The 56,347-nt window shown below is 70.4% G+C and carries 49 protein-coding genes, 3 tRNA genes and 1 pseudogene (1 of these 53 cut by a window edge); 33 read left to right on the forward strand and 20 right to left on the reverse strand.

Annotated elements, in window-relative coordinates:
• Positions 1-100, forward strand: a pseudogene (locus ACGF2V_RS19275) (IS481 family transposase); the annotation flags it as partial.
• 48 nt (positions 101-148) lie between these two features.
• Positions 149-712 (forward strand): hypothetical protein, encoded by a 564-nt coding sequence (locus ACGF2V_RS19280; RefSeq protein ID WP_362707455.1) that lies wholly within the window; start codon positions 149-151, stop codon positions 710-712.
• A 151-nt stretch (positions 713-863) separates the two neighbouring features.
• Here ACGF2V_RS19280 and ACGF2V_RS19285 read toward each other — a convergent pair whose 3' ends face one another.
• Positions 864-1,853, reverse strand: coding sequence for a spermidine synthase (locus ACGF2V_RS19285; protein WP_389048653.1), 990 nt, complete (start codon positions 1,851-1,853; stop codon positions 864-866).
• A gap of 274 nt (positions 1,854-2,127) precedes the next feature.
• The gene (locus ACGF2V_RS19290) at positions 2,128-2,577 is read right to left on the reverse strand and encodes a hypothetical protein (protein WP_362707450.1); all 450 of its coding nucleotides are present in this window, start codon (positions 2,575-2,577) and stop codon (positions 2,128-2,130) included.
• A 292-nt stretch (positions 2,578-2,869) separates the two neighbouring features.
• Here ACGF2V_RS19290 and ACGF2V_RS19295 point away from each other — a divergent pair, with 292 nt between their 5' ends.
• Positions 2,870-4,282 (forward strand): tetratricopeptide repeat protein, encoded by a 1,413-nt coding sequence (locus ACGF2V_RS19295; RefSeq protein ID WP_362707448.1) that lies wholly within the window; start codon positions 2,870-2,872, stop codon positions 4,280-4,282.
• Between the two features lie 276 nt (positions 4,283-4,558).
• Here the strand turns inward: ACGF2V_RS19295 and ACGF2V_RS19300 are convergent, their stop codons facing one another.
• Positions 4,559-5,164, reverse strand: coding sequence for a histidine phosphatase family protein (locus ACGF2V_RS19300; RefSeq protein ID WP_362625732.1), 606 nt, complete (start codon positions 5,162-5,164; stop codon positions 4,559-4,561).
• A gap of 349 nt (positions 5,165-5,513) precedes the next feature.
• Here ACGF2V_RS19300 and ACGF2V_RS19305 point away from each other — a divergent pair, with 349 nt between their 5' ends.
• The 8 genes from ACGF2V_RS19305 to ACGF2V_RS19340 all read left to right on the forward strand — a co-directional run bounded on the left by ACGF2V_RS19305 (position 5,514) and on the right by ACGF2V_RS19340 (position 13,391).
• A complete protein-coding gene (locus ACGF2V_RS19305; RefSeq protein ID WP_362625735.1) occupies positions 5,514-6,536 on the forward strand; it encodes a phosphatase PAP2 family protein in 1,023 nt (340 codons plus the stop codon).
• A complete protein-coding gene (locus ACGF2V_RS19310) occupies positions 6,421-7,779 on the forward strand; it encodes a hypothetical protein (protein WP_362707445.1) in 1,359 nt (452 codons plus the stop codon). Before ACGF2V_RS19305 ends, ACGF2V_RS19310 begins: the two co-directional genes overlap by 116 nt.
• Positions 7,770-9,431, forward strand: coding sequence for a hypothetical protein (locus ACGF2V_RS19315; RefSeq protein ID WP_362707442.1), 1,662 nt, complete (start codon positions 7,770-7,772; stop codon positions 9,429-9,431). The genes ACGF2V_RS19310 and ACGF2V_RS19315 overlap by 10 nt, the downstream gene beginning before the upstream one ends.
• 97 nt (positions 9,432-9,528) lie before the next feature.
• On the forward strand, positions 9,529-10,863 hold the full coding sequence (locus ACGF2V_RS19320) for an AAA domain-containing protein (RefSeq protein ID WP_362625743.1): 1,335 nt from the start codon (positions 9,529-9,531) through the stop codon (positions 10,861-10,863).
• A gap of 258 nt (positions 10,864-11,121) precedes the next feature.
• Positions 11,122-11,928 carry a DUF2785 domain-containing protein gene (locus ACGF2V_RS19325; protein WP_362707439.1) on the forward strand — a complete coding sequence of 269 codons (807 nt, stop codon included), beginning with the start codon at positions 11,122-11,124 and terminating at the stop codon, positions 11,926-11,928.
• 192 nt (positions 11,929-12,120) lie between these two features.
• Entirely contained in the window at positions 12,121-12,462 is a 342-nt protein-coding gene (locus ACGF2V_RS19330; protein ID WP_362625749.1) for a hypothetical protein, read from the forward strand.
• A 163-nt stretch (positions 12,463-12,625) separates the two neighbouring features.
• Positions 12,626-13,327 carry a hypothetical protein gene (locus ACGF2V_RS19335; protein WP_362707436.1) on the forward strand — a complete coding sequence of 234 codons (702 nt, stop codon included), beginning with the start codon at positions 12,626-12,628 and terminating at the stop codon, positions 13,325-13,327.
• Positions 13,318-13,391, forward strand: a tRNA-Lys gene (locus tag ACGF2V_RS19340). Before ACGF2V_RS19335 ends, ACGF2V_RS19340 begins: the two co-directional genes overlap by 10 nt.
• 227 nt (positions 13,392-13,618) lie before the next feature.
• Here the strand turns inward: ACGF2V_RS19340 and ACGF2V_RS19345 are convergent.
• Positions 13,619-14,839 carry a M6 family metalloprotease domain-containing protein gene (locus ACGF2V_RS19345; protein ID WP_362625755.1) on the reverse strand — a complete coding sequence of 407 codons (1,221 nt, stop codon included), beginning with the start codon at positions 14,837-14,839 and terminating at the stop codon, positions 13,619-13,621.
• A gap of 579 nt (positions 14,840-15,418) precedes the next feature.
• Between ACGF2V_RS19345 and ACGF2V_RS19350 the strand changes: the two genes are divergently transcribed.
• Positions 15,419-17,218, forward strand: coding sequence for an EAL domain-containing protein (locus tag ACGF2V_RS19350; protein WP_392912748.1), 1,800 nt, complete (start codon positions 15,419-15,421; stop codon positions 17,216-17,218).
• Between the two features lie 373 nt (positions 17,219-17,591).
• Here the strand turns inward: ACGF2V_RS19350 and ACGF2V_RS19355 are convergent, their stop codons facing one another.
• Positions 17,592-18,755, reverse strand: coding sequence for an LLM class flavin-dependent oxidoreductase (locus ACGF2V_RS19355; protein WP_362707465.1), 1,164 nt, complete (start codon positions 18,753-18,755; stop codon positions 17,592-17,594).
• Positions 18,756-19,043: 288 nt separating this feature from the next.
• On the reverse strand, positions 19,044-19,865 hold the full coding sequence (locus ACGF2V_RS19360; protein WP_362625762.1) for a decarboxylase: 822 nt from the start codon (positions 19,863-19,865) through the stop codon (positions 19,044-19,046).
• A 440-nt stretch (positions 19,866-20,305) separates the two neighbouring features.
• On the opposite strand from ACGF2V_RS19360, the gene ACGF2V_RS19365 reads away from it, so the two are divergent.
• The 8 genes from ACGF2V_RS19365 to ACGF2V_RS19400 all read left to right on the forward strand — a co-directional run bounded on the left by ACGF2V_RS19365 (position 20,306) and on the right by ACGF2V_RS19400 (position 26,625).
• Positions 20,306-21,265, forward strand: a complete 960-nt coding sequence (locus ACGF2V_RS19365) for a D-2-hydroxyacid dehydrogenase (protein ID WP_362625765.1) — start codon at positions 20,306-20,308, stop codon at positions 21,263-21,265.
• A gap of 358 nt (positions 21,266-21,623) precedes the next feature.
• Entirely contained in the window at positions 21,624-22,526 is a 903-nt protein-coding gene (gene ehuB, locus ACGF2V_RS19370; RefSeq protein ID WP_362707431.1) for an ectoine/hydroxyectoine ABC transporter substrate-binding protein EhuB, read from the forward strand.
• Positions 22,527-22,550: 24 nt separating this feature from the next.
• The gene (gene ehuC, locus ACGF2V_RS19375) at positions 22,551-23,345 is read left to right on the forward strand and encodes an ectoine/hydroxyectoine ABC transporter permease subunit EhuC (protein ID WP_362707428.1); all 795 of its coding nucleotides are present in this window, start codon (positions 22,551-22,553) and stop codon (positions 23,343-23,345) included.
• Positions 23,342-23,998: an ectoine/hydroxyectoine ABC transporter permease subunit EhuD gene (ehuD, locus tag ACGF2V_RS19380; protein WP_362625774.1), complete on the forward strand. Its 657-nt coding sequence runs from the start codon at positions 23,342-23,344 to the stop codon at positions 23,996-23,998. Before ehuC ends, ehuD begins: the two co-directional genes overlap by 4 nt.
• Positions 23,988-24,899 carry an ectoine/hydroxyectoine ABC transporter ATP-binding protein EhuA gene (gene ehuA, locus ACGF2V_RS19385; protein ID WP_362707426.1) on the forward strand — a complete coding sequence of 304 codons (912 nt, stop codon included), beginning with the start codon at positions 23,988-23,990 and terminating at the stop codon, positions 24,897-24,899. Before ehuD ends, ehuA begins: the two co-directional genes overlap by 11 nt.
• A 166-nt stretch (positions 24,900-25,065) precedes the next feature.
• The gene (locus ACGF2V_RS19390; RefSeq protein ID WP_362707424.1) at positions 25,066-25,824 is read left to right on the forward strand and encodes an IclR family transcriptional regulator C-terminal domain-containing protein; all 759 of its coding nucleotides are present in this window, start codon (positions 25,066-25,068) and stop codon (positions 25,822-25,824) included.
• 229 nt (positions 25,825-26,053) lie between these two features.
• Positions 26,054-26,127, forward strand: a tRNA-Lys gene (locus ACGF2V_RS19395).
• Between the two features lie 291 nt (positions 26,128-26,418).
• On the forward strand, positions 26,419-26,625 hold the full coding sequence (locus tag ACGF2V_RS19400; RefSeq protein WP_392912796.1) for a hypothetical protein: 207 nt from the start codon (positions 26,419-26,421) through the stop codon (positions 26,623-26,625).
• A gap of 18 nt (positions 26,626-26,643) precedes the next feature.
• On the opposite strand, the gene ACGF2V_RS19405 is transcribed toward ACGF2V_RS19400, so the two are convergent.
• From ACGF2V_RS19405 to ACGF2V_RS19415, 3 genes are all read right to left on the reverse strand, one after another.
• Positions 26,644-27,234, reverse strand: a complete 591-nt coding sequence (locus ACGF2V_RS19405; protein WP_362625782.1) for a lytic polysaccharide monooxygenase auxiliary activity family 9 protein — start codon at positions 27,232-27,234, stop codon at positions 26,644-26,646.
• 159 nt (positions 27,235-27,393) lie between these two features.
• Positions 27,394-29,073 carry an SPFH domain-containing protein gene (locus ACGF2V_RS19410; RefSeq protein WP_362707421.1) on the reverse strand — a complete coding sequence of 560 codons (1,680 nt, stop codon included), beginning with the start codon at positions 29,071-29,073 and terminating at the stop codon, positions 27,394-27,396.
• A gap of 25 nt (positions 29,074-29,098) precedes the next feature.
• Positions 29,099-30,616 (reverse strand): peptidoglycan-binding protein, encoded by a 1,518-nt coding sequence (locus ACGF2V_RS19415; RefSeq protein WP_362707418.1) that lies wholly within the window; start codon positions 30,614-30,616, stop codon positions 29,099-29,101.
• A gap of 183 nt (positions 30,617-30,799) precedes the next feature.
• Between ACGF2V_RS19415 and ACGF2V_RS19420 the strand changes: the two genes are divergently transcribed.
• A tRNA-Lys gene (locus ACGF2V_RS19420) sits at positions 30,800-30,873 on the forward strand.
• 435 nt (positions 30,874-31,308) lie between these two features.
• Here the strand turns inward: ACGF2V_RS19420 and ACGF2V_RS19425 are convergent.
• The 4 genes from ACGF2V_RS19425 to ACGF2V_RS19440 all read right to left on the reverse strand — a co-directional run bounded on the left by ACGF2V_RS19425 (position 31,309) and on the right by ACGF2V_RS19440 (position 35,039).
• On the reverse strand, positions 31,309-31,992 hold the full coding sequence (locus ACGF2V_RS19425) for a class F sortase (RefSeq protein ID WP_362707415.1): 684 nt from the start codon (positions 31,990-31,992) through the stop codon (positions 31,309-31,311).
• Position 31,993: 1 nt separating this feature from the next.
• Positions 31,994-32,608, reverse strand: a complete 615-nt coding sequence (locus ACGF2V_RS19430) for a hypothetical protein (protein ID WP_362625793.1) — start codon at positions 32,606-32,608, stop codon at positions 31,994-31,996.
• 151 nt (positions 32,609-32,759) lie between these two features.
• Positions 32,760-33,557, reverse strand: a complete 798-nt coding sequence (locus ACGF2V_RS19435; protein WP_362625795.1) for an HAD-IIA family hydrolase — start codon at positions 33,555-33,557, stop codon at positions 32,760-32,762.
• Between the two features lie 606 nt (positions 33,558-34,163).
• Positions 34,164-35,039, reverse strand: coding sequence for a hypothetical protein (locus ACGF2V_RS19440; RefSeq protein ID WP_392912754.1), 876 nt, complete (start codon positions 35,037-35,039; stop codon positions 34,164-34,166).
• A gap of 631 nt (positions 35,040-35,670) precedes the next feature.
• Here ACGF2V_RS19440 and ACGF2V_RS19445 point away from each other — a divergent pair.
• The gene (locus ACGF2V_RS19445; RefSeq protein ID WP_362707412.1) at positions 35,671-36,813 is read left to right on the forward strand and encodes a Gfo/Idh/MocA family oxidoreductase; all 1,143 of its coding nucleotides are present in this window, start codon (positions 35,671-35,673) and stop codon (positions 36,811-36,813) included.
• 111 nt (positions 36,814-36,924) lie between these two features.
• Here the strand turns inward: ACGF2V_RS19445 and ACGF2V_RS19450 are convergent, their stop codons facing one another.
• The 3 genes from ACGF2V_RS19450 to ACGF2V_RS19460 form a co-directional block, all read right to left on the reverse strand.
• A complete protein-coding gene (locus tag ACGF2V_RS19450) occupies positions 36,925-37,695 on the reverse strand; it encodes a YidC/Oxa1 family membrane protein insertase (RefSeq protein ID WP_362707409.1) in 771 nt (256 codons plus the stop codon).
• A 311-nt stretch (positions 37,696-38,006) separates the two neighbouring features.
• Positions 38,007-38,351, reverse strand: a complete 345-nt coding sequence (locus ACGF2V_RS19455; RefSeq protein WP_362625801.1) for a DUF6412 domain-containing protein — start codon at positions 38,349-38,351, stop codon at positions 38,007-38,009.
• 251 nt (positions 38,352-38,602) lie between these two features.
• On the reverse strand, positions 38,603-39,412 hold the full coding sequence (locus tag ACGF2V_RS19460) for a class E sortase (protein WP_392912757.1): 810 nt from the start codon (positions 39,410-39,412) through the stop codon (positions 38,603-38,605).
• Between the two features lie 78 nt (positions 39,413-39,490).
• Between ACGF2V_RS19460 and ACGF2V_RS19465 the strand changes: the two genes are divergently transcribed.
• The 3 genes from ACGF2V_RS19465 (at position 39,491) to ACGF2V_RS19475 (ending at position 44,446) form a co-directional block, all read left to right on the forward strand.
• Entirely contained in the window at positions 39,491-40,492 is a 1,002-nt protein-coding gene (locus tag ACGF2V_RS19465) for an SEC-C domain-containing protein (protein ID WP_362625808.1), read from the forward strand.
• A gap of 197 nt (positions 40,493-40,689) precedes the next feature.
• Positions 40,690-41,214, forward strand: a complete 525-nt coding sequence (locus ACGF2V_RS19470; RefSeq protein ID WP_362707407.1) for a GNAT family N-acetyltransferase — start codon at positions 40,690-40,692, stop codon at positions 41,212-41,214.
• 91 nt (positions 41,215-41,305) lie between these two features.
• Positions 41,306-44,446, forward strand: a complete 3,141-nt coding sequence (locus tag ACGF2V_RS19475) for a DUF3427 domain-containing protein (RefSeq protein ID WP_362707405.1) — start codon at positions 41,306-41,308, stop codon at positions 44,444-44,446.
• A gap of 5 nt (positions 44,447-44,451) precedes the next feature.
• On the opposite strand, the gene ACGF2V_RS19480 is transcribed toward ACGF2V_RS19475, so the two are convergent.
• Positions 44,452-45,426 (reverse strand): YDG/SRA domain-containing protein, encoded by a 975-nt coding sequence (locus ACGF2V_RS19480; protein ID WP_362707403.1) that lies wholly within the window; start codon positions 45,424-45,426, stop codon positions 44,452-44,454.
• Positions 45,427-45,750: 324 nt separating this feature from the next.
• Positions 45,751-46,371, reverse strand: a complete 621-nt coding sequence (locus ACGF2V_RS19485; RefSeq protein WP_362707400.1) for an ATP-binding protein — start codon at positions 46,369-46,371, stop codon at positions 45,751-45,753.
• 222 nt (positions 46,372-46,593) lie between these two features.
• Between ACGF2V_RS19485 and ACGF2V_RS19490 the strand changes: the two genes are divergently transcribed.
• The gene (locus ACGF2V_RS19490) at positions 46,594-47,439 is read left to right on the forward strand and encodes a helix-turn-helix transcriptional regulator (RefSeq protein WP_362707398.1); all 846 of its coding nucleotides are present in this window, start codon (positions 46,594-46,596) and stop codon (positions 47,437-47,439) included.
• Entirely contained in the window at positions 47,439-47,642 is a 204-nt protein-coding gene (locus ACGF2V_RS19495) for a DUF397 domain-containing protein (protein ID WP_362707396.1), read from the forward strand. The genes ACGF2V_RS19490 and ACGF2V_RS19495 overlap by 1 nt, the downstream gene beginning before the upstream one ends.
• 216 nt (positions 47,643-47,858) lie before the next feature.
• On the opposite strand, the gene ACGF2V_RS19500 is transcribed toward ACGF2V_RS19495, so the two are convergent.
• Positions 47,859-48,611, reverse strand: coding sequence for an LPXTG cell wall anchor domain-containing protein (locus ACGF2V_RS19500; RefSeq protein WP_362625846.1), 753 nt, complete (start codon positions 48,609-48,611; stop codon positions 47,859-47,861).
• 236 nt (positions 48,612-48,847) lie between these two features.
• Between ACGF2V_RS19500 and ACGF2V_RS19505 the strand changes: the two genes are divergently transcribed.
• The 5 genes from ACGF2V_RS19505 (at position 48,848) to ACGF2V_RS19525 (ending at position 53,392) form a co-directional block, all read left to right on the forward strand.
• Entirely contained in the window at positions 48,848-49,159 is a 312-nt protein-coding gene (locus tag ACGF2V_RS19505) for a metalloregulator ArsR/SmtB family transcription factor (RefSeq protein WP_362625849.1), read from the forward strand.
• A gap of 94 nt (positions 49,160-49,253) precedes the next feature.
• Positions 49,254-50,483: an MFS transporter gene (locus ACGF2V_RS19510; protein WP_362707394.1), complete on the forward strand. Its 1,230-nt coding sequence runs from the start codon at positions 49,254-49,256 to the stop codon at positions 50,481-50,483.
• 206 nt (positions 50,484-50,689) lie between these two features.
• Positions 50,690-51,238 (forward strand): DinB family protein, encoded by a 549-nt coding sequence (locus tag ACGF2V_RS19515; protein ID WP_362707392.1) that lies wholly within the window; start codon positions 50,690-50,692, stop codon positions 51,236-51,238.
• A 426-nt stretch (positions 51,239-51,664) separates the two neighbouring features.
• On the forward strand, positions 51,665-52,681 hold the full coding sequence (locus ACGF2V_RS19520) for a hypothetical protein (protein WP_362707389.1): 1,017 nt from the start codon (positions 51,665-51,667) through the stop codon (positions 52,679-52,681).
• A 402-nt stretch (positions 52,682-53,083) separates the two neighbouring features.
• Positions 53,084-53,392: a hypothetical protein gene (locus tag ACGF2V_RS19525; RefSeq protein ID WP_362625861.1), complete on the forward strand. Its 309-nt coding sequence runs from the start codon at positions 53,084-53,086 to the stop codon at positions 53,390-53,392.
• A gap of 442 nt (positions 53,393-53,834) precedes the next feature.
• Here ACGF2V_RS19525 and ACGF2V_RS19530 read toward each other — a convergent pair whose 3' ends face one another.
• Positions 53,835-55,256 (reverse strand): DUF445 domain-containing protein, encoded by a 1,422-nt coding sequence (locus ACGF2V_RS19530; RefSeq protein WP_392912790.1) that lies wholly within the window; start codon positions 55,254-55,256, stop codon positions 53,835-53,837.
• 144 nt (positions 55,257-55,400) lie between these two features.
• Between ACGF2V_RS19530 and ACGF2V_RS19535 the strand changes: the two genes are divergently transcribed.
• On the forward strand, positions 55,401-56,347 hold the 5' portion of the coding sequence (locus tag ACGF2V_RS19535; protein WP_362707384.1) for an SGNH/GDSL hydrolase family protein. Its footprint extends 598 nt past the window's final position; 947 of the gene's 1,545 nt are visible here — the first part of the coding sequence; its start codon is at positions 55,401-55,403; the stop codon falls past the right edge of the window.

A 56,347-nucleotide genomic window follows, 5' to 3' on the forward strand; every position in this document is an offset into this window, starting at 1 on the left:
CGACTGGCTGCACACCTACAATCACCACCGCGGACACACCGCGCTGAAAGGCAAACCACCCGCCAGCCGCGTCCCCAACCTCACAGGGCAGTACAGCTAGGGCGGGGCGAACGTACCGTTGGTCTTGCACGAAACGGAGGAGCTCTGCGTGTTTGTGCTGAGGACGTCCGGCCGAAGCGCGGCAGTCGACGACGACTGCCGTGAGTTCAGCCTTCTGGGCAAGCGCCACGTCAGCGGGCTGGCCCTCGCACGCCCGGTCACCACGGGCGTCCGGTCCCGCGCGGTCCTGGAACTGCAGCAGGACCATGGCGGTGCGCGGTTCAGGGCTCTGGTGGGTGGCGAGTTCGTTCCGGGAGAAGGGGACCGGCTGGCCTGGCGGGTCAGGCACTGGGAGACGGTCCGGCCCACGCCACAGCAGGGGCTGCTGTGCGGTGCGCTGCTGCCGGGCCTGCCCGAAGGGCTGGATCATGCTGCGGAGGCCGGCCTGCACGCAGATCTCGACAGTGGGGCGCTACCAGCCGGACGGCTGGTGATCGACCGGGCAGGCTACGACCAGGAGTCCTCCCCGGTGCTGTTCGCGACGGCCGCCGGGCTCCTGCTGCACGTCCTGCTGGCGGGCGCCTTCGGATCGCCCGCGGAGCCGGTCATCAGGTCCTGGGTGGCCACCGGCCGCATTCCGGCGGAGCTGCCCAGAGTTGATGTCAGGGCGTAGGTCCCGCTTGGAGAGGCGCTGGGGCAGCTCTTCGGAGCCGTCCCAGGCCATCCGATTCCGGGGCCATCGATATCCGGGGCCGCGGACGCCGCCGGTGCGCGGGGCTCCGCCGGTGAACGAGCACGGCCGCGCTGAGCGGGCACGGTCGGTGTCAGCCGAACGCCGACGGCGGTGGAGCCGGGGAGGGTCTGGCGTCCGCGTCGGACACCGCCGCCGCGCCGCCGGTGAAGTCGGCGAGCGCCCGACCGTGTTCGACGCGTCCGGGGTGCGGATCGGTCGCTACCCGGCGGGTCAGTTCCGCGAGCTTCGGCGGCAGGTCCGAGGCGAGCAGTACGGCGTTGCCGAAGCGACGGCCGCGCCAGACGGCCGGGTCGGCGGCGAGCGCCAGTTCGGGGAAGACGGCGGCCGCGGTGGCGATCTGGCCGCGCAGATGGGCCAGGGGCGGCCCGTCGGCGAGGTTGGCCACGTAACTCCCGCCGGGCTTCAGGACCCGGCGCACCTCGGCGAGGAATTCCGTACTGGTGAGGTGCGCCGGGGTGCGGGCGCCGCTGAAGACGTCCGCGATGACCAGATCCGCCCAGCCGTCCTGGATCTTTCCGAGCCCGGCGCGAGCATCGGCGGTACGCACCCGGATCCTGGCCTGCGGGTCCAACGGCAGCTCCCGGCGCACCAGTCGGACGAGCGCGGCGTCCACCTCGACGATCTGCTGGGTGGAACGCGGCCGGGTCGCGGCGATGTAGCGCGCCAGGGTGAAGGCGCCGCCGCCCAGGTGCACGACGTGCAGGGGCTGCCCGGGCGGTGCGGCGAGGTCCGCTATGTGGCCGATCCTGCGCTGGTACTCGAAGGACAGGTAGGTGGGGTCGTCGAGGTCCACGTGGGACTGGGGGGCGCCGTCGAGCGTCAGCGTCCAGGCGCGCGGGCGCTCCCGGTCGGGCACGAACTCGGCGAGACCGCCGTCCACGGGCTCGGCGACGGTCTCCGCGCCACGTCCACCGCGTCCACCGCGTCCGCTGCTTCCGGGTCCTCGCCCGGTCGCGCGGCCGGCCCCGCGACCGGACTCGTGCTCGGTACCGCTGTCGGCCTTGCGGCCGGATCGTGTGCGCGCGCTCGCGCCCCCGCTCGGCTTTCCTCGACGTGCCACTGTCGCTCGTGCCTGCTCACCGCTCATCGCTCCGGACCGGTACGCGACCGGCCGCGCCGGGGAACCCGGCAACCGACCCATTATGGGCGCCTGTACCGGACGGCCCGTGTTCCCGGACAGCCCGTCGTGAGACGACCCCCGCCGTCCCGGACCGACCCGTGGTGAGGCGACCCGCGGTCCCGGACGACCCGTCGTGAGACGCCGCGTCGTGAGGATGCCCCCGCAGCAAGGAGGTCCGTCGAGACCCACAGGACACGGGCGGCGCGGACCGCGGTCAGCGGCAGTTGTCGGCCGCCTCGATCAGCCGGGCCGCCTGGTCGAGGGCGGCCCGCAGCACGGCCGGGTCGGTGACGGGGGCGTCGTCCCCCGGCGGCAGCAGCCAGCCACCGTCGCCCGTCGGAAGCTCGGCGGGGACCCTCAAACCGCGGCCGTCGCTCGGCGTACAGGCACTGCCCGGGACGTCCCACGCCTCGGCCGTGCCCGGCGGCACCAGGAAGCCGAGGGTGTCACAGGCGCCGTCGTGCAGGACCGGGCCCACGGCCTCCTGGTCGGCGCCCCGGCGCAGGATGTCCACTGCCTCCAGTCCCTGACGGGCCGGAACGGTCACCAGATCGCAGGGTTCTGCGTCGTGGATCTCCGTGGACGCGTCGGGTGCCGTGGCATCCGTCGCGGCCGGGGTCGTCGCAGTCGTCCGCAAGCCGGTCTCCGTGCCGAGATGCAACAAGGGACCTCTCCTCTCATCGCCGGATCTCATCACTGGCCGCATCACCGCCGGATCTCCTCACCGGGCGCAGCCGGATTCCGTCTTCCGCAGGGACCAACGCGCCGAACGCGTCAAGGGCTACGGCGCCACGCCGCCGCAATGAGTGGCAGTTCATGGCAGATCAAGGGCGAGATGCCCCTTTTATCAGCAAACACTCCCTGTGTGACCGGTCACAGCCGGTACGTTCGTGCACCGCCGGGACACACCGGGGCACCGGAAGCAGGAACCCGGCTGCAGAGAGAGGTCCTGGTCCATGGTGTCGACAGGGGCAGTTCCCAACCTCGCCTTCCGGCGGCTGCGCGGACAGCGCTCCGCCGGGGAGTTCGCCGCCGCGGTACGCAGATCCGCCCGCGAGATCGGCGAACGGGTCGCGTGCGACGCCCGGTACATCGGACGCGTGGAGTCCGGCGAGATCCGCTGTCCCAACTACGCGTACGAGCGGGTCTTCCTGCACATGTTCCCCGGGATGTCCCTGGCGGACCTGGGCTTCTCACCGCGCGAGTCGGTACGCGGCCGGGGCGCGCGGGCCACCACCGAAATCCCCTCACCCCCTGTGTTCCACAGCGAAGCCCCTGTGTTCCACAACTGCACCGACGAGGAGAGCGACGTGCTGCGTCGCGTATTCATGACGAGCGGCACCACCACCGTGCTGGCGGCCGCCTCCCTGGGTCTCGGTCTCGGCGGCGCGCCCGCCGCCGGGGCCACCGAGCCCGACCGGCACCGGGTCGGCGAGACCGAGGTCAGTGCCGTGGAGAGCGCGGTCCGACGGATCCGGCTGCTCGACGACCGCCACGGCGGCGACGGACTGTACCGCGACGCGTCCCGGCCGTTGCGGGCGGCGTACGCGCTGCTCGACTCCGGGTCCGCCGCCAGACGCTCCACCGCCGACCGGCTCCACGCCGGGGCGGGCGAACTGGCCATCTCGGTGGGCTGGCTGGCCCATGACTCCGGCCGGTTCGAGGACGCCCGCTCGCACTACGCGGAGGCGCTCGCCACGGCGCGGGTGGCCGGCGACGCGGCGCTGGAGGCGCACGCGTTCTGTAACGCGTCGTTCCTGGCCAGGGACACGGGGCGGCCCCGCGAGTCCGTGCGCGCCGCCGAGGCCGCCCAGCGGGCGGCGCGGCCGCTGGGCTCCCCGCGGCTGTTGGCCCTGCTCGCGCTGCGGGAGGCGGGCGGGCGGGCCGGACTCGGGGACCGGACGGGCTGCGAACGGGCGATCGGCCGGGCCCGTACCGCGTTCGACCGCGGGCCGTGTGACGCCGATCCGGAGTGGATGACGTTCTTTCGGGAGGCGGAACTGGAAATGCTGGAGGCGCAGTGCTGGTCGGCGCTGGGCGACTGGACGCGGGCGGCCCTTCACGCGCGGCGGGCGATCCGGCTCCAGGACCCGCACTTCACCCGGAACCTGGCGCTGTACCGGGCCGAACTGGCCTGGGACCTCGCCCGGGCCGGCCGTACCGAGGAAGCGGCGACGGCGGGCCACCGGGTGCTGGACCTGCTGGACAGCGTCCGGTCCTCGCGCATCCGGACGATGCTGGCGGGCACGACACAGGCGCTCGCCCCGCGGCGGGACGCGGACGGGGTACGGGGATTCCTGGAACGGTACGCGGCCGTGTCGGGGGTCTCCACGGCGGCGGCCCGAGGGGTTCAAAGGCCCCGAGGTTGAAGATCAAGCCAGGCCCCGGGGACCGACGACACCCGAAGGGCAGCCGAAGCGGCGGAAGAAGGCCCTGGCGGATCCGGAGAAATCCGGGAGAGGCCCGAGGAAGCGCCCGCGGGAGACCTGCGGAAACACCCGAGGGTTCAGGGGACGCCGGAAAGGCAGGAGTGCCCGTAGGAGCGAGAGTGTCCGGGGAGGCAGGAGTACCGGAAGGAGCGGGAGTGCCCGGAGAGGCAGGAGCATCCCGAGGGGCAGCGAGAACCCCAAGGGCCCGGCCCCGGGCTACCGCTCCGTACGCTCCAGGTGGCCCGTGTCGTTCCAGCGCTCCACCGCGGGCGCCCCGTACGCCCACCCCAGCACCGACAGGGACGTCGGGTCGAGCCTGATGCGCGCCGCGAACGACACGTCCTCGCCGAGCCACCGCGCGCCCAGCGCCCGCAGGATGTGGCCGTGGGCGAAGACCAGCACGTCGCGGTCGGCCGAGCGGGCCCACTCGACGATCCGGTCGGCGCGTGCGGACAGCTCGGCCAAGGTCTCCCCCTCGGGCACCCCGTCGCGCCAGATGAACCAGTCGGGCCGAATCGCCTTGATCTGCGCCGGGGTCATCCCCTCGTACGCCCCGTAGTCCCACTCCAAAAGCGCGTCCCACGGCTCGGCCCGGTCCGCGAAACCCGCGATGTCGCAGGTCTCCCTGGCCCGCAGCAAGGGGCTGGTGCGCACTTCGAGCCCCGGCAGTTCCGCCCACGGTCCGCCGTGCAGCCGTTCGCCGAGCAGCTTGGCACCGACCCGGCCGGAGTCGAGCAGCGGAATGTCCGTCCTGCCGGTGTGATTGCCCTTGACGGACCATTCCGTCCGGCCGTGCCGGGCGAGCAGCATACGCGGTGCCATGACGGCTCTCTCCCTGAAATGAGATCTGGGGCCAACTCCCTGAGACGGTGCCAGAGGCCCAAGATCAAGGCGAAAACGAGTCGAAGAGGAGTCGACATCGGCTCAACGCCCCCTCGACATGGGCCCGGCTTCGACTCGACATTGAGCCGACGCGGATCTTCTGGTCGTCCATCATCGCGCACCGCCCCGGAAGGCAACCCCCGGGGCGGAACGGACGTCCCTCTCTGCGCAGAAGAATCCGCATGCACACAGGGGCCCGCAGGCGCCCCGGGGGGAATCGCGGCCGACCCGCGCCCGACGGTTGAACGTCCGCCGTCGGCCGCCTGAACACATGATGGAGAGCAACCGGATGCAGCATGCCAGCACCGCGCCCGTGCCTCGCCCGCGGCCCCGTTGGTGGACCGAGTTGCCTCTGCTGGCCCTGGTGTACGCGGCCTACTCGGCGGGCCGGCTCCTGGCGCGCGGTGACGTTTCCACGGCCGTCGACAACGGCCTGGCCATCCTGCGCCTGGAGAAAACGCTCCACATCAACGCCGAGCACCCGCTCAACCGTCTGTTCACCGCCCACCCCGCCCTCGGCATACCGTCCGACTTCCTGTACGCCTCGCTGCACTACCTGCTCACCCCGGCCGTCCTGGTATGGCTCTTCCGCCGCCGCGAGGACCTGTACCGCAGGGCCCGCACGTGGCTGATGACGTCCACCGTCCTCGGCCTCATTGGCTTCACGCTGATGCCGACCTGCCCGCCCCGGCTGCTGGACGCCGCGCACGGCTTCGTCGACACGATGGCGCAGTACAGCTCGTACGGGTGGTGGGGCGCCGAGGCGAGCGCACCGCGCGGTCTGGGCGGAATGACGAACCAGTACGCGGCGATGCCCAGCCTGCACGTCGGCTGGGCGCTCTGGTGCGGGATCCTGCTGTGGCGTCACGCCCGGCATCCGCTCGTCCGGGCCGCCGCCGTCGCGTACCCCCTGGTCACCACGCTCGTGGTGATGGGCACGGCCAACCACTACCTCCTCGACGCGGTGGCGGGCGCCGCCGTGATGGGTGTCGGGGCACTGCTCACCACCCCGGTGATGCGTGTCACCGACCGGGTCGGGGCCCGGCTCACCACCCGCTTCCCGCGGTTCGCACCGGCCGCGAGGGCCACGGAGTCCACGATTGCCGGTACGGACTCCGCGATTGTCAGTGTCGGATGCGAGACTTCGGCGGGTGAGCGAATCCCTGGCCAGCGGACCGCCTCCGCAGACTCCACCCATGCCGGAACGGCGGGCGCCACGGGTGGCCCGGCCCGCCCCGTCCCCCGGGCCGACGCCGCCGCACGAGCGGGAGCGCGAGCGGCGGGGGACGACGCTTCGGCAGCGGCTCGCTGAACTGCGCGGCCCGGAGGTCGCGCCACGTCCGCTGGACGCCCGTGCGCTGGCCGCCCTCGCCGCCAACCCCGGCTGCCGACGCCGCGCCCTGCTGGACGGCGCCGGGGTGGACAAGGCGGCGCTGGCCGAGGCGCTCGGTTCACCGGCACCGTTCGGGCAGTCGCAGTTCGCTCTCGTCCGGGGCAACTCCTTCGAGGCCAAGGTCAAGGCCGACGGCGGTACGGAGCTGATGCGGCTGCTGTACGAGCACCTCGGCGGCGGCGGCCCGGCACCCGCCGAGGTGCTGGTGCCCGATCTGGCCGCGGCCGGTCCCGAGGGCCGCTCCGCGCGGACGGCGCTCGCGCTGCGGGAGGCGACCGTGGCCGGCCGCTGGGCGCTGCTGCACCACCCGATGCTGACCCTGGACGTGGCGGGCTCCCCGGTCCATCTGGAGCCGGACGCGGTGGTGGTGCACCCCGACGGCACCTGGACGGTCATCGAGATCAAGTCCTTCCCCATGATCGACGGCTCCGCGGACGCGGCGAAAGTCGGGGCGGCGGCCCGGCAGTCCGCCGTCTACGTGCTGGCGCTGGAGCGGCTCGCGAAGCTGACCGAGGGCGCCGAGGCCGGTTACCGGGTGCTGCTGGTCTGCCCGAAGGACTTCTCCAACCTGCCCACCGCGTCGGTCGTCGACGTCCGCAAGCAGCGCGCGGTCACGAGGCGCCAGCTGACCAGGCTGACCCGGATCGAGGACATCGCCGCGGCGCTGCCGGAGGGTACGACCTTCGACCCGGCGTGCTCGGCGCGGGAGTTGGACGCGGCGCTCGAGTCGGTCGGCGCCGCGTACGCACCCGAGTGCCTGTCCGCGTGCGAACTGGCCTTCCACTGCCGGGCGAAGGCCCGTGCGGCGGGCGCGGTGGAGGCGCTGGGGCGCAGCGTGCGCGGCGAGCTCGGCGGGCTGACCACGGTCGGCGCGGTGTTGGCCGCCGCCGCGGGCAAGGAGGGCGATCCGGTGGATCCGACGGTCGCGGCCCTCAGACGCGCGGCGGCGCTGCGCGCGGAGGCGCTGGAGTGCGTCGGGGCGGCCCCGACGGGCGGTGCGGCGGTGCGGAACGGTGGTGTGCGAACGCCGGGGAGCGGCGCGGCGATACGGAGCGACGGCGAGGGAGCACCAAGGAACGGCCCGGACGTACCGGAAGGGAGCCGTGCGGTCCCGGAGAGCAGTGCTGCCGTACGGGAAGAGAGCGGTGCGGCATGTCGCTGATCAGTTCCCTGGCCCGGCTGGAGGCCGTGGAGAGCGGCCGGGCGCAGCCGCTGACGACGGTCCTGCACCGCCATCTCACCGACCGGCCTCTGGTCCTGGTGCCGTTGACGACAGCCGGTGAGGCGGGCGCCCCGTTGGGTGCCCTGGTCGGCACCGATCGGGACGCGCCCCGGCTGCTGGCGGTCCCGCAGCCGCGCGACCGGGACCTGCGGTTCTCGTTCCTCGCCGACCTGGCCGACGCGGTGCTGCCGCACATCGAGGCGTACGAGGACGTCGTCGAGCCCGTCGAACGCAATGAAACGGACCCGGCGACCGGAAAGCGGACCAAGGTCGAGGCCGAACTGTGCTTGGACGCACCGCAGTTGATCGTTCCGAGTCGGGCGGGCGTCGATTTCGTGCGACTGCTCGGCCGCTCCATGCGGTTCCGGCGCACGGCCGAGGACGAACCTGGCACCCCGTACCCCGCCCCGCCCCGTGTCCCGTTGCTGGGCCGATGGCTGACGCATTACGGGGAGCGGGCCCGGGTGCCGGGTTCCTCGCTGCTGCTCGCCGTCACGGATCTGCTGAACCGGCACTGGGCGACGGGGCAGAGCAGCCTGGAGGACCAGCATCTGGGCGCGCTGCTGGCTTGGATCGACGCCCCTGCGGGCGAGTCCGGGGCGTCGGCGGCGCTGCGCGCGGAGTCGGCGCGGGACGGCGAGGGCCAGTTGCTGTGCCCGCCGGCCGGTCCGGCCACGGATCCGGCGTTCGACAATCGGCTGCTGGCGCCCGCCATCGAGCGGTACGACCGGGCGCGCACCGCGCTCGCGGCGGCCGAGGACGGTCTGGCGGCCGATGCCCGGCTGGCCGGGCTGACCGCCGCCGAGCGGGAGATCAGGGAGCTGCTGGCCGTGGTGATGCGGCCGACATGGGACGCGGTGTGGCGGGGGCTCGACCTGTTGCGGGAGCTGCCCGCGGGGTATCGGACGCAGGAGCGTTGGACGCGGGACCGCTGGTCGTTCACCGGTCACCGGGACCGGGTGCGGTCCGGTGAGCCGCCGCAGCCACGCCGGGACGACGCGGTGACGGCGGCGCAGAAGCTGGCCTCGCGCGAGACGGCCCAGGCGCAGTTGGAGGCGCAGGAGGCACTGGACGATCCGCTGGTGCTGGCCGGACGGCGGCTGGCCGGTGAGGCGTTCGTGGGCGAGGTGACGGAGGTGGTGATGGCGTACAGCGAGTCGAAGCGCCCGTCCCCGCGCCCGCTGGTCACGGTTCGCACCGACGAACGTCCCCATCTCGGCGAGCGCGTCAAGGTGTACCGCTCGCTGGACGGCAGACCGCAGACCGCCGAGTTCGTGGAGTACGCGGCAGAGCCGGAGGGCGGGAGCGCGGGCGGAACCGGGAACGGGCACGAGGAGGAGAACGAGGACGGGTACGCGCCCGCGCTGGTGCTGCGGATCACCGACCGGATGGGGCGGGGCAAGGAGCCGGCCCCGGGTTCGGTGCCCGAGCCGGGTGACCGGATCGTCTGGACGCTGTTCGAGCACGAACCGCGCGGCGGCCCCAAGCTGCCGGACCCTGAGGAGACGCCGTGGACGCACGGCGGGCCGCCGGGCGCGATGGCGGGGCACGCCGAACACCCCGACCCCGTGACCGCGGATGACCTGCTGTGAGGCGGGAACACGGAGAAGACCTTGTGACGCGGGAGCACGGAGGAGACCTTGTGACGCGGAGGACGTTGTTGTGACGCGGGAGCATGGAGGACTTGTTGTGACGGCCGCGTCCGACCCGGGCGTCCAGGCCGCGCGGGCGACCGGCGCGATCCTCGCCGACACCCTCCGCGGTACGTCGCGCGGGATCGTGGTGGACTCCCCGCCAGGCGCGGGCAAGTCGACGCTCGTGGTGCGCGCCGCGCTCGAACTCGCCGCGGCGGGACGCCCGTTGATGGTGGTGGCACAGACCAACGCCCAGGTCGACGACTTGGTGGTACGGCTGGCCGAGAAGGACCCGGATCTGCCGGTGGGCCGCCTGCACAGCAATGACTCCGACCCGTACGACCCGGTGCTGGACGGCCTGGACAACGTGCGGAAGTCCGCCAAGGTGGCCGATCTCGCGGGGCTCGACATCGTCATCTCGACGGCTGCGAAGTGGGCGCATGTGAAGAACGTGGAGCCGTGGGGTCACGCGATCGTCGACGAGGCGTACCAGATGCGTTCGGACGCGCTGCTCGCCGTGGCGGGTCTGTTCGAGCGGGCGCTGTTCGTCGGTGACCCGGGGCAGCTCGACCCGTTCTCGATCGTCGGCGCGGAGCAGTGGGCGGGCCTGTCCTACGACCCGTCCGCGAGCGCGGTCTCCACGCTGCTGGCGCACAATCCCGGGCTTCCGCAGCACCGGCTGCCGGTGTCGTGGCGGCTGCCGGCCTCGGCCGCGCCGCTGGTCTCGGACGCGTTCTACCCGTACACGCCGTTCCGCAGCGGTACGGACCACGGGGACCGGCGGCTCTCGTTCGGGGTCGCGTCCGACGGCTCGGCACCGGACCGGGTGCTGGACGAGGCCGCGGAGTCCGGCTGGGGTCTGCTCGAACTCCCGGCCCGGCACACCCCGCGCACCGACCCGGAGGCGGTACGGGCGGTGGCCCTGGTCGTCCGCCGACTCCTCGACCGGGGCGCGGCGGCGACGAGTGAGCGCTCCCCCGGCCCGGCCCCGGTGACGGCGGACCGGGTCGCCGTCGGCACCGCCCACCGCGACCAGGCGGCGGCGGTACGGGCGGCCCTCGCGGACCTGGGCGTGACCGGCGTGGCCGTGGACACGGCGAACCGGCTCCAGGGCCGCGAGTTCGACGTGACGGTGGTGCTGCACCCGCTCTCCGGCCGCCCGGATGCCACGGCGTTCCACCTGGAGACGGGGCGCCTGTGCGTCCTGGCCTCGCGCCACCGGCACGCCTGCGTCGTGGTGTGCCGGGCGGGCGTCGCGGAGTTGCTGGACGAGCACCCGTCGACGGAGCCGGTGCAGTTGGGCGTCACGGTGAAGTTCCCGGACGGCTGGGAGGCCAACCATGCGGTGCTGTCGCATCTGGCGGAACACCGGGTGTCCTGGCGGCCGTGACCAGTCGGGCCCGGCCAGCGTCCGACAAGGACTCCAGGGCCCCGTCACGGTGTCGGGCGAGCCACCGATCACGGCGAGCATGAGAGAGAATCCGCACCTCACCGTCCACGACGTGTCAATCGGCACCCGGCCGCGGGAGACGGACCCGGCCGGGAGTGACGGACCCGGCCGGGAGTGACGGAACCGGCCGGGAGCCGCGGTTCACCCGGGGGCCGTAAATCCGGAGCGTTCGGCCCCCGCACCCCGTAGGGTCCACCCGTGATCAATTGGGAACATGTGTACGCCACGGACTTCGCGCTCCCCTCCGCGACCACCCTGGACGAGGCGGTGTCCGAGCTCGCCGCCTGTCTGCGCAATCCCGATCCGGAGCTGCGCGACGGTGTCCCGTACGTGGTCCTGCGGACCTGGATCGCCCGCGATGTCATCGACGGCTCGCGACGGATCCGCCTGGGCGACGAGATGGCCGCCCGCTTCACCGACCCGCACCTGCACGTGCGCGCGTTCGCTCCGCTGGTCCTGGACATGATCGTCAGCCGGGGCGACTTCCGGCGGCCCTGGCTGGACGCGTTCGCCGACTGGTACCCGAAGGAGGCCGAACTGTGCGGCCACGACACCGAGTTGGGCTGGCTCCACGCGGTCGCGCACGGGGCTGATCTGCTGGGCACCTTCGGCACCCACACCGAGGTCGAGCCGGTCGCGATGCTCGACCTGGCCGTGGCGCGGATGCTGGCCCCCACCGACCACGTCCTGCGCGACCAGGAGGACGACCGCCTCGCCTGCGCCCTCGCACGGATCCTGGCCGATCCCCGCCTGTCCCCCGGAGCGTCCGTGGACTGGCTGGATCCGGTCGAGACCGCCTTCGCCACCCTGAGCAGCGGACGGACCCCGCCCCACATCTCCCACACGATGCGTACGCTCCGGGCCCTGTACGTACTCGCCGACACCGGCTTCCCCGCCCGCCGCGACGGCGGTCCGCTTCTGCGGGTGGCCCGTCCCGGCCCGCTCAAGGCTCGGCTCGCGGAGGTTCTGGCGCCCGTGTTCGACGCCGCCTGCTCGGTGGGGTGAGCCGAGTGCGGTGAGCCACCGGCGATCCGCCGCCGGAGCCGTCCTCTCCGGGCTCCCGCCCCTCAGCCCCCTCCCGGGTTTCGTGATTCCGGCGAGTCCACGCGCGCGGCGTTGGACAATGGAGGGTGGCCCACGAGGGCCCGAGGGAGCCCGCCCGGATCCTGCGGGCCCCGCCGAAGGAGGATTCACCACATGCCACACCCCGAGCGGAACGAACAGCAGCGGCTGCGCCCCGCACCCCTGCTCTTCGAGCCGACGGCCGCGGTCGCCGACCCCGAGCACTTCTTCGACCTGGAGTCGATGGAGGATCCGCGGGAGCTGCTGGCCCGAGCCACCGAGCTGACGCTGGCCTTCCGCGCCGCGACCGATCGCGCGGTCGAGTTCCAGGCGATCGCCGCCGCGCAGCTCGCCGATCCGCGTCGGTTCGACCGGCTGACGACCGCGGACATCGCGGAACGCGCCGAGTGGACCGAGGACTACGCCAGGAAAATGGTCGAGTTCGGCCAAAGCCTGCTGGGCGGTTCGGCTCCCTGACAAGGCGGGGACAGCCGCCGACGTGGCGGGAGCAGCAGCCCGAGAAGCCGGGTCACAGCCACTGGCATATGCCGGGGTGCAAGATACTCCTTCCCACCCACTCCTGTCCCCATTTCCAGCAACTCTCGGAGTCCGCTTGATCACGCCCGGTAGACATGGGCACATGAGCGCATGCCTGCCAGACGAAACGACCCTGCACCATGGCACCACCCCTCACCGGGGCCCCCGGTACGGCGACGCCGGCATCCTCGCCGTTCTGCAGGACCGGTCCACGAGCCAGACGACCCAGGTGACGGCGGCCGGTGCCGCATGGCTCGCCAGCGCCTCCGCCTATCCGCGCAGCACACTCACGCGGTGGGAGGCGCGCCCCGACTCGCCCGGAGTGCTGCCGTGCGGATCGGCCTTCGACGTCGTGAACGTACCCACGCTCTTCGGGCGCCGGATGCTGGAGCAGCTGTGGTCGGACGGCCCCGGTTCGGGGCCGGTCGCCACGCACCGCGGCCGGATGCTGCTGTTCGCCTCGCCCGGCACCGCGCAGCGGCTGCCGTCGCTGCTCGACTGGGAGGAGTGGGCCGGCGGCCTCGAACCGCGCGGCGGCGCGGACGACGCCAGGGTCCCGCCCCTGCTCTGCCACGGCACCGGGGACGCGGTGACCGTCCCACCGCTGACCTGCACCGCGACCACGTCCGGCCCCCGCTGGGTGGTCGCCCCCGACACCCGTAACCCCTGGCTGCCGGGGCCGGACGTCCTGCTGTGGGCCTGCGTACGGGTGACCAGATCAGCACTGTCGGCAGCGGCCCGGAATCCGATTTCTCCTACCGCCGATCAGGGTGCTAATGTCTACGACGTCAGCAGGCGCCGCTAGCTCAGTTGGTTAGAGCAGCTGACTCTTAATCAGCGGGTCCGGGGTTCGAGTCCCTGGCGGCGCACAGACGGAGGAAGCCCCTCTCGCGAGAGCGAGGGGGGCTTTTTCGTGCTCGCGACGGATCGGACGGATCCGCAGGACGCCTCCGCCAGTCCCTAAGGCGCGCCTCCCAGCCCGCAGGGCGCCCCTCCGGTCCGCAGGACCCCTCTCCCGGTCCGGTCCCGCGCCATCCCCCGGCCGACGTCAGCCACCCGGCCCGCGCCACGTCCCGTTCACGACTGTGTTACCGGTTCACGGCTGCGCTCCCGTAATGATCCGGACGTCCCAGGCACCCGAAGGTTTTCGGCCGCGGACCTCGATCCTGGTGTGCGCCTCCGGGATGCCGAAGGTCTCGCCGGCGCGCAGCGGGGCGTCCGCGAGCGGCGCGTAGACGGACCGGCCCCAGCACGCCCCGGTGCCGGGATGGGTGTCGATGACCTCGACCGGGCCGTCGCCGGACGGAATATCGTTGCGCACCCGGTAGATCAGGACGCCCTCGGTGCAGGTCGTCCGGTCGTTGCCGGTCGCGCCGCGTGCCTCGATGGCCACGGCGCTCCCTGCGCCGGTACGGATCACCACGAGCCGGGTACCGAGAGGGGCACCGGCCGCCGGCACGGCCGCGACCGGCTCCAGCGCGACGTCCTGGGGGCGCTGGACGCAGATCACCTGCTCCCGTTCCAGCCAGCCCAGCTTCCATTTGTGCCAGCCGAAGAAGTCGGCGGCGAGCCCGAACTGACTCCCTATCAGGTCCCAGTCACCCACGTAGGTGTCCCAGTCGCCCTCGTCGTCGGCCGGCCGGTGGTAGAGATCGGGCAGGTCGAAGAGGTGCCCAGTCTCGTGGGCCAGCACGTTGCGGTCCGGGGGATGCTGCTCGAAGACGGTGACGATGCGCCGGATGTCCGTACCGTCCATGCGCAGCGGGCGGCCGAAATTGACGACCTTGGTGGCATCGGAGTCGACGCCCGGGGCGTCCGGGTCGGCGACCAGATAGACGATGTCGAACCGCGAGAAGTCCACCTTCGGGTCGATCACAGCGATGGCGTCACGCAGATAGGCGGCGCGCCGTTCGCTGTCCCAGTCGCGCTGCATGCCGTACCAGTCCGACGGCCTGGGCATCCGGATCCACTGTCGCAGCGGGTGCGGGCGCAGGGTGAACTTTCCGTAGGAGGAGCGCTGGAAGAAGTGGGTGGTGGCGGGGAAGTGGTCGGCGGCGAGCTCGGCGGGGGTGGTGGTGGGGCTGTGGTCCGGGAAGGACAGAAAGATCATGACCGCGTCGAGGGGGCGGGCGGGGCGGGGGTAGGCGTCGTCCCAGCCGGCCACACCGAGCGAGTGGTGAGCCTCGGTGCGGGGCAGCGCGCATGGGCCCTCCTCGCCGGTGGCGGCAGCGGCCGGCCCGGCGACGAGGGAGGTGGCCACGAGCGCCAGAAGCGAGGTAGCGGCCGCGGCCACACCGCGCAGACTCGGCCTCTCCACTCTCCCGGTTCTGCGCTGACGCGGCACAACTACCTCCGGGGTGCGAGATTCGATCACGCACCACCTTGTGGCGGTTCGAGGCTTTCGTCCTGTTGAGCTGCCCCAGTCGAGTCAGCAGCCCGCCGAGGCGGTTAACCCTCACGGACAGTCACAATCAATCACGGCTATGCCACCAGAGAGCGGAGCCAGACCGGAATCGCTCACAAAAGATCAATCATGGGCAATGGGGTCCATGCGGGACTGACCCATGCGGGGCGAACGCGTGGCGCGGAAGGGTCGGACGCTGGAACGGCCGACGCGCCAACCTCTATGCTTCACCGGGCTTTCCCCCACGGTTACCGCCTCCCACGGCGGTACACCCAGCGGCGGGCCAGTCCGGCCCCACCTGTTCAGGACAGAACTGCACGGCAGGAGCGAACGGTGAGCGGAACCTCCGAAGGGCCGAGGCCCGCGGTGGGCACACACTCCCACTCCGCAGGCCCGTCGATCACGGAGCGTGACTCCTCATGGCGTCTCGTCGATGGTCATGGATCCGAGTCGCTCGGATATCGGGCGGCCTTTCGGGCAGCCACGCTCCCGATGGCGGTGGTCGACCACGAGGGCCTGGTGGTCGCCGCCAACGACGCGTTCGGCGTTCTCCTCGGCTCCTGCCCCTCGGTGCTGACCACGCAGTCGGCGGCCGACCTCCTCGACCTCGCGGCGGACAGCCGCACCTGGCACGCGTACCGCGAGGTGCTGCACGGGCGGCGTCCGCGGTTCCAGTGCACGCGCAGGCTCAAGCATCCGGACGGCCGTTCGCTGTGGGCCGAGGTCACCGTCGTACCGATGCCCGATCGGGAGAACGGCCCGGGGAGTGGCGCGGGGAACGGCCCCGGCCCAGGAAGTGGCGCGGGGAACGGGACGGGGAGCGGCAGGACCGGCCGCCCCGGACCCGGCCGTGTGCTGCTCTCCGTCGCCGACATCAGCGACCGGCGCGAACTCCAGAAACGGCTGCGCCATCTCCAGATGCACGACCCGGTGACCCGGCTGCCCAACAGGGCCCTGTTCTTCGAACGACTCTCGGCCATTCTGGAGCCGCCTCCGTACCAGGACGACCGGATCGCCCCCGGGCTCGGCCGGATCGGGCTCTGCTACCTCGATCTCGACGGTTTCAAGGCCGTCAACGACACGATGGGGCACCGGGTCGGCGATCAACTGCTGGAGGCCGTCGCCGGACGGCTCACGGACTGCGCGTCCCAGGACGACCCGCACGTCCAGGACGGGCGGCACCGCCATGGGCCCCATCTCGTGGCGCGGCTGGGCGGCGACGAGTTCGCGATCCTGGTCGAGGACTCGACCGGCACGCAGCAGCTCACCGATCTGGCCCGCCGGGTGCTGGCCGCGTTGCAGAAGCCGTTCGACCTGGGCGGGCGGCGGCTCTCCGTCTCGGCCTCGATCGGAGTGGTGGAACGGCCGGTCACCGGCACCTCGGCGACCGGTCTGGTACAGGCCGCCGACACCACCCTGTACTGGGCGAAGGCGGACGGCAAGGCCCGTTGGACGGTCTTCGACCCCGAGCGCAACGCCCACCGGATGACCCGGCAGACCCTCTCCTCCAACCTGCGGCCGGCCGTCGAACGCGGCGAGTTCACCATCGAGTACCAGCCATTGGTCGGCATGGCCGACGGGGTGGTGCGCGGGGTGGAGGCCCTGGTCCGCTGGAACCATCCCCAGTTCGGCATGCTCTCGCCGAATCGGTTCGTCGCGATCGCCGAGGAGGACGGTTCGATCGTCCAGCTGGGCCGGTGGGTGCTGCGGTCCGCCTGCCGCCAGGCGCGACGCTGGCAGCTCGACCACCCGTCCGAACCGCCGCTGTTCATCAGCGTCAACGTCGCCGTGCGGCAGGTATGGGACTCCGATCTGGTCACCGACGTCGCGGAGATTCTCGCCGAGACCGGCCTCGAACCGGGCCTGCTGCAACTGGAGCTGACCGAATCCGCGGTGATGGGCTCGGCGGGCCGCCCGCTCCAGGCCCTCCAACAGCTCAGCGACATGGGCGTGCGCATCGCCATCGACGACTTCGGGACGGGCTACTCCAACCTCGCCTATCTGAGCCGGCTGCCGGTCTCCGTGCTGAAGCTGGACGGCTCGTTCGTACGCGGCTTCCGCCATGACGACGGCGCCCACGCGAGCCCGGCCGACGAGACGATCGTCGAGGCGATGGTGCACCTGGCACACCGCCTGGGCCTGACCGTCACCGCGGAGTGCGTGGAGACGGCCGGCCAGGCGGAACGGCTGCGCAGGATCGGCTGCGACACCGGGCAGGGCTGGCTGTACTCGCGCGCGGTGGCCCCGGAGCGGATCGCGGAACTGATCGGCCGCCGGAAACTGACCGTGTGAGAGTCGGCCGCCGGAAACCGATCGTGTGAGAGCCAACTGCCGGAAGCCGGCCGCGTGAGAGCCGACCGTCGGAAACCGACCGTGTGCGAGCCGGGGCGATGCGGTCCGGAGCGCTGCGCCCTGGGGAGGGTGGCGGTGCGGCCCTGGAGCGGTGCCACCCGGGGCGGCGGCCCGGAGTGGTCTCGGCCGGTGCGGCCCAGGGGTGCACCGGGGCGGGTGCACCGGGGCGGGTGCACCCGGGCGGTGGGTCCTGGAGTGACGTCGTGCGCGCCCGGCGGCCCGGAGTGCTCCCGGGCGGTACGGGCGCGCCGGGGCGACCCGGCCCGGGCCCGCCGTCTCGCGGCCCCGGGTCGTCCGTGACGAACGGTCGGAGTCAGGCCGTCGGCAGGTCGTACGCGTCCGCGATCAGTTCGTAGCTGCGCAGACGTGCCTCGCCGCCGTGGGCATTGGCGGTGATCATCAGTTCGTCGGCGCCGGTGCGCTTGGCCAGGGCGTCGAGGCCCGTACGGACCTCGTCCGGCGTGCCGTGGACGACGTTGGACAGCCAGCCGTCGACGAAGTCGCGCTCCATGGGCGTGAAGGCGTACGCCTCCGCCTCCTCCGGCGTCGGGATCAGCCCCGGGCGGCCGGTGCGCAGCCGGACCATGGACAGCGCGCCCGAGAGCACCTGTCGACGGGCCTCGCGTTCATCCTCGGCGGCCAGGGCCGAGACACCGATCAGCGCGTACGGGGCGTCGAGCACCGCGGACGGCCGGAACGAATCCCGGTACAGATCGAGGGCCGGGATCGTGTTCTGCGCCGAGAAGTGGTGGGCGAAGGCGAACGGCAGACCGAGCACGCCGGCCAGCCGGGCGCTGAACCCGGAGGAACCGAGCAGCCAGATCGGCGGGCGGGCCGGGGACTGGACGCCGCCCTCGGCGGTGGCCTGGACCGGCCCGGGCACCGCGTGGACGCGCGAATAGGGATGGCCGTCGGGGAAGTCGTCGTCCAGGAACCGGGTCAGCTCGGCCAACTGCTGCGGGAAGTCGTCGGCTCCCTCGCCCGGCCGGTCGGTACGACGCAGGGCGGCGGCCGTCGCGCCGTCGGTGCCGGGGGCGCGCCCGAGGCCGAGGTCGATGCGGCCGGGGGCCATGGCCTGGAGGGTGCCGAACTGCTCGGCGATGACGAGCGGCGCGTGGTTGGGCAGCATCACCCCACCGGAACCGAGCCTGATGCGTTCGGTGCGGGCGGTGAGATGGGCCAGGATCACGGCCGGTGAGGAGGAGGCGACGCCGGGCATGGAGTGGTGTTCGGCGACCCAGTAGCGGTGGAAGCCGCGGCTTTCCGCGAGCCGCACGATGTCCACGGCGGTGCGCAGCGCCTGGGAGGCGGTGCGGCCCCGGCCCACGGTCACCAGGTCCAGCACGGAGAGGGGTACGGGGGCCGCGCCCTGCGCCCTGCCCCGGATTCCGGCGCCCTGGTGCCCGTCGCCCCGCACATCGTTCCTGTGGACCTCGGCGTCCCGGATTTCGTCGTCCCGCACCTCGTTGCCCCGCATCTCGTTGCCCCGTATTTCGTTCACGTCCCCGCCTCTCCTGGTGATGCCCGCGCGTCCGCGTATGCCCGCCCGTCCGCGTATGCGCGCGTACGCGTCTGCGCCTGGGTACGCGAACGGCCGCGACCACGGCTGTGACCACGGCCGCGGCTCCCCTGTCCGGCTCAATAACAGGAGGAGACCTCCGTTTATTCCGACCCCGCTCCGCCCTGTTCGGCGTCGTAGACCCTGTTCCGCCCCTCGTTCCCGCCTCGCTCGGACTCGTTCCTCCACCTGCGGTCCGCGGCCGGTTCATTCCCCCCGTCGACCGGGCTCGGCGCGCTTCCCGGGATGGCCCTTCCCGCCGCTGTGCGCCCAGGCGCGGCCCTCACCCCACCTGGCGACCGGGGCCGGGGGTGCCTCGCGGTCAGCGAAGATCCTGCCCAGCCTCGGGGACCAGGCGCGGCGGTCCGCGAGCCGCAGCCCCTCCCTGGCCGTGACCTGGTTCCCGGTGAGGACCGGTTTGCCGAGGAGTTCCTCCAGTTCCGTCACGTACGAGACGGTGTGCAGGGCCGTGTCGGGCAGCAGCACCACCTCCGCGTCCGGCCGGTCCGCAGCTTCGGCGAGCTCCTTCACCTGGTCCGGACCCCAACGGGCGGCCTCGGCGGCCGAGGCCAGAGCGGCGGTGCGGGTGGCCGTCACTTCGATGCCCGCCGTATGCAGGAAGGCGGTGAACAGGGCCGCGATGTGCTCGGGGTAGGTCGTGGCGACGGCGACGCGGGCGGCGCCCAGTTCCCGCACCGCGTGAACGAAGCCGAAGGACGTGCTGGACGCGGGCACCCCGGCGGCCCGGGCCAGAGCGGCGATCTGCTCATGGGCGCCCTCCCAGCCGTACAGGAAGCTGCCCGCGCCGCTCGCCCACACGACACACTCGACACCGGCCCGCTGGAGCTCCGCCACCCCGGCGGCCAGCCGTTCGGGCGCACCGGCTCTCATCAGCGCATCGGTCCGATAGACGTCCTCGTCGATGGCGGTGTGGTTCACGACGAGGCGGACCGCGTCCAGCAGGATCTCCATCCGCGGAAAGTCGTCCTCCGCGAAGTGGCCCGGGTAGAGAATGCCGAGGGTCGTCATGTCCGCCCTTCCTGTTCCCGCCTGCACTGCGCCTGTTCGTTCCCGCCCGTTCCGTTCCTGCCTGCTCCAGCCCGTTCTCGCCTACCCCTTGCTGTGCCCGCCAGTCCCGTTCCCGCTTGCTCCCGCCCGCTCCCGCTCACCCCTCCTTGCTCCTGACGCGCCTGCTCGTTCCCGTCCGTCCCCCAACCGTCTCCCTCCAGCCCTGCCCCCTGTCCGCCCCGGCACCTTCCCGTGCGTTCTCGCAGGCACCACGGCATCCGTTTTCATGCGCTTCCTCCCAGTATTCCCCCTTCTGCCGAGGACCGGCCGGGTCCAGCCATCGGAGGGTTCCCGGGGGCCTTCGGGCCCGTCGCGTGCTGTTGACGAAGGCGGACGCGGGTGCGAGCGTGGTCAATCCACCCACCCCAGACGCATCAGACGGAGCGGAGCGACCGTCTCTCATGCCCGAGCCCACCCTGCTCGTCCTGGACACCGACCCGTCGCCGCGTCTCGGTCGGCTGATCGGACGTGCCGCCGTCCGGTACACGGACGGGGCCGGACTCGCCGCGCGGCTCCCGGAGGCCGATGTGCTGCTGGTGTGGGATGCCGCCTCCGACGCGGTACGCACCGCGTGGCCGGGCGACGGGCCGCGTCCGGTGTGGGTGCACACCGCGAGCGCGGGCGTGGACCGACTGCTCTGCCCCGAGCTGGTCACCTCCGACACGGTGGTGACCAACGCCCGCGGCATCTTCGAGCGGCCGGTCGCCGAGTACGTGACCGGACTGGTGCTGGCGTTCGCCAAGGACCTCCCGCGCACCTTGGACCTCCAGCACCGGCGGGTGTGGCGGCACCGGGAGAGCGTGCCGGTGGCGGGCAGTCGCGCGGTCGTCGTCGGCGCCGGTCCGATCGGGCGGGAGATCACGCGGCTGCTGATCGCCCTCGGCGTCCGGGTGGCGCTCGTCGGCCGCACGGCCCGGCGCACCGTCCACGGCGCGGCGGACCTGGACCGGCTGGCCGCCCAGGCCGACTGGGTGATCTGCGCGGTACCGCTGACGGAGTCGACCCGCGCCATGTTCGACGCGCGGTTCTTCGGGCTGATGCAGCCGTCGGCACGGTTCATCAACGTGGGGCCTGGCCCGCTCGTCGTCGAGGACGACCTGGCGGCGGCGCTGCGCAAACGCTGGATCGCGGGCGCGGCACTCGACGTGTTCGCCCAGGAACCGTTGGATCACCGGAGCCCGTGGTGGGACGTACCGGATCTGATCGTGTCACCGCACATGAGCGGCGACACAGCCGGCCGACGGGACCGGCTGGCCGAACAGTTCGTGAGGATGTACGAACTCTGGGCGGCCGGGCAGCCGTTGCCGAACGTGGTGGACAAGCGACGCGGATACGTCCCCGTCCGGGACCACGACGACTGATCCTCACCCCTGCCTCATATCCCGACACCGACAACGACACCCGCACCGGCACCCGCACCCGGCAGCGCCCCCGCCCCACCCCGAACTCCCGGCACCCAGCCATCGCACCCGGCCCACCGCGCCCGGCCGGCGCCGCACCGACTCCACACGGGGGGCCTACTGACGTCCAGCCATATTCCTTTGGATGCACGGCATCACGGGCGTCATAACGCCCCTCACCGCACCGGCAACGGGACACGGAAAGGTCACCCTCGGGCCACGGTTCGGCAACAGGCGGGGGCTTCCTGCATAGACGTACGGGATCGGGCAGGCGCTCCACCTGTCCAAAACGCCTCGTCTCTCCAGGAGTTCAGGAACCATGGCCGACTTTCCCCACCTGTCCCGCAGAGGCTTCCTCAACCGATCGGCGGCCGTGGGCGGCCTGCTCGTCGTTCCCGGTCTGCTCTCCTCGTGCAGCAAGACCGACGCTGGGGCGGCGGACGGCGCGGGCGCCCTGGAGAAGCTGCGCGAGCAGGGCTTCGTACGGGTCGCGTACGCGAACGAGGCCCCGTACGGCTATCTGGAGGGAAAGCAGCTCAAGGGCGAGGCGCCGACCCTGCACCGCGAGATCTTCAAATCGCTCGGGGTCGACGAGCTGAGGCCCACCCTCTCCGAGTGGGATGGACTGATCCCCGGCCTCCAGGCGGGCAAGTACGACGTGGTGAGCGCCGGCATGGCGATCACTCCGGAGCGGTGTGCCAACGCCCTCTTCTCCGAGCCCGAGTTCATCTCCCCGACCGCGCTGATGGTGAAGAAGGGCAACCCGAAGAAGGTCACCGACCTGGCAACGGCGAAGGCCGCCGGGATCACCGTCGGTGTGATGTCGGGTGCCGTCGAAGGCGCGTACGCCGAGGGCGCGGGCCTCCCGAAGGACAGGATCAAGACGCTGCAGAAGCCGCAGGACGGCGCCGACGCGGTGAAGGGCGGCCGGATCGACGCGTTCCTGCTCACAGGCATCTCGCTGCGCTGGTTGGCGAGGACCAACCCGGAGACCGAGGTCACCGGGCCGTTCGTTCCGGAACTCGACGGCAGGAAGCAGTACAGCCCCGGCGGTGCCGTGTTCCGCAAGGGCAACGAGGAGCTGCGGGACGCCTTCAACCGGGAGCTGAAGAAGATCGTCTCGGACCGTTCGCGGTACGTGGGCCTGCTCCAGGAGTACGGCTTCGGGGCCGGCGAGCTCCCGCCGGCCACGCTGAAGACAGCCGATCTGTGCGCGGGCTGACGGGGACGGGAGGGAGCGCACCGCATGAGTGATTTCCTCTCCGCCCTCCTCGACGATCTGCCGCACCTGTGCTCGGGGCTGTGGGTGACCGTCCAGGCCACCGTCCTGGGCGCGGCGCTCGCCCTGGTCCTGTCGTTCGTCCTCGGCCTGATGTCGGTCAGCCGGCTGTTGGTGCCGCGCGGTGTGTCGCGCGTGGTCGTGGAGTTCTTCCGCGGCACCTCGCTCTACATCCAACTGTTCTGGCTCTACTACGCCATGCCGCCGCTGACGGGGTACGAACTGACGCCGCTGCTGTGCGGAGTCGTCGCCTTCGGTCTCAACTACGCTGCGTACGGGGCCGAGGTGGTGCGCGGGGCGATCAACTCCGTTCCCCGCGCCCAGTTCGAGGCGGCCGTCGCCCTGAACATGACGCCCTCGCAGCGGATGTGGCGCGTGATCCTCCCGCAGGCGTGGGTGCAGATGATCCCGTCGTTCACGAATCTGCTGATCCAGTTGCTCAAGTGCACGCCGCTGCTGTGGCTGATCTCCGCGGCCGATCTGATGACCACGGTCCAACAACTGCGCGACCGCACCGGCGAGACGCTCACCGCGTATCTGACCCTGCTGGTCGCCTACTTCGTCCTCGCCTACGCGCTCACCCTGCTGATGAACATGCTGGAGCGCGGCGCCAAGCGGCGGCTCGGGCTCTCGTCCGGCACGGATTCACCACCACGGGGCGGCGGCCCCGGACCGGCCATCCCGTCGGCCTCCGACATCCCGTCGGCCTCCGGCATCGCGTCGGCCTCCGGCGTCGTTTCGGCCTCCGGAGGTGCCCGGTGAACGGCTCCACGGCAAGCGGTGTCGACTGGAACGCCGTCGGGGACGCCCTGCCCCTGCTGCTCGAAGGCTTCCGGGTCACCCTGCTCGCGACCGTGCTCGGCACGCTGTTCGCGGCGGTGCTCGGGCTCGCCGTCGCGGTCGCCGGACGAGCGCCGAGCAAGTTCGTGACGGTGCCGGTGCGGGTTCTGACGGAGTTCGTCCGGTCCACCCCGTTGCTCGTCCAACTCGTCGGCGCCGCCGCCCTGTTCCCGTCGGTGGAGCCGCTCACGACCGGCATCGTGGTGCTCGGCGTCCACTACGCCGCGTACACCTCCGAGGTGTACCGGGCCGGGATCGACAGCGTGCCGAAGGGGCAGTGGGAGGCGTGCCGGGCTCTCTCACTCACGCCGCGCCGGACCTGGCAGGCCGTGATCCTGCCGCAGGCGGTGCGCAACGTCCTGCCCGCCCTCGGCAACTACGCGATCTCGATGTTCAAGGAGACTCCTTTCCTTGCCGTGATCACGGTGCAGGAGATGGTCTTCGAGGCCCGCAAGTACGGCGCCGACCACTTCGCGTACACCGAGGCGTTCACACTCGCCGGACTGATCTTCCTGATCGCGAGCTGTCCGACCTCGCTGCTGATGAGAAAGCTGGAGAAGCGCCTTGGCCACTGAACCCCTCCCCTTGCGGAAGAACGCGGGCACGGCCCCCGAACCCCCCAGCCCCTCCGGGACTCCCGGACCCTCCGGACCGCCCGGGGCCCCGGAGGATGCCGTCCCCGTACACGCTCCCGCGCTCACGGGGACCGGCCGGCCACTGGTCCGCTTCGAGGACGTCGTGAAGCGGTACGGCGATCACGTCGTTCTGGACCGGCTGAACTTCTCCGTGGGGCGCGGAGAGCACATCACCCTGATCGGGCCCAGCGGCTCGGGGAAGACCACCATCCTGCGACTGCTGATGACGCTGGAGAAGGTCAGCGACGGCGTCATCTGGCTGGACGGCGACCCGCTGTCCCACGTCCGGGCATCCGACGGATCGCTGAAGCCCGCGACCGAGAGGCATCTGCGCGAGGTCCGGAGGAAGATCGGCATGGTCTTCCAGCAGTTCAACCTCTTCCCTCACATGAGTGTGCTGCGAAACGTCACCGAGGCCCCGGTCAACGTCCTCGGCATGGACCGCGACGAGGCGGAGTCCCGCGCCCTCGAACTGCTCGACATGGTCGGGCTCGCGGGCAGGGCCGGTGCGCACCCCTCCAAGCTGTCGGGCGGACAGCAGCAGCGGGTGGCGATCGCCCGCGCGCTGGCGATGCGCCCGGAAATCCTGCTGCTGGACGAGGTGACCTCCGCGCTCGACCCGGAACTGGTCGCGGGCGTACTGGAGTTGCTGAGCGACATCGCCCGGAACACCGACATCACCCTGCTCTGCGTGACCCATGAGATGAACTTCGCCCGCGACGCCTCGAAGACAGTGCTGATGTTTGATTCCGGACGCGTGATCGAATCAGGGCCGCCGGAGAAGATCTTCTCCGATCCAGAACACGAACGCACGCGCGAATTTCTCGCCGCGGTGCTGTGACCTGGCCACTCCTCACATGCCAACGACGGTGACATATGCCACACGAATGCGCCCCGGTTCGCGGAGTCGGGGCGCATCGTCGCGTCGTCAAGAACCGGCTCGCGAGGCACGGTTGGCAGCTATCGTGAGCCCAGAGCTTGCGGTCACCATCTGGTAGGGGGATACCGTGCCGTTGAAGCCCGAACCGACCGCACCGTTCCACTCGGTGCGGCACGCCCTTCGTGTTCTCGAAACGGTCTCCAAGTACGGCAACGGCGTGGCGGACACCCAGATCTCCCGGGAGACGGGGCTGCCCGCCGAGCACCTGACCTCCCTGCTGCTGACACTGCGCCGCGAGGGGTACGTCGAGCAGATCACCGACGGGGCGTATGTCATCGGCGCCTCGCTGCTGCTCCTCGGTTCCGGCACGGCCCGCAGGCTGGCCCTGGAGGCGAAACTCCAGCAGTCGCTGGCGCAACTGCGCGATTCGGTCGGCGCGGCCGTCTACATCAGCCGGTACGTCGACGGCGAGGTCCGGGTCACGCAGTACGCCGACGGCCCGCACGCCCCCGCCGTCAACGAGTGGGTCGACTTCCGGTCGTCCGCGCACGCCTCGGCGGTGGGCAAGTGCCTGCTGGCCCAGCTCGACCTGAACGGCCGCCGCGACCATCTCTCGCGCCACAAAACAGCCCGGCTCACCTCGCGGACGATCACCAACGAGAGGGTGCTCTTTTCGAAGCTCGACAGCCAGCCGACGACCGTCCCGATGCTCGACCTCCAGGAGTACGCGGTCGGCACGGTGTGCGCGGCGGTGCCACTGACGGCCGGTTCGTCCGCCGGATGCCTGGCACTCTCCCTCCCGGCCGAGGACGCGCACCGCCTGCGCTCGGCGGCGGACACCCTGAACCGGCGGGCGGCACCCGTGCTGCTGTCGCTGGCGCTCTGAAGGCCGTCCTCGCCGCCGCCCGGTCGAAGGCGGGGTCGCCGTCCGGTCGGAGGCAGGGCGGTCGTGCGGGAGGCGGGGCCGTCGTGCCGGAGGGAGGCCGTCCGATCGTCGGCACTCCCCGCCCCGATCTTCCCCCAGGGTGAATCATCCCATTTCATCCCGTTTTCAGCGGTTTATTGCCGGCGTCATCAGCACCCTCCAGGAGCAGGTATTATTTTCTTGTCAGCAGGCGCCGCTAGCTCAGTTGGTTAGAGCAGCTGACTCTTAATCAGCGGGTCCGGGGTTCGAGTCCCTGGCGGCGCACAGGCAACGCGCTGGGCGGTTCATGTACACACGTGAACCGCCCAGCGCGTTTTTTGCTGCTCATCGAGATGTACGAACGTTCTACACACCTGTGCCAGGCAGCGTTCTAGTGCCGTGACCGGCAAGGTTTGCCCGGAAGGAGCGGCGTCCGGTGCGTGCGATCGCAAGGCGGCCGAATGCCCTCGTAGCGGGCTACGTGGGCTTTCGGCCAACGCCGCGAGCGTGCGTGCCGGGCGGTGCGACGGGGCAAACGTTGCCTGATGCGGCACTAGATACTCGTACGCTCCAGGCGTGACGAACGCCACGAGCACTACCGCCGAGCGCGGCCACCCCGCCGGCCGCTGGGAATGGACCGCCTTCGTGGTCCTCCTGCTGCCCCTTCTCCTCGTCTCCATGGACATCTCCGTGCGTCGCGCGCCGGGCGTCACGCGTCGTGCATCAGGCGCCAGGCGTCAGGCATCAGGCATCAGGCATCGGCCGCATCGCCTCGGCACTTGAGTGCTTCAGCACCCCGCGTCAGAACTGCACGTCGGAGCAGGCGTAGAACGCGTTCGTCGTGTCGGCGACGTTCCAGACGCTCAGGATGATGTGCTTCCCGTTCTTCTGGGCGGGGATGGTGCCGTGTTGAGTCAGGGTCGCCGGGGGCCGATTGCCACCGTAGGGCACCGTCATGAAGGGCTGAGGCTCCAGGTCAGCCCTGGTGAGCGGCTCGGTGGGGTCCCAGCCGTCCTTGGTGATGTAGTAGCGGAAGTCCGAGGTGGCGTGGGGGGCGGTGAACTGCCAGCGGAAGCTGAATTCCTGACCAGCCGTCACTTTGGTGGCGGGCCAGTTCCCACCACGCGGGTCGTCGAGCTGGGCGAACACGGAGTTTCCGCCGGAGCAGATCTCCCCGTCGGCCGGCCCGGCCGCCGGGAAACCCTTCGGACCCTCGACGCTCTGCGGTTCCCACTGGATGTTTCCGCAGCCCGTCACAGTCCCGTTGGCACAGAGCTTCTGGCGGCTGATGGGGTTGTCGGTGTAGCCGTGGCTGCTGGCACTGCTCGTCGCGAACAACGAAGCACCCGCGATCGCCAGGCCGACTACGGCCGCACTTGACCGTTTACGCATTGCTGTCGCTCCTCAAGAACGTGGGGGAGGTTCTATGAGCCTTGCTGCGCACACGCACTGCGGTCTAGACCAAGTCCCAGGTTATTGATGAGCACTGAGCATGTCCAGGCCAATGGGAGCGGGATTCCGCTTCGCCGCCAAAGCGGTCTCCCGGCTCCCTCAGACCCCTTCGTTCCCGCCGCGTCCCGTGTAGAACGCCACCGTCAAGTCCTTGACCAGCAGCTTCCGTTCGTAGTCGTCCAGTTCCACGATGCCTCGCTGGGTCAGCCGGTTGACGGTGTCGTCCACCGCGTCGACCACCGAAGTCAGCACACTGTCGCGGTGCTTGGCGTCGATGGCGGCGACCTGGCGACGCTGCATGGCCGCGGCGACCTCGGGCGCGTACTCGATCCCGGTCGGCTGCGCCGAGTACACCTCGATGCCGACGGGTGCGCAGTCCGCCTTCAGCATCCGGGTCAGCGCGTCGCCGACGGCCTCCGCGTCGCGCAGGGTGGGCGCGTCCTCGTGGAAGGCGTCGGCGGGGAGCTGGGAAAGGACCCGGGCCATCGCCGCTTCGACCTGCTCGCGCAGATACGTTTCGTGGTCCTCGACTCCGAGCAGCGCCCGCGCGGTGTCGCGGACCCGCCACACCACGAGGACGACGACGCGCAGGGCGGTGCCGTTGGCGTCCACGGCGGGCGTCGGTTCGCTGCGCCAGTGCCGCAGGCGTACGTCGACCCGGCGGCGCAGCAGCAACGGGCTGATCCACATCAGCCCGGTCCGCCGCACACTCCCCCGGTACTTGCCGAAGAGCGTGAGCACCCACGCGTATCCGACGCGCCCTCGGCTCAGTCCGCCGAGCGCGAAGAGCACCAGCGTCGCCAGCGCGGCGAGGGCCGCCCAGGCGCCGAGCCCGATCCCGTCGTACGGTCGCGGCGCGACCCCGAACCGAGCGAGCGCGGCGACGGGCAGCGCGCCGGTCCACCAGAGGACGGCCCCGGCTCCGGCGATCCCGCACAGCGCGGTGAACAAAGCCACCCAGCCGGGCAGCGCGGGCCCGGAGCCTTCCGCGAGTTCCGGGTCACCGGCCGGCGCGGGCCGGGCCGGCGGGCGCACCTGCGGTCCCCGTGGCGCGGGCGGGCGCCGCACTTCCCGCGCGACGCCCCCGCCACCGGGCCCCCGCCGCGCCGGGCTGGTGGGCAGTCCGGTGGTCTCGGTGTTCCCGGGGTCGTCGCGGAAGAGCAGGTGGACGGGGATGGTCGCGGTCGCCTCGCTGCCGATGACCGCGTGGCGCCGCCCGGTGCCCGACGGCGCGGCGACGGGCCGCTCGGCCCCGCCGAGGGTGCGGTCGACGACGTCCCGGTGCCGGGCGGCGTCGCGGTGCCGGGAGGGAGACGGCAGCGGTGACGTGAACGCAGACGTGAACGGAGACGGGGACGCGGACGCAGACGTGAACGGAGACGGGGACGCGGACGGAGACGGAGCCGAGGGCTTGGCCGTGGCCGGAGCCGATGCCTCGACATCCCGATCCGGGTCTGGGTCCGGCTCCAGCGCCAGACCCCGATCCCGCTCCAGGTCCAGAGCGAGGCCCCGATCCAGGTCCAGAGCCAGGCCCCGATCCCGATCCAGGTCCAGCGCCTGGTCCAGGTCCGGGACCGGGCCGGACGGCGCGACGGCGTCCGTGGCCGTGACGGCGTCCGTAGCCGGGGCGGTGGCCCCGTTCGGGTCTGCCGCGCCCTCGGGCCGGCCGTCCTCACCCGGACCGTTCGTACTCACCGGGGTCCGCTCCCGCATCCGCGCCTCTTCCCGCTCTTCCCCGTCCTCCGGCGCTCCGGCACCGTCCGACGCCGTGGATCTCATTCCCGCCTCCGTCATGTCCGTTTCCTCATGAGAAGAGCCGCCGCCAGGTCTCCGGTCCCGGGTAGCCGTCCGCCTCCGCGCCTCGCCAGCCCTGGGCCCGCTGGAAGGCTTCGAGATTGCGCCGGTCCGCCTCGCTCCACCGGCGGCTGGGGCCCGACTGGTAGTGCTTGCCGAAGCCCTTCTTCACCAACTGCCTGCCGAGCCTCTCGACATGGGCGTTGGACTGACCGGGCCGGAAATAGCTGCGTCCGGGGAACGCCGAATCCGCGTTCGGCCCGCTCGCACCGCCACCGGATCCGGTGCCGCCGGATCCCTTACGGGGTATGTCGTTGCCCGTCCCGTTGTCCAGGAGGCGCCAGGTGTGGGGGCCCGGGATGCCGTCCGCCTCGTCGCCCTTCCAGCCCTGGGCCTTCTGGAACGCCCGCGTGGCGCGCCGGTCCGCGTCGCCCCAGTCCGGACCGGGGCCGGACGAGTAGAAACGCCTCCCACCCCGCTCCACCAGCATCTTCCCGAGCTGGGTGACGTACTTGTTGTTGGCCCCGGGGCCGAACTTCCCGGCGCCCGGGAACGAGGTCGACGAACCGCCACCATCGCCGCTCCCGCCGCTCAGCCCCTTGTACCGGTACGCGACGTACGAGCCGGAGTGGCTCCAGTACGCCATGGGCGTCGTCTGTTTGCGGGTGTGCGGCCTCGCCTGCTCGTACGCCGTGTAATGGGTGTGCGTGTAGTCGGTCCAGCCGCCGAAGATCGTGACGTGCGAGCCCTTGTTGGGGTCCGAGGGGTTGTGGAAGAGCAGGATGTCGCCCGGTTGCAGGTCCTTCCGCGCGATCCTGGTGGCGTACCGGGCGAGGCTGCCGGTCCACTCGTTGCCGGGCAGGTTCCAGGCCATCGAGACGAAGCCGGAGCAGTCCTGCCGGTAGCCGTCGTGCCAGTACCTCGACATGCTGTACGGCACCTGCGCGGAGACCCACTTCTTCGCCCGGTTGATGATCGCGGCACGGGTCGTCTTGCGCAGCGTGAGCGAGGCGTTCGTGTACGCGGGCGGGCCGGCGGAACCGGAGCCTTGTACGGGGCCCGGCCTGCCCTGCGGGGTGTCCGGGTCCACGCCGGCCCCGGCGGGTGGGGCGGCGGCCTCGTCCGGGGCCACCGGATCCGGCGCGTCCCATGCGTCCGGCGCATCCAATCCCTCCGGTGCGCCCCATGCGTCCGGTGCATCCGGCGTGTCCCATGCCTCCGGTGCGTCCGGTACTTCCGGCTCGGCCACCGATGCCGTCGCCTCGTCCGAACGGGAGGCTCCGGCCGCCTCCGCCGAACCGGCCGCGTCGGCCACCTGGCCGCCCGGCACCTTCACCGCCTCGGCCACCCCGGTGCTCAGCACCACACCAGCCGCGGTGGCCAGCACCAGCACGCGGCGTGCGCCGTGGGCCCCCGGATGACCCCCGTCCCGCACGGCCAGGGCCCCGGCGGTTCGCCGCTGTGCGGCACACCCCGCACAGGCACAGTCGACGGCGGGCACGTACTCCTCGAAAGCCGGCACAGTCATGCGAGTCCCCTCTGCGTTCTCAAGATCTTTGGGCGCATCTGTACGGGCGTCAGTGTCTCAACCCTTATGACATATTGCATTTTGACGGATAGGAGAGAAAAAACGACCATCCGACAGGCCGTGCCGGACAGGAAATGGCCAGGAGCACCCCTCTCCTTCGGGTAAAGTTCTCCAGGTCAGCAGGCGCCGCTAGCTCAGTTGGTTAGAGCAGCTGACTCTTAATCAGCGGGTCCGGGGTTCGAGTCCCTGGCGGCGCACGCAAAGTCAAGGTCCCCTCACCGAGCGTGAGGGGACCTTGTTCGTGCACGGGCAACCCCACAGGGCGACCGCGCGGCGGCCCCCCCTCACGAAGTCACGACTCCGCAGGAAACGCGCAGAACACACGCGACCGCTACACGGCAGCAAGAACTCCACACAGTGATGATCCAGTCACTCCGCGCACGGCACCCCGGTGACCGCCGAGCCGAACTGACCGGCAGTCAGGCGGCAGGAGGGGCTCCTGATCGCAGACCCTTCGCGGTCGACAGCGAAATTCAACCGACGCCACGTCAGAATCGTGTGCAACGAGGGAAGTTCGTGACGTGGGCGGCGATCCGGAGTTGGCCGGACCCGTCGACAGCGGCTCAGCAGGGACCCAGCATGGTCTCCACAGGGAAGCGGCGGGGAGGCAGCGGGTTACGGCGCGGGCCCGGTCAGCTCCCGCTGTTCCCCTTCGGCCTCTCGCCGGTCAGGTAGGCCGACACGACCACGTTGGCGTCGTAGGAGCGGGACGCCCGGTCGTAGGTACCGCCGCAGGTGATCAGGCGAAGCTCGGCTCGCCCCTTCTTCCGGGGGCCGTATGCCTTGTCGGCGTTGAAGCGTTCACGGGTGAGGACCTGGACGTCGTCGACGGTGAATTCGGCGACGGTGCCGTCCGTGCGGGTCACCTCGACCCTGGCACCAGGGCGGGCCGCGCTCAGTCCGTAGAAGACGGCCGGCCTGGTCTCGGTGTCGACATGGCCGACGAGGAGAGCGGGGCCCTTCGCACCGGGCTCGGCGCCGGCGCCGTACCAGCCGACGACGCGGGGCGCGTCGAACGACGGCGGCTCGATCGCGCCGTCCTCGTCCAGGCCGCGGGCGACCACGGGCGCGTCGACACCGATCGACGGGACCTCGATCCGTAGCGGCGTGGCACCCTCGATCGGTTCGTGGGGTGGGGGCAGCAGGACGCCGAGCGGGCGGCCGACGGCGGCGATGTCACCGGTGGTCGGGGCGGAACCGGCACCGGAACCGTCGGTGATGTCACGGCCCCAGCCCCACAAGCCCAGGAACAGCACGGCCCAGGCCGTCCCGGCGAGCAGCCGACCGTGACCGGCGGGGGCGTCCGCGGCGGGCATGTCAGTCCGCCGCCCGGCGGCGACGGCGCGCCGCACTGCGGAACACGGCGGCGACGACAGCGATAGCGGCCAGGACCAGGCCGATCACGGCGTGCACGGTGCCGGGACCGCTCCGCCGGGCCTCCTGGTCGGTGGCCGCGGCGGTGCCGCCGCCACCCGCGCGGACCGGGGCCAGGGGGGTGGCCACCCCGTCCCGTCCGGCGACCGTGACCGTGACCGTGCCGGTGGCTCTGTCGCCGGCGTCGGCGCAGACGACCTGGACACCATGGTCACCGGGTGAGGCGTCGGCGCCGATCCGGGCCCGCGCGAACAGGGTCCCGTCAGCGGCGGGGGCGAAACGCGCCTTCGAGGCGAAGACGTCGGAGCTGCCCTCGGCACTCTCTCCGCCGCAGCCGTCCAACCGAAGGGCCACCTCGCCGCCCGGGGCGACGGAGCGCGGAGTCACGGAGAGAGAGGCCCCCGAGCCGGTATCCGAGCCGGTACTGGAACCGGTGCCCGAACTGGAACCGGTTCGGGAAACGACGGCGGGGTCCGATTCGGCCAGCGCGGCAGGAGCTGGCACCAGGGTGGCCGCCACGACCGCACCGACACAGAGCGTGAGGGATATGGAACGCATCGTGAACCTCCTCTGTGAAGGTTCACGCCTGCTCCGTCGTTCCGCATCCGCAGGAGGCCCCAGCGAGCGCGGGCAGCGGGCCGGTCTCCGGTCGACTCCCGCCGCCGCTCACCGGGCTCCCGTCCCGCTCCTGCCCTGCTTTCCGCCGGGCTCAGCCCTCGCCGGCGACGTCGACCAGATCGACCAGGTCGGCGATGGAATCGACGACCTTGGACGCCCGGAAGGGGTACTTGTCGATGTCAGCGACCGCGGTGAGGCCGGTGAGGACCAGGAAGGTCTGCATGCCCGCCTCCAGACCGGCCAGCACATCGGTGTCCATCCGGTCGCCGATCATGGCACTGGACTCGGAGTGGGCGCCGATCGCGTTCAGCCCGGTACGCATCATCAGCGGGTTGGGCTTGCCCGCGAAGTACGGCGCCTTGCCGGTCGCCTTGGTGATCAGGGCGGCGACGGACCCGGTGGCGGGCAGCGGCCCCTCGGCGGAAGGGCCGGTCTCGTCCGGGTTGGTGCAGATGAAACGGGCGCCGTCGTTGATCAGCCGGATCGCCTTGGTGAGCGCCTCGAAGCTGTAGGTGCGGGTCTCACCGAGGACCACGTAGTCGGGGTCGTGGTCGGTGAGGACGTAGCCGATGTCGTGCAGGGCGGTGGTGAGCCCGGCCTCGCCGATGACGTACGCCGTACCGCCGGGCCGCTGGTCGTCGAGGAACTTGGCGGTGGCCAGAGCGGAGGTCCAGATGTTCCCCACGGGCACGTCGAGACCCATGCGTGCGAGGCGGGCGTGCAGGTCCCGGGCGGTGTAGATCGAGTTGTTGGTGAGGACCAGGAAGGGCATGCCCGAGTCCCGCAACCGCTTGATGAAGGCATCCGCCCCGGGGATCGGCGTCCCCTCGTGGATCAGGACTCCGTCCATGTCGGTGAGCCAGGACGAGATCGGCTTGCGTTCTGCCATGCGTGGGACTCCTGCCGTACGCGTGTGCGGGGACGCCGGCGGCACCGCCTTGTGCAGCGCCGACGCCCCCGAGTTTAGAGCGTCCGTTCGCCCCATCGGCCGAACGGTGGAAGGGGGACAGGGACCCGGCGTCAGCGGCCGACTCCGCCGCCAACACCGGTCGCCGCGCCTCGGGGTCACCGCACCTCGGCCGTCGGACTCTACGGTCAGGGCCCGTTGTCGGCCCGGCCCTCGGCCCCGGCCCTCGGCCCCGGCCCTCGGCCCCGGCCCTCGGCTCAGCCGCCGGTGGCCGACTTCCAGGCGCCGACATGCGTCTGCGGCCCGTGCTCCAGGTGCCCGCGGTGCCGGAGTGCGGCCGGACGCGGGCAGGGGCGAGGGTGGGGTGTCGCCGCCGGCCGCAGGGCATTGTCGGCCCGGGGTCGGCGGGCCGGCTGCGCGTCTCTCCGGTCGCGCTGGCACTGCCTCCCCGGTCGCCCTCACGAGGCCCACCGGCCTCACGAGCCGTGTCGGTCCTGCCGATCCCACCGATCCCGCCCCGATCCTGCCGGCCTCACGAGCCGTGTCGGTCCCGCCGCTCCCGCCAATCCCGCCCCGATCCTGCCGGCCTCACGAGCCGTGTCGGTCCCGCCGGTCCCCGCCCGTCTCACGGACCTTGTCGACGTCGGCTACGTACGTCTCGTCCTCCCGCTCGCCGCCGCCGTCGCTCTGGCGGTCCTCGACGACGGCGAAGGTGTAGCCGTCGGACCCACCGACCCATGACCCGTCGTCCTTGCCGCCCCCGTCGCGCTTGCCCGCCCCACCGTTCGGCGCGGGCAGGCGCTGCACGATCGCCGCACCGGCGGTGACCCGCCCCGGGCTGGTGTCCGAAGTGAACGCCATCTTGACCCGGACGGTGACGGTGCGACCTGCAGGAACGGTGAACCCCTCGAAGGAGCCGGCGCCGCCGTCATCGGCACCCGCACCGCCCTCGCCCTCGCCGTCAGCGTCGCCGAAGACTCCGATGTGTTCGTCCTGGTCGGTGGTCTCCCAGGTGACGCGGTGCTCCACATCGGGGCGGCTCTGCTCGGAGAACACGAGCTGGATCTGTTCCGAGGTCAGCTTCCGCTCCTCGTCGACGAGTACGAGCACCGGGTGAACGGCCCGGCACGCCTCGTCCGTGGTGTTGGTCAGGTCCAGGAACCAGGTTCCGTACCCGCCGCCGGACGCGTAGGTGTCCGGACCGCCGTGGATGCGGGTGCGGATCGGGAACTCGCGCGCCTTCGGATCAACGCAGCCGGGCTGCTCGTCGTCGGTGGCGGCGTCCGGCTTCGCGACGGCGGTGGCCGACGACGCGGCGGCGGGCGCGCCGGACGTGCCACCGAGAACGGCGGGGACCACGCTCGCGGCCGCCAGCCCGAGCGCCAGTCCGTGCCGCGTCCGCCCGGTGGGCGGGGAGACTTCGGATGCGGCGGACGTGCCGGACGGGGGTGGTGTGTGGGACATGCGGGGCTCACCTTCGCTGCTCACCGAACGACCGGTCCTGCTCACCGGATGACCGTTCCTGTTCACCAGACGGCTGCGGCTGTTCCTGCTCGCCGGACGCCCGGTGCGCCTCACCACGCCGAACGGCCCGCGCCGCTCGCCGGGCGCTCACCCGGCGCCTTCGCCCGAGGCCCGGCCGGCCAGGCCGACCGGTCGTCGGGCGGGCGGGGCACGGGCCGGGCGAGCGTTGAAGACCTTGGCCGGACCTGGAACGGCGGCCGGCGCGTACAACCACAAGGCGCGGGAGATGTGCGCGTCGGCTACCGCGGGGCCCGGCCAAGATCTTCAGCACCCGCCCGGCCTGTGCGCCGGAGTTCACGGTTCTGGACGCGACACTGCCACGTGCGTGCGGGGCGAGCGGCGCCGACGTGCCGGACTGCTTCCCGGCCGGCCGCCGGGACCGCTCGATCGGCCCAGCCCGGGGCCCGCCCCCGTACCGCCCCGTCCCGAACCCGCTCTCCCCGTCCCCTCCTCGTCGTCCCCCCTTCCCCGTCCCCTCCTCGTCGTCCCTCGTCGTCCCCTCGCCATCCCCGTTCTCCCCCGGCCCGTCCGGCTCTCGCGCATGGGCAACCGCGTTGCTTAAGTGGCACGTATGACTGGCAACGCGACTCCCGGGACGCCTGTGGCGTCCGAGACCTCCCCGACCGCCCTGCGCGTCGGACTCATCGGCTACGGACTGGCGGGGTCCGTGTTCCACGCCCCGCTGATCGCCGCGGCCGGCGGTCTCACGCTCGACACGGTCGTCACCTCGGACGAGGAGCGGCGGGCGCGGGCGCGGGCCGAGTTCCCCACCGTGCGGTTCGCCGCGTCGTCCGAGGAGCTGTGGCGGCGGGCGGACGAACTCGATCTGGTCGTGATCGCGTCACCGAACCGGACCCATGTACCGCTCGCCACCGCCGCGATCGAAGCCGGTCTGCCGGTCGTCGTGGACAAGCCGATCGCCGGTACGGCCGCCGAGGCACGGGAGCTCGCGGCACTCGCACGGGAACGCGGGCTCTTGCTGTCGGTCTTCCAGAACCGCCGCTGGGACAACGATTTCCGCACCCTCGCCCGGCTGATCGCGGATGGCGAGCTGGGCACCGTACAGCGCTTCGAGTCCCGTTTCGAGCGGTGGCGTCCGCAGCTCAAGGGCGGCTGGCGCGAGTCGGGTGATCCTCGGGAGATCGGCGGGCTGCTGTACGACCTGGGCAGCCATGTCGTCGACCAGGCGCTCGTACTGTTCGGGCCGGTGGTGCGGGTGTACGCGGAGTCCGACGTGCGCCGCCCGGGCGCCGCCGCCGACGACGACACGTTCCTCGCTCTCACCCATGCGAACGGGGTCCGCTCACATCTGTACGTCAGCGCCACCACCGCCCAGCTCGGCCCCCGCTTCCGAGTGCTCGGCACGTCCGCCGGCTATGTGAAGTACGGTCTCGACCCGCAGGAGGCCGCCCTCCGCGCGGGCGTCCGCCCCCTGGACGACCGGCCGTGGGGCGAGGAACCGGAGGCGCTGTGGGGGCGGATCGGTTCGGGCGAGTCCCCGCTGACGGGCGGCGGCGCGCCGGTCCCCACCGTGCCGGGCGACTACCGCGCGTACTACGCGGCCGTCACCGACGCGCTGCGCGGCAGGGGTGACAATCCGGTGACCGCCCTGCAGGCCGCCGCCACCCTGGACGTGCTGGAGGCCGCACGCCGCTCGGCCCACGAAGGAGTCACCGTGACCCTGCCCGCCGCGGACCCGACGACCGACGTCTGACGAACCCGGGAGGGACAGGGCACCCCGCAAGCCCTCGTTCCCCCACGGGACCCACCCACCGGACCGGCACACCCCGCCGTCGCTCGCCCCAGGTCCGGGGCACGGCCCCGGTCACGCCGTGGTGGTGGCCGCCGCGCCGGCGGCGGGCACGTCGCGGTAGAGGACGGCCCGCTCGACCGCGGTCCAGGTGGTGCTGGTGACGACGTACAGGGCGGCGGCGAGCGGCACCACGGCGACGGTGAACAAGGTGGCGAACGACAGCAACGGCATCAGCTTCGTCATCGCGCCCATGCCCGGAACGGGCTCGCCGTCGGGCCCGGTGGCGGGGACGACCGGATTGGCGGCCATCTGGCGCTTCGTACGCCGGAAGTTGAACGTGGCCACGGCGGTGACGATCGCGAACAGTCCGAGGTACACGAGCCCCTGCGCCCCGAACGGCCCGCCGTGCGCCAGCGCGTCTTGCCAGCGCTCGCCGAGCGGGGCGCCGAACAGTTGGTGACCGAGCAGTTCGTTGGGCCCGTCGCCGATGCTCGGGCTGGAGAACAGGTGGTAGAGGAGGAAGAAGGCGGGCATCTGGAGCAGGCTCGGCAGGCAGCCGGACAGCGGCGAGACCTTCTCCTGCCTGTGCAGGTCCATGAGCGCCCGCTGCATGCGCTCGGGGTCCTTGCGGTGCTTCTTCCGCAGCTCGGCGATCTGCGGCTGGAGCCTGGTGCGGGCCTTCTGCCCGCGTGCCGCGGCCCGCGAGAGGGGGTGTACGGCGAGCCGCACGAGTGCTGTGAACAGCACGATGGCGGCGGCGGTGGACGCGGTCTGGAAGAACGGGTGCAGTACGTCGGCCAGCGCGCCGACCAGGGCGGCGAACGCGGACATGAAGACGGACATCGGTGAGCCCTCCGGGGGATCTCGTCGTGCCGGGAGTGCCGGGGCACCGGGCGGGCCGGACGTACCGGAAGCACTCGAAGTACCGGGGGTACTTGAAGCACCGGACGTGCCGGGAGCACCGGGCGCACCGGGAGTGAGGAACGGACTCGGCATGACGAACCGCGAGAAGGACACCCGTGGCCGGGCGTGCGCGCACCTGCCACGGGCGGCGCGCTGTGCGTACCCATGCCATGCGTACGCACCACCGCCCACCCCGCCCGTCGGGCCGTGCCCACGCACGGAACAGGACGGGGGACGGACCGGACGAGCCCCTACGCGGTCGTCAGGAGGGCATGGCCGGGGGCCCGGGGGCGTCTGCGGCCCCTGGCGTCCGGATCCCGCTGCGGCAGGAACGCGGTGCGCTGTTCCCGGTCTCGTATCGCCGTACGGACGCGGGTCCGGGGCACGGGCGCGGCACAACGGGCGCTGATGACCGCGGCGGCGACGAGTGCGGAGCCGGCGGCCGCGGTGGCGGCGAGGGCCACGGCGGCGGAGAGGCTGCCGCCCTCGGCGAGCGGGATCGCCGTGAACAGTTCGGTGACGAGGAAGAGCAGCAGCGCCACGGGGCGGGGCAGCCAGGCGAGGCCGTCACGCGGACGGCTCGTGTCACCGCTCATCGGCCCCTCCCCTCGTCACTGTCGCGGCCCGGCATCACTGTCGCTGTGCCCGGCATTCGCGCACACGTGCGTGCGCGACACTCTCCAGTCGTTATACACGACGGGTCCGACAAAGCGACCGTTGCTCGTCCCCCGTCCGCGACCACCGCCGCTGCCCGTACTCCCCACCGGTCCGCGCCCCCGCCGCTGCCCGCACTCCCCGCCGCTCCATGTACCGAACCCGGGCGCCTCCTACCGAACCCGGGCGCCTCCTACCGAGCCCGGACGCCGGTGAGCGTCCCCCACACCACGAGCCGGTACCGCGAGCTGAATTCAGGGGTGCAGGTGGTGAGCGTCACATAAGAACCGGCCTCGGTGTATCCGGCGCCCGCCTTCACCTCGCTGCGCGGGACGGGCGCGATGACACCGCTGTCGCGAGGGCTGGTCCGCGCGAGCGTCCGATCGACGGTGTACGTGTACACGGCCTCGCGGGTCTCGATGCCGATCACGTCGCCGCGGCGCAGTCGGTCGATGTACCGGAACGGCTCGCCGTGCGTGTTGCGGTGCCCGGCGAGCGCGAAGTTGCCCGCCTCACCGGGCTGCGCGGTCCGCGGATAGTGGCCGACGTACCCCTTGTCGAGGACGCCGCGCTTGCCGATGCCCCGGGCGACGGGGGCCACGAGCCCGATCCGGGGTATCCGGATGACGGCGTACGCCCGGTCCCATCGGGCCTCGGCGGGCGCCGTGCGCCCTGGAGACGTACGGCCGCCGGACGCCGCGCCGCCCGGCCCGCCACCACTCCCCGCACCAGAACCCCCCGCTCCTCCCGCCCGCTCCCCACGCTCCCCCGCCCCCCGCCCCTCCGGCTCCTGCCACGTCTTCCGCAGGGCCCGTACCTCCTGCTCGGCGTCGGCGCGAGCCTGCCGGTTGGTCCACCACAGCTGATGAACAACGAGCAACAACAGGACGACGCCGAGGGTCACCACCACCTCGGCCGCCGTCCAGAGTCCGCGCGCGAGGACCCTGCGTCCCCGGGCGCCGTGCTGCACCACCACCGGTATCCGCTCCCGCACGGCCCGCACGATAGGGCCCTGCCCCGTAACTCTCCAGGGTCGGAACAACTCTCCGTCCACGCGGCGCACAGCAGTACCGTGTGGTTCATGCGCCCCGACACGCCTGCCGACCACACCACCGAAGCCGAACGCCTGCTGCGCACCGCGGAGCGCTACCCCGCGGACCGTGAGCCGCTTCTCCTCCGGGCCGCGGCCCATCTGGAACTCGCCGGCGACCGGGCCCGCGCCACCACCCTCTACGAGGACCTGCTCGGCTCCCCCGGCCTCGACCATCCGCACCTGGTCAAGGCGCTGAACGCGGCCAACCTGTGGGAGTACGGCCACGAGGCCGAGGCCCGCGCGATCCTGGACGGTGTCCGTACCGCGCGACCGCTCGACCCTGCGCCCTGGGAGATCGCGGCGGAGACCTTCGAATCCCACGACGAGCTGGACGCCGCCCACGACTGCTTCACGACCGCGCTGACCCTCCTGCTGACACCGGGCGAGGAGGTCCCGTACGCCACGCAGTCGCTGCTGATCGGCCGCCACCGCGTCCGCAGGCTGATGGGTGCCGACCACGACGCGTGGGACGAGCTGGCGGACACCGTCCACACCGCCTCCGTACCGCTGGACGAGCTGCACGACCCGAAGCGGCTGTGGGCGCTGGGCTCCTCCGACCCCGGCGAGCTCCGTGCCGAGATCACCCGCCTCCGCGCCGAACTGGGCACCTACCGCACCGCGCTGTCCCGCCCGTTCCCGGTGGCCATGCTGCACTGGTCGGCCCACGAACTCGACGAGCTCCTCGCCGCGTACCCGGACCTGCGTTCCGAGTACCCCTCCCACGCCGACCACCTGGCCCGCCTGGAGGCCGCCCTCCGCGATCTCCACCAGGCCGGCACCCCGAACCTGGGCATCGTCACCGGCACGGTCCCCTCGTACGAGGCGTTCGCCGCGTCGGAGGCAGCCTCTCCGGCCGACCCGGACCTCCTCCCCCAGTACGCCACCACCCTCGCCGCCCGCGGCCGCGCCGTCCCCTGGCCCCCGGCCCGCAACGCCCCCTGCTGGTGCGGCTCGGACCGCCCCTACCGCGAGTGCCACGGCACGGACTGAACGCACACCCCGAACGTTGGCCCCGGGGCGGCCCGGCCTCGGCCGCAGCCGCCCCGCCCCGCCCCGCCCCGCCCCGCCCCGCCCAGGGACTCTCGCGCGCCAACGGGACGCATCGCCTGCGACTGTCACGTACCCGCGAGGGTTGGGCTCCTCACATCGCACGCGCTTCCGGACCTTCCACTCCGTACGCTTCCGCCATGCCCGAACTCCAGCGCCTCCGCCCCGATCACGCCCCGGCCCTCCTCGCCTTCGAGCGGGAGAACCGCGCCTACTTCGCCGCCTCGGTACCGGACCGCGGCGACGACTACTTCACGCACTTCGAAGCCCGCCACGCCGCCCTGCTCGCCGAACAGGCCGCCGGAACCTGCCATTTCCACGTCCTGGTGTCCACCGACCCCAACGCCCACGGTGAGATCCTGGGCCGCTTCAACCTGGTCGACGCGGCCGACGGCTCCGCCGAACTCGGCTACCGCGTAGCTGAGAAGGCCACCGGCCGCGGCCTCGCCACGACCACCATCCGCCACCTGTGCACCCTGGCCGCCGAGCAGTACGGCCTCACCACCCTCCGCGCCGCCACCACCCTCGACAACCCGGCCTCCCGCGCCGTCCTCACCCGCACCGGCTTCACCCCGGCCGGCGAGGAACTCCTGCTGGACGGGCGGCCGGGGCTGGGGTACATGTGGCACTTGAATCGGGGTTCCGAAGTCAGGACTCAGCGGTGAAGGCCCCAGCGAAGGCATGTGAACACCCACAGTCCGTCAGTCCCCCTTGATACAACTGCATGTGTAAGAGGTGAGATGAGGGGACTCGGTCATGCCCAACGACTTTGCACGCAACACTGCTCCGGTTGCCGGGCTTTACGAGACGCTGATCACCCATCGCCTCGAAGAACGTATGAAGCAGCTCGACTCGACGATCTGGCGGGCCATCGATGGGGTGGTCGGCGCTGAATCTGTGCCTCATGTGCTGTCACGACACATCGGAAACGTCGTGCGACAGGCCCTTCAGGGGCTCTCACCTGCGGAGCAAGTGGTCGCCACCAACCACATCCTGGATTCGCTCAACACTATCGAAGGTGCGACCGAGTGGGTTGACCTCGTCACCGAGGGCCCCCGACAGTTGCTTGCAGTGGCAGAACAAGAGGCTCCTGGCGTCTACGCGATCCGACCAGCCACACCTCTCTCTGAGACGGCACTGATCACCAACTCGCCCGACGACCCAAGCCTGGGATTTGAGTTGCGTGCCGAGTTGGCCACGGCAGACAGCGTTGACCTCCTCTGCGCCTTTGTGAAGTGGCACGGACTACGAGTCCTAGAACAATCGCTCTCCTCCGCACGCGACCGGGGCGTACCCATCCGCGTGCTGACAACGACCTACATAGGAGCCACGGAGCGTCGGGCGCTGGATCGTCTGATTCGCGAGTTCGGTGCCGAAGTGAAGGTTAACTACGAACTTCGCTCGACACGGCTGCATGCCAAGGCATGGCTCTTCCGTCGCGAAAGCGGCTTCGACACGGCGTATGTAGGTAGCTCCAACCTGTCAAAGGCGGCGCTTCTCGACGGGCTCGAGTGGAACGTTCGGCTGTCGTCGGTTGCCACACCATCCGTTCTGCGCAAGTTCGAAGCGACCTTCGACGCCTACTGGAGTGAGCGCTCCTTCGAGCCGTACGACCCCGACAACGACGCGCAGAGACTCGACGATGCACTGTCTCAGGCAGGCGGATCCAACCGGAACGGTCCCACCACCATCACACTCTCTGGTCTCGAAGTTCGCCCCTATCCGCATCAGCGCGACATGTTGGAACGCCTCGAAGTGGAACGCACTGTCCACGGCCGGAACCACAACCTCCTCGTTGCGGCGACCGGAACAGGCAAGACGGTGATGGCAGCGCTGGACTTCAAGCGCCTGCGCCCGACGTTTGACCGCGAACCCCGACTGCTCTTCGTCGCCCATCGCAAAGAGATCCTGGAGCAGTCTCTGCGCGTCTACCAGAACGTGCTGATTGACGCGAACTTCGGCGAGCTCTTCGTCGGCGGTGAGATTCCCGACAACTGGACGCATGTGTTCGCCAGTGTCCAGTCGCTCAACTCACACGCGCTGGATCGCTTTTCCCCGGACTATTTCGACGTGATCGTGATCGACGAATTTCATCACGGCACGTCTCCCACGTATCGCAGGATCCTTGACCACTTCGAGCCCAAGGAACTTCTGGGACTCACCGCCACTCCGGAACGCATGGATGGGCTCAACATCCAGGATGAGTTCTTTGATGGCCGGATCGCAGCAGAAATGCGCCTCTGGGAGGCTCTGGAAAACGACTTGCTCAGCCCCTTCCATTACTTCGGTGTCACCGACAACACCGACATGAGCGCCATCGGTTGGAAGCGAGGGACGTACGACACCGCAGATCTGAGTAACCTCTTCACCGGAAATGACGCACGAGCCAGGCTTGTCGTGCAGGCCGTAAGGGACAAGGTTGCCGACCCGGGCTCGATGCGTGCCTTGGGCTTCTGCGTGTCAGTTACGCATGCAGCCTTCATGGCCGACTTTTTCCGACGAGCGGGCCTCAATGCGATCGCTCTGTCCGGCGAAACCTCACGCCATGAGCGCAAGCACGCCCTGGATCAGCTCAAGGCAGGCACGCTCCAGATCATCTTCTCTGTGGACCTGTTCAACGAGGGGCTCGACATCCCAGACGTCGACACCTTGCTCCTCCTGCGCCCCACGTCCAGCGCCACCGTGTTCCTCCAGCAGCTAGGACGGGGCCTTCGCCGAACCGAGGACAAGGCCGTTCTCACTGTCCTAGACTTCATCGGTCAACACCGCAAGGAGTTCCGTTTCGAGGAGCAATTCCGCGCGCTGACCAACCTCACTCGCAATCGCCTACTCGCCAACATCGAGCAGGATTTCCCCCAGCTGCCGTCAGGCTGCCAGATCGTCCTTGAGTCGAAGGCCAAGGAACTGATCATTAACAATATTCGGAGCCAGATCAGCGTCAATGTCACCCAGCTCGCTCGCGAGGTCGCCGCATACGCTGAACCTCGCCTTGCTGACTACCTGAAGGAGAGCGGTCGAGAGCTCAAGGAGCTCTATCGGGGCAACGGAAACTCCTGGACGGGTCTACTTCGCCGAGCCAAGCTTCTTCCTGAGGCAGGGCCTGAAGGGGAAACACTGCTGCTGAAGCGCGTATCGGCGTTTCTCCACATCGATGACCCGACCCGAGTCACTGCGTACAGCAGGCTCCTCTCCGACGATGCCCCCGCATATGAAGAACTCAGCGAGCAAGAGCAGGCCTATGCCCGCATGTTCTTCTTCTCATTGTGGCCGTTGGGCGGCGGCTTCAGCAGCTACCAGGAGGGCTTCGATACCCTTCGACCTCAGCACGCCTTCCGCGACGAGCTTCGCCAGGTCCTCGCCCACGTCTTGAAGCAGGCCGACCATGTCCCCGTGCCGCTGCTCGGCGAGCAGGCATGCCTCCCTCTGGCAGTTCACGCCTCGTACAGCCGAGAAGAGATCCTTCCCGCCCTGGGACAGTCCTCCATCCGCGGCTTCATGCCGGGACACTTCCGCGAAGGCGTGAAGTGGTGCGAGAGCATACAGACGGATGCACTACTCATCACCCTGGAAAAGGACGAGAAGGACTTTTCTCCAGAGACTCGCTACAAGGACTACGCACGGAACGAGTCCCTATTCCACTGGGAATCTCAGAACCAGACGTCAGAAACATCGCCCACCGGCATCCGCTACCAGACTCACAAAGAGAAGGGCAGCCACGTCCTCCTCTTCGTCCGCCGCTACAAGAAGACGGACATGGGCGGGCCCCAGCCTTGGATGCTCCTGGGGCCCGCCGAATACGTGGAACACAAGGGCAGCAAGCCCATGGGCATTACGTGGAAGCTCCATCACGAGATGCCAGCAGACGTGTGGACCTACTCCGCGATCGCCGCGGGTTAGCATCCTCAATCGCTTATGCGCCAGAAGCGACGGTGAGCCCGGAGGAAACGCTCTCCAATGCGATGCTGCTCCACGGTTTTCAGAGGAACTGGCCGCGAGGCCGGACCACTGGCATAGCGATCTACCACCTGGAGATTATCGGTCAGGTAAAGGGCGCCACGGTCAAGTCTGACATGGCAATTTGGGCATAGGCACAGAACATTCGCTTCGATGTCGGGGCCCCCGCCTGAACCCCCGAGCGCTTGTATGTGCGCCCCCTCGGCGTAGCTTTTACCATCAGCCCCGACCGTGAGCGCCAGGCCGCAGACCTGACACGCGTGCCTGTGCCACTCCTTGACCCGGCGCACAACAGCCGTGTCCCGGACAATACGCTCGACCGTGACCGCTTTGCGGCGCGTAGCTCGCTCAGACTCACTAGCATCAGATTCGACCACGTCACGATGCCCTTGCCGAGCAATAAGGTCTCGAACCTGCTGCTCTAGAGACGTGTTTTCCTGCCTCTCAATAGGGAGGCGAAGCAACCTAAATCGACAGATTCGAAAACCTGCCCTGCCGGCTTCCGTCCACTCTCCAACGATCTGATAGAGGCCGTCATATCGGTACCCACTGACAGGCGAATAGTCCCGTTCACCTTCACTGCCCCGGATAACCCGTATGGGGTTGCCCGATATCCGACTCCTCCGAAGGGCGGAATTCCCCCGGTTCTCCCATACCTGGTCCTCTACCTGCCGACCAGTGTTACGATCTCGCCCCCCAGCGCCCGTATAGATGACTTCATCCCATTTGTCGAGATCATCATCGTAGCCCTGATTAAGCACGATTGCATCAGCAGCTCGTTCCCCCTCAGCGTCAAGCCCCCAGGAGATTCCCGCCTCACGTTCCTTGTGAAGCTTGGCCTCCTTAACAGCTTGCCTGGATTCAAAGTGGGCACCCGGAAGACACCCGCCCACATGCCCGAAGAAAGCTCTGTACGCAACCATGTGAGCATGCTTGCGAAAATTCGATCACGCGTACCCACTCACACCAGCACACAGCACCAAGTGGCCTGATCCATCCCACACTTGGCCTAAAATCGACCACCGGTTACCGAACCGACCAGCGGGCCTGCGCACGACCCGGTGCGAGGCTGTCTCGGGCACTTCGACGTTCAGGTGCCACGCCTCAGGCGGGCACCACACCCACCTTTTCCTATGAAGCGCTTCCCCACTTTCCAGCAGAGCGCATTTACCACAACCCAAGGTGACGGATGGCATTGCGTTCCGGCCCAGCGGCCTCCGAGCCAGAACGCAATGCCAGCTCCCTCGTTAGCTCGCCTCAAAATGCACCTGAGCGCGATCCAAAGCGTCGTCCGGGTCGTATCCATGCGCGCGAAGCCAGTGAAGAAGGTCGACGATGAGGTCGATCGCCATCTCTTTGCCCGCAGCCAGGCTCAGCCTCTCCCGAGGCGAGCCCACCGACGAGGCGGCCATGCCAAAGAGACTCAACAGAGCTTCCGCCTTCGCCACTTGAGGTCCATCGACGTGGCCTGTCGATGTTCGAAGGCCGGTCGCCAGCTCGCACCATGTGACCTTGGAGTCACCCCTCAGAATGACGCCCCAACAATCCGCGAAACCGTCCACAAGGGCCATGCCTCGCCCTGTCTCACCCTCCGGCGCCGCCGTGATGAGCGTAGGGAGTCTTCGCGGATCGGGATCACGCACCTCGATACGAAGGCGGCCTCCGTTCATGGATACAGCGAGATTCGACGGCGTCCCGGGCCCTACATGCCTGATCACGTTTGCGACCATTTCCGTGACACAGATCTGCGCCGCGTAGACGACACCCGGCAGACCCCAGAGCTCCAGATGCAATCGCATCACACGTCGCAGACCGGCAAGCTCGTCCGCCTCAGCCAGGAACGCTAGATCCCAAGACTTCCTGTCCACGCCAAAGCGACACCCATCCAAGCAGATCACTCCTCCATCACCAGATGGTCACCGTGTGCACCCATCTCGCCTCTTAGCGTGACAGTGAAACTCTCAAAATGGAACTCTCATCTGGGGCCGCTGGGAGCACACGCCCTGACACGCGCCCCCAAAGTGCGCTGCCTTGCTCAATGCGCCCCGCGCGATGCAGGCTCTTGGGGATCAACGTGGAGGACCACAGCCATGGCAGTCGGACCAACTACCCGTAGACGCCAACTCGGCGCGGATCTACTTCGTCTCCGTGAGCGCAAGGGGCTCACACTGGAAGAGGCCGGAGCTCGGGTCGGCATCTCCAAGGCAACCTTGAGCCGCTACGAGAAGAAGGAAGGCACGGTCAAGTGGCCAGCAGTCGATGCCCTCTGCCGGGAATACGGCGCCTCGGATCAGGAACGCGCGTCACTCGTCGAGTTGGCCAAAGGTGCACGAATCCAAGGGTGGTGGCGGTCCCTCGCAGACCCGATCCCCGAGTCGATGAATCTGATGCTGACGCTTGAAGACGAAGTTGTCACCGAAGACCACTACGCCTGCATGTACGTGCCTGGTCTGCTCCAAACGCGCGCGTACGCCGAGGCAGTGCATCGGGCCTCGGAGATGCGGTGTACGGACCAGGAGATCCGCCACATGGTGGACATCCGCATGAAACGGCAGGAGCTTCTCGCTCGGGCCGAGCCTCCGCACATCTGGGCAGTCATTGACGAGGCAGTCATCCGCCGCATCGTGGGTGGCCATGCCGTCATGCGTGAGCAGTTGCAGCATCTCTGCACGGTAGCCAAGCAGCCTCACGTCACCGTTCAGGTACTGCCGTTCAAAGCAGGTGCCCACGCCGCAGCGGTGGGAAGTTTCGTCGTCCTCGGCGGACCCTCGCCAGAACTGGACGTCGTGTACGTGGACATCATCGGCGGTGGGCTCTTCATGGAGAAGCCTCAGGAACTCGCGCGCTATAGGTTGGCATTCGAGTACCTGCGTGCACAGGCATTGGACATCGACCTGTCTGCCGCGCTCCTGAGTCAAGTTTGCGGAGAGCTGTGATGGATGAAGAACGCCCACACTGGTTCAAGTCGTCGTACAGCGGCGGAAGCGGAACCGAGTGCGTTGAGGTAGCCGATCTCGAATCTGCCATCGGTATACGCGATTCGAAGTGCCCGGAAGGGTCCCGAGTCACGGTCCAGAGACGCACCTGGACCGAGTTTGTCCGGGGCCTGCAACAGCCCATGCAGAGAGGGGCACGCTGAGCACTCGTAGCCAGACCCGGCGGACTCACTCGCGTAGTTGAGCGCGTGAGCGCGTGCGCCTGTTCCGCCTTGACAGACACCAGCGGTGTGGCGGGCGCAGAGAACGATGCCGCGCAGGCGGAAAACCCAAAGCCCGTGGTCAGACAGGGAGCTGACCACGGGCAGAGGGTGAGAGGCAGGCTCAGCGGCCACGTGGCGCGGGGCCACGGGGGTGCATCAGTGCTGCTGGGCCTTGCGGCGGCGGATCACCAGGAAACCGCCGGCTGCGACGAGGACGGCGGCCGCTGCGGACAGCAGACCGACCGGGGCGCCGCTGCCGGTCTCGGCGAGGTCGCCTTCGGCCCCGGCGGACGGGGAGGACGAGGGCTTCGCGCCGGAGCCCTCAGGGGCGGACGTGGCGGGCGACGCGGTCGGCTGCGTCGAGCCGGGCAGGGCGGGCGTGGACGGAGTGGCCGGCTTGGACGGGCTCGCCGAGTTGGACGGGCCCTCGGGGCTCGGCTCGCCGGGGGTCGCAGACGGGGAGGGCGGGGTGACGGACCCGCCGCCCCCGGGGTTGCCCTCGCCCTCGCAGTCGACCCAGAAGACCTTGTGCTTGGCCTTGCCGTGCTCGCCGTCGAAGTTCCAGAACAGCTTGTAGTGGCCGTCGGGCAGGGACTGGTCCGGCGAACGGCCGTGACCCTTGGCGTCGAGCGCCAGGGACCCGGACTTCACGATCTCACCCTTGACCTTGGCGGTGGGGGGCCAGGCTTCGATGCGCCAGCCGATGTCCTGGCCCGCGTCGAACCCGAAGGCGTCGAGGTAGAAGGTGCACACGTGAGGCTCGTTCTTGCGGAGCTCCTCACCCGTCGCGGCATCGTGGATCTTCACGGTGCCGTTGTCGCCGGGGGCGGTGGCGTACGCCGTAGGGGCAAGCAGCAGGGCTGCCGTGACGGCGGCCGTAAGCGTGCATGCGGAAGCAACTGTGCGCATGAGAAATCCAACGGTTGGAAGAGATGGCTACCGTGGGGGGGACTGTTCACCTTCCTTCGGCAGCACACACCCGTCAAAGACCTTCTGACCACATCTGTCACACAGGGCGAAGCTCACCCCATAAGTTCCCCATAACGATTCAGGACAGCCCCTGGCTGATTTCAGCGGTTTGACTCGCCCCTCACATATCGGGAAAGTTAGATGCGTACCGTCTGCCGTACGGAGAGGTGAACGCGATGGACCCCCTGGTCGTGCACAAGGCGCTCGCCAACCCCGCGCGTCTGCGGTTCATGGAGTGGTTGAAGGAGCCGGAGAAGTACTTCGACGAAGCGTCGTACCGGCAGCAGGGGCTCGGCTTCCACATCGGGGTGTGCGTCGGTGACATCCAGAAGCGCGCCGGTCTGGCGCAGTCGGTGGTGTCCGGCTATCTGCAGACGCTCAAGGACGCGGGGCTGCTCACCTCGGAACGTATCGGCAAGTGGACGTACTACCGGCGCAACGAGGCCGTGATCGCGGAGTTCGCCGAGCATGTACGGGACGCCCTGTAGGACACCCGAGCTTCCTCCGTTCCCGATCGTTCCCGATTCGTTCCTGACCGGGGTCCAGATATATCTACTTTTCTAGATGTGACGAAAGATTGCGATGAACAGGATCTCCCCCACCGTGCTGGTGCTCGCCCTGGGCGTGTTCGGGATCATCACCACCGAGATAGGCATGGTGGGCGTGCTCCCCCAGGTCTCGGCCGAGTTCGGCGTCGGGCCGTCTGCGGCGGGATGGCTGGTGGGGGTGTTCGCCCTGGTCATCGCGGTGTCCGGGCCGTTCACGACACTGCTGGCCTCCGGTGTCGACCGCAAGAAGGTGCTCGCCGCGGCCATCGCGGTGTTCGCCGTGTCGAACGCCGTCTACGCGATCACCTCGCAGTACGAGGTGATGCTGACCTTCCGTATCGTTCCCGCCCTCTTCCATCCGGTGTTCTTCGCCGTCGCGCTGGCGACCGCCGCGCGGATGGTGCCCGCCGAGGACGCGACCCGGGCCACGACGACCGTGTTCGGCGGGGTGACCGTCGGATTCGCGTTCGGCGTGCCACTGACCTCGTATCTGGCCGAACATGTCTCGTTGGCTTCGGCGTTCTGGTTCGGTGCGCTCGTCAACCTGATCGCCTTCCTCGGCATCCTGCGGTTCGTTCCCGCCATGCCCGTCGGCCGACGGATCTCGTACGGCGCCCAGTTGGGCATCCTCAAGCGGTCGCGTACGTGGCTGACGATCGTGTCGGTCGTTCTCGTCTTCGCCTCGATGTTCTCGGTCTACGGCTACTTCGCCGAGTACCTGGGGCAGGTCACGCACATGGACGGCACATGGGTCAGCGCCATGCTGATGGCGTTCGGCATCGTGATGATCGTCGGGAACTTCGCCTTCGGCGCCTTGTTGCGGCGCAGCCTCACAGGCACGGCGGTCGCCTATCCGGTGTTGTGCCTGGTCGTCTATGCACTTCTGTACGCGATCGGTCCGTTGTTCGTGCCGATGGTGGTGGCCGTGCTCGTCTGGGGCGCGGTGCATTCGGGCGGGCTCGTGGTGAGCCAGAGCTGGCTGGGACGCGACGCCGCCGACGCCCCGGAGTTCGGCAACAGCCTCTTCATCTCGTTCTCGAACCTCGGGATCACCGTCGGAACAGCCGTCGGCGGATGGGTCATGAGCGACTACGGCACTCGTCGACTCACGTGGGCCGGGATCGCGTTCGCGGTCGCCGCCGTAGTGGTCATGGGGCTGCGGCTGGCCGTGGACCGGATCGGTGCGCGTCGTACGCCCACGCTGTCCGCCCCCGCCGGGCCGGTGCTCGAAGACATGCGCGCGGCCTCCCGGGAGATCTCCTGAGGGCTGTTCCGTGATCCGTGGTGGATCGGGCCGCGCGGCGTCGGATGTGGTGCCTCGCAAGGCGGAACGGCGCCCGCATACCGCATGCATGCGGACGCTCCGACAACGCGGCGAGGTGTCGCAACTGCCGTCGCGCGCCCGCCAGGGATCACGGGAAGACAGCCCTTAGGGTGGGCGGCCAGGAGCCGACCGAGAGGGGATGTTTCGTGGGAACGACAACGGGTGACGACGACGTACGCGACGGGGAGCGGGAGGACCTTCTGGCGATCGTGGCGGATCAACGCGGCAACTTCCTCCACACGGTCACGGGCATCACCGAGGAACAGGCCGCTCTGGCCACCACTGTCAGCGAGTTGACGCTCGGCGGCCTGGTCAAACACCTCGGCGACATGCAGCGAACCTGGCTCGCGGTGATCGCCGGTACGGCGCCGGCGGAGGTCGACCGGAACGAACTGGACCCCGACCGCAACCGCATGACCGATGACGAGACCCTGGCCGGGCTGCTCGACGCCTTCCACGCGGCGGCCGCGGAGTTCGATCGCACCGTGCGGCGGGAGCCCGATCTCGACCGGGTCCTGACGCTTCCGCTGTATCCGTGGGCGCCGAAGCCGATCAGGTGGACCGTTCGACAGGTGCTACTGCACGTCTTCCGCGAGATCGCGCACCACTGCGGGCACGCGGACATCATCCGGGAGGCGTTGGACGGTGCCAGCACCACGGCGTACATGGTCGAGACCGCCGCGCAACGGTGGTGACGCGGACGGCGACGGCGGCTGACCGCGGGTACGACCGACCGCGTTGCGCGCAAGCGGTACGCGCAAGCCGTATGCGCAAGCGGTACGCGGTGGGCAGTGGGCGCCGGGGCGAGGAAGGACCGCCGGGTACGGGCCCGGGGTGAGGCGTTGCGCCTCGTCCCGGGCCCGTACCCGTACCGCGTCGCGCTGTGGCGCGTACGCCGGGACTCCCGTACGCCGCTGTCGCGGGGCGGCGTCATGCGGCCGAACGAGTGGCTCCTTGCCGGCTCCCGGGCGCACGGCAGGGGATTTCAGGAGACTGTCCGTCAATGCGGAGGTGGGCTTCCGACAGTTCGTACCGAACGTCGATTTCCGGCCACAACACAACGCCCCTTACGCTGCACCACATAAGTCACCAACGGTCGGCCGGGAGAGAAGGGCGACAACATGACCCCCGAGACCAGCACGCTTGGCACCATCGGTGCCACAACTTCCTTGCTGGAGGCGGAACTTCCCCGCCTGGAACAGCACCAGCAGAACCTGCAGAACGAACTCGCCGCCGTCACCGGGCGACTGGAGTCGGTGCGTACGGCGCTGACGGCGCTGCGCGCGCTGTCCGCCACCGCCCTTCCGTCTTCGGGCCCGACACTGCGGACGGTCGAGACCAAGGCCGCCTCGGAGCAGGAGAGCGCCGAGGCCACGGACAGCACCGGGGTCGGTGCGATCGGCGCGGCCGGCGAGGCCCCGGCGAGTGCTGTCGCTCCGCTGATTCCGCAGCAGGCCCAGGAGTCGGTCGACGCCGTCGAGGCCGTTGCCCCCGCGCAGGAGCCGCAGGACTCGCAGGCCGCGCAGCAATCGCGGAACTCGCAGGAGCAGGCGGAGGTTTCCGAGGAGTGGGTGGAAGCCGCGCCGGAGCAGGAGGCGACGCCCGCCGCCGCTCCTGCTCGCCGCACCGCCCGTAAGGCGTCCGTGCCCAAGGGCCGTAAGCAGGCGGCGGCCAAGCCGAAGAGCGAGCGCGCGAAGACGGCCAAGAAGGCCGCAACTTCCAAGGCCACGGGTTCCAAGGCCGCCAAGTCGGCCGGCGCGACCAAGCCGGTCAGGGCGAGCAAGTCGACGGTTTCCACGAAGAGTTCCGTCTCCGCCAAGGGCTCCGCCTCCGCCAAGGCGGCGGCCAAGGAAACCAAGGACGCCAAGGACTCCAAGCCGACGAGGGCCACGGCGTCGAAGAAGGCCGCGGCGTCCGCGTCGGTCGCCGACGACAGCGGCAGCCTGACCGAAATGGTCATCAACGTGCTGTCCACGTTCGGCGACACCCCCGTCCGCGCCCGTGAGGTGACGAAGGCCCTGGGGCGTGAACTCACCCCCAACGGCATCAACACCGTGCGCAGCACCCTCGACCGGCTCGTCGCCACCTCCCGCGCCCACCGCGCCGGCCGGGGCCTCTACCAGGCTCCCGCCAACTGATCTGCCGACTGATCCGCCAACTGATCTGCCGACTGGTCCGGCAGGTCCGTCTCCCGCACGCGTCCGGAAATCCGAGAGTCCGGGAGAACCCTGCGCCCGCTCGCCCTCGTCACGCCCGATCTCCGGGCCCGTGACGAGGGCGAGCGCGTACGTGACGTTGGTGTGGTACGCGGTCGGACTGTGTCTCCCGGCGGCGCCTCACCAGCGTCACCGCCATGTGGCGGCCCAGCGCGCCGAGCGGCGAGGCACCGGCGCTGGCCCGGGCCGGGGGCCTGGGCCGGTGCGGCCCTGGGGTGACGTCTGTACACCCCCTCGGCGACAGGGACTCCCCGTACCGCGTTAGCCTCGAAGCCCCGGGCCGACGGCCCGGACGACACGGATGAGAAGGCGAAGGTGACTGCGATGGCGAAGGTTCCGGCAGCGGCGGTGGCGGCAAGCGGGCTGATCGGCGGGTACGCGGTCGCACGGTGGACCAAGAAGCGGCCGCTCGGCGGGGTCGCGCTCGCCGCCGCGGGTGGCGTCGCCGCGTACGAGTGGAACCGGCAGGCCGGGCCGCGTGCGGCCGCCGGGCTGACCGCCGCCTACGTCGCCGCGTTCGCCGGTTCGCACCCGCTGGCCAAGAAGATCGGTGCCTGGCCGTCCGTCTTCGCCGTGGCGGGCGGCATGGCCGCGGCGTCGTGGGCGGTCACTCGCTGCCGCTGCTCCGGCTGAACCGTCCGGAAGCGACGCGCGCCCGGCGGGCCCGGGCAAAGCAGTACGGGACGGCCTCGGGGCTCGACCACGGCCCAGGCTCGACCACGGGCCCGGGCGGTCCCAACGGTCCCCGAGCGGCAGCAAGGGCACTCAAGGGGTCCCAAAGGCGCCCACGCGGCACGGCCCGGGTCGGCCAAGCGGGTACGACCTGGGCCGCCCCGGGCCTGTCGCTCGTCGAGTCGTTCATCATTGTTCGGCGAAGTTGATCTCTGTTCGTCGTCGTTCATACGTCGCGCGGCGACCTTCATACGTCGCTCGGCGACCTTCATACGTCGCTCGGCGACCTTCATACGTCGCTCGGCGACCTTCATACGTCGCGCGGCGACCTTCATACGTCGTTCGCCGACGTTCGTCGACGTTCGTCGATGTTGTCGTCGGCCGCCGCTGCGCCGCTGCCGGGCTACGCCCCCAGCGCCCGCGTCACCGTATGGATCAGCAGCCCCGCCAGCGCACCCACCACCGTGCCGTTGATGCGGATGAACTGCAGGTCACGGCCGATGTGCGCCTCAATCTTCTTCGACGTCTGTTCCGCGTCCCAGCTCGCGACCGTGTCGCTGATCAGTGAGGTGATCTCAGCGCGGTAGGTCGTCACCACGTAGACCGCCGCGTCCTCCAGCCAGCCCTCCAGCTTGGCCTGCATCCGCCCGTCCGTCGCCAGCCGCGCGCCGAACGTCAGCAGCGAGGCCCGCGCCCGCAGCCGCAGTTCGCTCTGCTCGTCGTCCGCCGCGGTGATGATCATCGCGCGGACCGAAGCCCAGGCCGACGCGATGACCTCCTGCACCTCGGCGCGCCCCAGGATCTCCGACTTCAGCCGCTCCACCCGCGCCCGGATGTCCGAGTCCGTCTGGAGGTCGGCCGCGAAGTCGGTGAGGAAGGTGTCGATCGAGGCGCGCGCCGGATGCCCCGGCATGTCCCGCATCTCCGTGACGAAGCGCAGCAGCTCCTTGTAGACCCGCTCCCCCACCCGTTTGTCGACGAACCTCGGCGTCCAGCCCGGCGCCCCGCCCTGCACCGCCTCCATCACCGAGTCGCCGTGCAGCACCAGCCAGTCATGGGCCCGTACACAGATCAGGTCCACCATCCGGCGATGACCGCCGTCGGCGACGACCTTCTCCAGCATCTTGCCGAGCCCGGGCGCGATCTCCGCCGCGTTGGCCCGCCGGGTGATCGCCTCGCCCACCACGGCCTGCACATCGGCGTCCCGCAGCACCGTCAGCGCCCCGCGCAGTGCGGTCGCCAGCTCGGCGGTGACCCGGTCGGCATGGACGGGCTCGGCCAGCCAGGAGCCGAGCCGGCTACCGATGCCGAGGGCGTTGATACGGCTGCGGACCACGTCGCCGGAAAGGAAGTTCTCGCCGACGAAGGACCCCAGGGACTGCCCGAGCTGGTCCTTCTTGGTGGGAATGATCGCGGTGTGCGGAATCGGCAGGCCGAGCGGGCGCTTGAACAGCGCCGTCACGGCGAACCAGTCGGCCAGGGCGCCCACCATCCCCGCCTCGGCGGCTGCGGCGACGAAGCCCGGCCAGCCGCTCACCCCCGCGTGTTCCGCCCAGGTGGCGAGCACGTACACCAGCGCGACCAGCAGCAAAAGCCCCGTGGCCGTGGCCTTCATCCGGCGCACGCCTCGCCGCTTCTCCTCGTCGGCCGCGGTGTACGCGAACGAGGCGAGCGGGGCCGGACGGCCGCCCGGCCCGGGACGGGCCGCGCCCGCCGCCCGCTCCGCCGCACGCCCGGCACCCCGTTCCCCGGGGCCACCGGTCCCGCTCGTCCCGCCCGTATCGCCGGTTCCATCGGTTCCGTCGGTCCTGTCGGCCCGTTCCATCGCTCCACCTGTCCGCATACGCATCACCCCCCGGTGTCCCTACGCATTGTGCCTGTCTGTCCTACTCCCACGCCGCACGCCGAGTTCCCGACTGCCTGCCTCATCATGGGACCAGCCCGCCACGTACGAGGAGAAACACCGTCCATGCCCAGGCGCCGGGGACGTGCCCCGCTCATCGCCCTCATGGCGGCCACCGCCGCGCTCGCCGCCGGGGCGGCGTCCGCCGGTCCCCTGCTGTTTTCCGGCTCCGAGCGGCTCTCCGGCCCCCTGCCGCGTTCCGGCTCGGACACCGGCACGCACCCGCCGCTGACCGCCGCGCCCCTCGCCCCCGCCCCCGCCCCCGCAGCGCCCGTTCCCCCGGCCGCACCCTCCGCGCCCTCCGCACCAGCCCTCTCGGCCGTACCGGCCGCACCTTCCCGTTCTCACGGCCCCTGGTTCGGCACCTGGTCGGCGGCGCCCACGGCCGGGGTGACCGACACCTCCCCCGACGGCACCCCGGCCCGGCGCACCATTCACAACGTCGTGCACACCAGCATCGGCGGGGACACGGCGCGCATCACCCTGTCCAACCTCTTCGGTACGCGTCCGCTGGTCGTGGACCACGCCGCGGTCGATGCCCGCCCCGTGACGTTCCGCGGCACGACCGGCGTGACCATCGCCGCGGGCGGACAGGTCGTGAGCGATCCGGTCGCCGTCCCGGTCGCCGCCGACGCCGACCTCGTCGTCACCTTGCGCACCCGCACCGCCAAAGGCCCCGCGACGGCGCACCCGCGCAGCCACCAGACGTCGTACGTGGAGGACGCGACGGGCATCCGGCGCACCACCGACTGGCGTTACCTCACCGCCGTCGACGTACGCGGCACGACCGCCACCGGAACGATCGCGGTCATCGGCGACTCCCTCACCGCCGGCACGGGCTCCACACTCGACACGAACAGCCGCTGGCCGGACGTCCTCGCCGACCGGCTGCGGGGACGGTACGGGGTGGTCAACGCGGGCATCGCGGGCAACCGCGTACTGCGCGACGGCACCGGCATACGGGCCGGCGCCCGCTTCGACCGCGACGCACTGGACATCGCCGGGGTGCGGAC

Origin of the sequence: Streptomyces sp. NPDC047982, assembly GCF_043204165.1 — a bacterium.
In the GTDB taxonomy this organism is placed as follows: Bacteria; Actinomycetota; Actinomycetes; order Streptomycetales; family Streptomycetaceae; genus Streptomyces.

What these genes read in the sequence shown, in the direction of transcription:
- ACGF2V_RS19360 (WP_362625762.1), bottom strand. Translation starts at nt 19,865, where the DNA reads ATGACGACCCTCGGCATTCTCTACCCGGGCCACTTCGCGGAGGACGAC.
- ACGF2V_RS19330 (WP_362625749.1), top strand. Translation starts at nt 12,121, where the DNA reads ATGCCACACCCCGAGCGGAACGAACAGCAGCGGCTGCGCCCCGCACCC.
- ACGF2V_RS19415 (WP_362707418.1), bottom strand. Translation starts at nt 30,616, where the DNA reads ATGACTGTGCCGGCTTTCGAGGAGTACGTGCCCGCCGTCGACTGTGCC.
- ACGF2V_RS19440 (WP_392912754.1), bottom strand. Translation starts at nt 35,039, where the DNA reads ATGTCCCACACACCACCCCCGTCCGGCACGTCCGCCGCATCCGAAGTC.
- ACGF2V_RS19305 (WP_362625735.1), top strand. Translation starts at nt 5,514, where the DNA reads ATGCAGCATGCCAGCACCGCGCCCGTGCCTCGCCCGCGGCCCCGTTGG.
- ACGF2V_RS19465 (WP_362625808.1), top strand. Translation starts at nt 39,491, where the DNA reads ATGCGCCCCGACACGCCTGCCGACCACACCACCGAAGCCGAACGCCTG.
- ACGF2V_RS19410 (WP_362707421.1), bottom strand. Translation starts at nt 29,073, where the DNA reads ATGAGATCCACGGCGTCGGACGGTGCCGGAGCGCCGGAGGACGGGGAA.
- ACGF2V_RS19310 (WP_362707445.1), top strand. Translation starts at nt 6,421, where the DNA reads ATGCCGGAACGGCGGGCGCCACGGGTGGCCCGGCCCGCCCCGTCCCCC.
- ACGF2V_RS19295 (WP_362707448.1), top strand. Translation starts at nt 2,870, where the DNA reads ATGGTGTCGACAGGGGCAGTTCCCAACCTCGCCTTCCGGCGGCTGCGC.
- ehuB (WP_362707431.1), top strand. Translation starts at nt 21,624, where the DNA reads ATGGCCGACTTTCCCCACCTGTCCCGCAGAGGCTTCCTCAACCGATCG.
- ACGF2V_RS19470 (WP_362707407.1), top strand. Translation starts at nt 40,690, where the DNA reads ATGCCCGAACTCCAGCGCCTCCGCCCCGATCACGCCCCGGCCCTCCTC.
- ACGF2V_RS19455 (WP_362625801.1), bottom strand. Translation starts at nt 38,351, where the DNA reads ATGAGCGGTGACACGAGCCGTCCGCGTGACGGCCTCGCCTGGCTGCCC.
- ACGF2V_RS19405 (WP_362625782.1), bottom strand. Translation starts at nt 27,234, where the DNA reads ATGCGTAAACGGTCAAGTGCGGCCGTAGTCGGCCTGGCGATCGCGGGT.
- ACGF2V_RS19435 (WP_362625795.1), bottom strand. Translation starts at nt 33,557, where the DNA reads ATGGCAGAACGCAAGCCGATCTCGTCCTGGCTCACCGACATGGACGGA.
- ACGF2V_RS19505 (WP_362625849.1), top strand. Translation starts at nt 48,848, where the DNA reads ATGGACCCCCTGGTCGTGCACAAGGCGCTCGCCAACCCCGCGCGTCTG.
- ACGF2V_RS19475 (WP_362707405.1), top strand. Translation starts at nt 41,306, where the DNA reads ATGCCCAACGACTTTGCACGCAACACTGCTCCGGTTGCCGGGCTTTAC.
- ACGF2V_RS19355 (WP_362707465.1), bottom strand. Translation starts at nt 18,755, where the DNA reads ATGCGGGGCAACGAGGTGCGGGACGACGAAATCCGGGACGCCGAGGTC.
- ACGF2V_RS19520 (WP_362707389.1), top strand. Translation starts at nt 51,665, where the DNA reads ATGACCCCCGAGACCAGCACGCTTGGCACCATCGGTGCCACAACTTCC.
- ACGF2V_RS19350 (WP_392912748.1), top strand. Translation starts at nt 15,419, where the DNA reads ATGGCGGTGGTCGACCACGAGGGCCTGGTGGTCGCCGCCAACGACGCG.
- ACGF2V_RS19495 (WP_362707396.1), top strand. Translation starts at nt 47,439, where the DNA reads ATGGATGAAGAACGCCCACACTGGTTCAAGTCGTCGTACAGCGGCGGA.
- ACGF2V_RS19500 (WP_362625846.1), bottom strand. Translation starts at nt 48,611, where the DNA reads ATGCGCACAGTTGCTTCCGCATGCACGCTTACGGCCGCCGTCACGGCA.
- ACGF2V_RS19315 (WP_362707442.1), top strand. Translation starts at nt 7,770, where the DNA reads ATGTCGCTGATCAGTTCCCTGGCCCGGCTGGAGGCCGTGGAGAGCGGC.
- ACGF2V_RS19365 (WP_362625765.1), top strand. Translation starts at nt 20,306, where the DNA reads ATGCCCGAGCCCACCCTGCTCGTCCTGGACACCGACCCGTCGCCGCGT.
- ACGF2V_RS19490 (WP_362707398.1), top strand. Translation starts at nt 46,594, where the DNA reads ATGGCAGTCGGACCAACTACCCGTAGACGCCAACTCGGCGCGGATCTA.
- ACGF2V_RS19480 (WP_362707403.1), bottom strand. Translation starts at nt 45,426, where the DNA reads ATGGTTGCGTACAGAGCTTTCTTCGGGCATGTGGGCGGGTGTCTTCCG.
- ACGF2V_RS19510 (WP_362707394.1), top strand. Translation starts at nt 49,254, where the DNA reads ATGAACAGGATCTCCCCCACCGTGCTGGTGCTCGCCCTGGGCGTGTTC.
- ACGF2V_RS19525 (WP_362625861.1), top strand. Translation starts at nt 53,084, where the DNA reads ATGGCGAAGGTTCCGGCAGCGGCGGTGGCGGCAAGCGGGCTGATCGGC.
- ACGF2V_RS19430 (WP_362625793.1), bottom strand. Translation starts at nt 32,608, where the DNA reads ATGCGTTCCATATCCCTCACGCTCTGTGTCGGTGCGGTCGTGGCGGCC.
- ehuC (WP_362707428.1), top strand. Translation starts at nt 22,551, where the DNA reads ATGAGTGATTTCCTCTCCGCCCTCCTCGACGATCTGCCGCACCTGTGC.
- ACGF2V_RS19300 (WP_362625732.1), bottom strand. Translation starts at nt 5,164, where the DNA reads ATGGCACCGCGTATGCTGCTCGCCCGGCACGGCCGGACGGAATGGTCC.
- ACGF2V_RS19445 (WP_362707412.1), top strand. Translation starts at nt 35,671, where the DNA reads ATGACTGGCAACGCGACTCCCGGGACGCCTGTGGCGTCCGAGACCTCC.
- ACGF2V_RS19425 (WP_362707415.1), bottom strand. Translation starts at nt 31,992, where the DNA reads ATGCCCGCCGCGGACGCCCCCGCCGGTCACGGTCGGCTGCTCGCCGGG.
- ACGF2V_RS19335 (WP_362707436.1), top strand. Translation starts at nt 12,626, where the DNA reads ATGAGCGCATGCCTGCCAGACGAAACGACCCTGCACCATGGCACCACC.
- ACGF2V_RS19530 (WP_392912790.1), bottom strand. Translation starts at nt 55,256, where the DNA reads ATGGAACGGGCCGACAGGACCGACGGAACCGATGGAACCGGCGATACG.
- ACGF2V_RS19450 (WP_362707409.1), bottom strand. Translation starts at nt 37,695, where the DNA reads ATGTCCGTCTTCATGTCCGCGTTCGCCGCCCTGGTCGGCGCGCTGGCC.